Source organism: Paenibacillus sonchi, assembly GCF_016772475.1.
Taxonomy (GTDB): Bacteria; Bacillota; Bacilli; order Paenibacillales; family Paenibacillaceae; genus Paenibacillus_AQ; species Paenibacillus_AQ sonchi.
Genome location: NZ_CP068595.1, coordinates 7,374,800 through 7,432,470, shown reverse-complemented (window position 1 = coordinate 7,432,470; position 57,671 = coordinate 7,374,800). Strand labels below are relative to the sequence as shown.

The window sequence follows — 57,671 nt, the reverse complement described above, 5'->3', positions numbered from 1 at the left end:
GCTGCGTGTAGGAAACAGCAGCCGGGACACCCGTATTTGCGGCATCATTCGGATGGACCAAGAGTTAATTATACGGCAGCTGTCCCACGCAGGCGGCACGCCGGATTTCGACGACTGGAAGCCGGAAGCGCAGCAATGGACTTATGCCGGGGAAGCCGATGAAAGAGCCAATGCTCCGGTATTGGTTCTTAGTGCAAATGCTTTTGCCGCAGTGTTGAAGCCTGTTGTGCCGGAAATCGACTCTGCTGTACGGGATCTGGTCGAAGGCTTATCAGACAGTGAATTGGCCTGGCTCTGTGTAGGGCATTATCGCTCCGGCAACGAGAGCGGCAGTGTCATCGGCAATGCAGCCTTTGCGGTAGCAGGTGCGGCTGGGGAGACCACCACGCGGCTGAAAGAAAAGGGCGTTCCTTCTCTTGTCATGTCAGATGGTCCGGCCGGTCTGCGGCTCAGCCGTCAGTACGGTGTGGATGAATCGGGCGTTTATGCCGTAGGAGATTCAATTCCGTCGGCACTTCTTGATTATATGGATGATACGGTGATGGAGGCTCTCGGATTGCAAAAATCGGGCGAAGCGGAGCGTAGTGGCAGGATTTTCGACCAGTATTGTACCGCATTGCCTATCGGTACGGCTCTAGCTCAAAGCTGGAATCTGGATTTCTGCCGAGCCTGCGGTGATATCGTAGGTGATGAGATGAAGCGCTTTGGTGTGCATCTGTGGCTTGCTCCGGCATTTAACATACACCGTAGTCCACTATGCGGCCGGAATTATGAATATTTCTCCGAAGACCCGCTTATCAGTGGCAGAGTGGCTGCAGCCATTACGCTGGGTGTGCAGCGTCATCCCGGCTGTGGTGTAACAATTAAGCACTACGTAGCTAACAATCAGGAAACTAACCGTTTCCGCTCCAACAGTGTCGTTAGCGAGCGAGCTCTGCGGGACATCTATATGCGCGGGTTCAAAATCTGCATCGAAGAATCACAGCCCCACACCTTAATGACCTCCTACAATTTACTCAACGGGGTTCACACCTCTGAGCGTAAAGACATTATCGACGGTGTTTTACGCGAGGAATGGGGCTTTGACGGGATAGTGATTTCGGACTGGGTCGTTGGCGGTGTTCAACATGGGGTTAAAAAGTATCCTTACGCTACGGCAGCAAAGAGCATTAAGGCTGGCAACGATGTGATGATGCCCGGCGGCGAAATGGATTACACGGATGTGTTGACGGCCCTTGCTGGCACCAATAAAGCTGTCATGCTGACACGTAAGGAAGTTCAGGATTGTGCCTCACGCATTATCCGTATAGCGCTCCGATTGACGGAAGCCCAAACAGAGCCATCTATCATTAATGGAATGGGAGTCTGAATGATATGAAAGTACATGAATTGATTTTGAATGAAACACGAAATGTTAAGTTTTCGGCTTGGATTCAAGATGTAGGCGGCGAATTTGGCAAGTTGGAGAAGCGCCCAGCCATTCTGATTCTGCCTGGCGGTGGATATAGCTTCTGCTCTGACCGGGAAGCAGAGGTTGTCGCTGCTCCTTATATGAAGGCCGGATTTCAAGCCTTCATTCTTCGTTATTCTACGGGAGAGCACAAGGATTGGCCCAATCCACTTAATGATTACGAGCAGGCTATGGAGCTGATCCTTAGCAAGGCGGATGAATGGCATGTGCAGACGGACAAGATCGCGGTTCTCGGATTTTCGGCTGGCGGACATCTGGCCGCTTGTGCAGCCACTAAAGGCAAGCACCGGCCTAATGCGGCGATCCTCGGTTACGCGGCTCTATCACAAGAAACAGCAGATATGTGCCAGCCGGGAATGCCTTCGCCGATTAATGATGTCGACAAAGATACCTGTCCCTTTTTCCTGTTCGCCACTCGGGATGACAGTATTGTGCCAGTGCAGGATACGGTAGACTTTGAAAAGGCGCTGCTTGACAATGGAATTATGTTTGAGTCTCATATCTATGCCTATGGTATGCATGGATTTAGCACCGGTGAAAGCTACTTGAATCCTAATAAAAATTGCAATCGTGTCTCGCATTGGGTACAGGACAGCATCGAATGGCTGAAAGATGTGTTCGGCACACTGCAGGCGGACGGCCTCGGTGCCCCTGCTTGTTCTGGTAAAGTTAGCGGAGACTGGGATGAGATGTTGTCTGCAGACTGCACCATGGCCCATTTGCGGAAGCAGCCGGTTGAAGTGCAGCAGCTGCTGACCGAGGTCATTGCGGTTCTGGACGCGATTGTAGCGCAGAAAACGGGAAAAGGGTTGAATATGACCCCGTTTTTCAAGAATATCAAGCTTAGGGATTTGATGACAATGATCGGCCAGCCGGAAAGTGCCATTGAACAGATAGATGCAGCGCTCCAGCAGCGCTCCAACGTGCGCTGATCTGCTGCAAACAGAAAGAATTTTATATTAGCCCAAAAGGAGCGCTGGTGCATGTTTGGACATATTGAAAAACTTCTTTTAAAGCATCAGTTACCGGTGTTAAAGTGAGAGCCGGAGGCAGGACAATGGTACGGGCTTCCGGTTCCTGGAGCAATTAGTGCAGAAGGCTTGCCTTACTTGGGCGTCTGTACTGGCTGCGATCCCTATATGCCTAAAGGGAAACGATGCCCGTTATCTTTATGTGTGCTCCATCAGGGATGGTACGTTAGCCATGTATCAACAACATTAAATTGATCAAGGTTCGTTGGAGCTGACTCGGGAGCAGAGTCTGCTATTTGAGAGGGATCTTAAGGAAATGGTCGATGCGATGGAAACCCAGATCCCCAGTATGGGCATCTACCTACTAGACACCCCAGATGCTGGTTCTGATCCGGATTTTCTGGCTACATAGCATACGTTTATTCTAGCCCCTAGGTTTTCCTAACCGGCAAAGAATAGCGTCAGCCACCAGAAGTGGATGTGGGGTTGCAGTGAATGGGAATGCTGCAAATCCATTACTCACGGCTTCGCATCAGGAACTTCACAATAAAGTTATGTATTCAAACAAGCAATGCCTCTTTCGAGGTGTTGTTTTTCATATCCATTCCAATTAAGCTAACAGCTCCATTAACAGATAATGATGTATATAGAACGCGTTTAAGAAACTGTCAAAGTCACTCCAATCGCCAAATCGGGTAAAGAATAGTAATAATTTACCCGAAGGCGGTGATGAACATGAGATACTAAGAAATCGAGCGGTTGAATGCAGTGATGAAACAAACCTCGGACAAACGACTCTATGAAAGGTACCTGGCCGTCCATCTTCGTCTGGAAGGACATACGTTTGAAGAGATCGGTAATCTGCTCAGTCGCGCGTCAAACCATCGGCCTCTGAACGCTCGTTGCGACAAGAAGGCAACCATGCTTAAGACCATTTGCCAAGGTAATGAGCGGCTCATATATATGTTGCAGAACTTAAAATGCGATACGAATGTTTGAATTCCTTTATATCATCGAATAATTGGGGGGACCTATAATTAAATAGATAAGCGCACAGGAGAGCGGTCATGATGCACTTTTAAATTACATGATTAACTTACTTGTGCGAAGAAAATGACTGTGTGATCCGGCGACAGCCGGATGCTCCATGACTAAGAAAAGAGGGAATTTTATGCCAATCGACGGAACATTTGAATTACTTGCTGGACTGCATGACGACAACCAGGCAGCTATGTCTTTTCTCCAGAAGCCTGTCTACAATCTTGACGAAATGGATCGCCGGGAGTCTATGATCTCCTTGGTCTATTCTGGCTGTTTCTGTATCAAGTCTTCCAAGCACATCGATCCCCAGCAACCCGGCATGGTTTATATCGACGGCAAGGCCACTGAAGCTCCATTGATCGAAAAGCCCACGGCGATGTTCGGGCAGTTGGTCGGTATCATTGTCCGGAAATACCTGCTTGAATACAACAAGGAACATGAAGTCCGCTATGCTGGTGCTTATGACACCGATGGTATAGAGATTTCGGAATTCATCTTCAAGCTTAAGACCCTGCCCCGGATCGAGCCCGGTGTCAAATACCCGGAGCATGACGCCATCGTGCTGCAGGCAGCCCGTGAAGGCGCAGTTTTGTTGAAGAACAATAATACGCTTCCCCTGTCATCAGGTAGCTGTGTGAACGTCTTCGGCGCTGCCGCAGTGGTCTTCCGGCTGGGCTGTCTGGGTGCTGGTAAAATTAATCCCCGTTACGGTATCCGGGTGAAGGAAGGTATTGAGAAGTACTCCTCCTTGAAGCTCAACCAGGAGCTGTATGATTTCTATACCGAAGAGAGGGATGTCTTTCCACCGGGGGATATGGTTACTCGAGCCAAGGACCTCAGTGGAACCGCTGTTGTTTTCATCACCCGCGGTAGCAGTGAAGCCCATGATGTTCCTATGGATAAGGGCGGTTATTACCTGACCGATCAAGAACGGGAGCTGATTCGAAAAGTCACTGCTACCTTTGGGAAAACGGTTGCAATTTTGAATGTGGCTCATCCCATTGAAACAAAATGGATTGAGGAATACGATGTAGACGCCGTCCTGCTGACTGGACTTTCCGGCATGGCTGGCGGCCGTGCCTTGGCCGAAATTCTCGATGGAACAGTCAATCCCTCCGGCAAGCTGCCTAACACCTGGGCCTACGACTACCACGATTATCCGAGTGCTCCGAACTTCCTGACCAAAGATCAGATCGCAAAGAAATCCGTAGGAGCCCCAATTCAATACGCCACCACGGTGTATGAAGAAGGGTTGTATGTCGGGTACCGCTACTTCGATACCTTCCAAAAACCCGCTGCCTACCTGTTCGGTCATGGTCTCAGTTATACGACTTTTGATACCAAACTGAAGTCAGCCGCCAAAACGGATGCCTGCGGTACGCAGATGGACATTGAAGTTACAAATACCGGCACCAGAGCAGGCAAGGAAGTCGTTATGCTTTATGCCCACTTTGAAGGCGGAGAACTGGAGCAACCGGACAAGCGTTTGGTGGCCTTCGCCAAGACTAAGGAATTGCTCCCTGGCGAGGCTCAGATTCTCTGCCTAGAGGTCAGTGAGAAGCGACTGAAATCCTACAGCGAAGCTGAGGCAGCGTGGATCATCGAACCGGGAAGAATAAGTTTTCTTCTTGGCGGAGCCCCCAATAGGACAACGCTGGTCTGGTCAGTGGACGTTGCAGACAAGATCATAGTATCCCAGGTCAAGAACAGAATAGCACCTCCCTTCCCAATCAAGGAGCTGTCCGCCAAAAACTCTAACGGGACCTATCCTCAAGGCGAAATGACCAAAGTGTATACGGCGGAGGAGAGCGGGGGGAGCTTCCTTTCAAAAATAGCCGTGCCGCTGTTGGTGGCGATGGTGATGTTCCTATCGAGCATACTGTGGAACGTCTGATCCGTTTCCCCGAGCTGGTGAAAGATCCTGTGCTGGTAGAACAGTTTGTGGCCCAGATGACCGACTACGAGTTAGCCCGCTTGAGTATTGGCGGCCAAACCGGCTGGGGCATCGAGGATAACGGCTATGCGGGAACTCTTTTCAATGAAGAAGCCCTGGACAAATATGAGATACCGGACTATTTCTTTGCCGACGGAAACAATGGTCTCAACATGTTCGAGGTCAACATTGGCTTCCCAGTCTCCACTACGGTATGCGCCAGCTTCAACGAGGAGCTATCTTATGCCGAGGGTGCCGCCATTGCCCGGGAAGCCAAAGACATGAATCTGCATTGTCTGCTGGCTCCGGCTCTCAACCTGCAGCGTAATCCACTCTGTGGACGGCATACGGAGTACTTCAGTGAAGATCCGTTCCTCGCCGGTCGTATGGCTGGCCAGGAGAGCCGTGGATTTGAAGAATCCGGTATCTCCAGCTGCATGAAACATTTCTTCGCCAACAACGCCGAGACTATGCGTAACACCAACCACAGCATTATGAGTGAACGTACTGCCAGGGAGTTGTATCTGGCTGCATTTGAAACCGCTTTTGAAGTAAATAAACCGGACACGGTGATGACCGGCTACAACGCGGCAAACGGTGCCTACTGCTCAAATGACGAGGAGCTGCTCCGCGGCATCCTGCGGGAGGAATTTGGCTTTACGGGTTATGTCATGACAGACTGGAACGGCTATGGCGATGAAGGGATGGCAGCCCCACTTGCCGCAGGAGTAAGTTGGTTGGCACCGGGAAGTCCTGATGACACCCTGGTTACGCCAATCGAAGCAGCACTGAAGTCCGGTGATCTATCTCGGGCCCGGGTGCAGAAGAACCTGGTTGATCTAATCAAGGTCGTTCTCAAGTATCGAGAGGCATGACAGATCTGTCGGTATAAAAATTTGCAATATCTGTGTTCTTCAATGATTCTGAGTGAATAGAACCGTTAGGATGCGAGTCTTGAACTTATATATAGTTAAGAAAATTAAGGTCATTTCGTTAAATAATGAGCGGATAGGTTCTCGGGTAGATGAGAACCTATTTTGTGTGCTTGACCGCACAGCGAGTAAGCAGATGAAGATTAGGATTATCCCAGCCAATGATATAAAAGAAGATTGCAATAATGAAGTTTCGAAAAGTTCAAACTCTGGCAGGTCTGGTGGAGGGAATACCTTGCGGAAATCCGACTTACACAGTATTTAAAGGGATCCCTTATGCCCAATTGGAGCAGGTTTATGATCGAAAAGGGCAATGAATTAGCCAAGTAACCAAACTTCCCTGATCACATGGATGGCATGTCCAAACGGACAAAATAGAAAGGCAGTAGATGATCTTGATTGTGATACAATCCAGATCATCTACTGCCTTATCCTTTGGAACTCTATATAGTTTCATCAACTTGACAATGGGAGACTATTCCTCTGGTTGGCTGCTTTTATCCCAGATCAGCTCAGTGCGAATTCCACCTAGCTTACTCTGAGCAATATTTAAGCTCGCTTTGGAGCCTAGCTGAATAAGCATTCGTTGCCGTATGTTCCATAAGGCGCAGCCCATTGTCTCATCCAGCGGTTGTTCAATACGGTGCAGCAGGCTCTGGATCTCTTCCGGCTGCATGCCTCTCCCGTCGTCTTCTACAACCAAAGAGTACCGGTCTCCAACGTCAGTACCGGATATGTGGATAAGCCCGGCACTTTGCTTCTTCTCAATTCCGTGAATTACGCTGTTCTCTACCAACGGTTGAATAAGCAGCTTGGGAACAAGCAAGGACATCATGGATTCCGGAATATTGATTTGCGTATGCAGGCGGTTGATTCGCAAACTCTGGATATTAAGATAATTACGGACAACGCCAATTTCTTTTTCAAGGGTGGTAAGCGGATCGTTAATCCGCGTTGTATACCTGAAATATTCAGCCAGGTTCTGGGTCATGGCATTCACAGCTTCGTCATTTCCCATACGGTTCATATTGTTGATAAAGAACAGGCAATTATATAAAAAATGCGGGTTAATTTGAGCCTGCAGTTGTTTAACCAATGCTTCTCTTGAAATGATTTTTTCTTTGTATACATTTTCAATCAAGTCTTCGATTTGCTGTGCCATATGGTTGAAATTGTGATAAAGAATAGCAAACTCAGCATTGGACGTTCTGCTGATCCGGTGCGAGAAGTCGCCCTTTTGTAGATGACGGACACCTTTCAGCAAGGTGAGAATGGGGACTTGTACTTTCCGGTAGAAAAAAATGACCGTTACCATTCCGGACAAAAATAACAGAACACAGGTGATGTAAAAGAAGACTTGTGTCCTTACAATGGGTTGGAGCGCTTTGTCCAGAGGAACATAATCCACCATGTACCAACCTAATGTTTCCGCTTTCAAAAAACTGACCATATAATCTATATTACCGGCTGTTATTAACTCGGTTCCTTCGTTTTTATCCCGCATCTTTGGTGACATTTTGGAGACCAGTTCCTGGACTTGAGTGGTATGAAAGGAACGGTTTGCTATGATGATGGAATCAGAGTAATAAAAAAAGGGATCATTATTTTCTAACTTGGCCGAGTCTAGCATATTTTCCAAATTAGCCTTAGGAAAGGTTACCCGAACCGTAAACTGATCATATTTCCTGTACATGGAGAATAACTTTTGTGACCTATCCAATATCCATTGCCCTTCTGCCAAGTCAGCTGGTGGGGGTGACTGGTTTTGAGATGAACCTACCCATTTGTTCAGCAGGGTTGAGTAAATGTCAATTTGGACATTCCAGCCCTGTGTAAAGCTTTGCAGTTTCATTTTGTCCGAGAGATCAAGCATAAGCTGATCCTGATCGTAATTATCCATCAGGTCCACAGATTTCAGCAGCCCCATTTTGGAGTCCGCATTTAGAGCAACAGACAGCATGTCAAGCTGCTCAACATTGTAATCTAAGGAATTGACCAAGATACGCAGTCGGTTCAGGTTGTTCGTTTCAATATCCTTTTTCACAGTGCTTAAACTAGTCTCCACGGTGTAAGAATACATCATCAAGACAACTATCGTTGAAAATAAAATAATAATTACCGCGCTGAGAAAGGTTCGATATTGCTTTAACATGACAACAATCCTTTGCAAAGAGGTAACCCCATTATATGAATTTGTGCTTCTAGTGGCAATGCGTATCACTTGGAATATGAACATAACTTTGGAATGCGATATTGATGTTTAAATTCCGCTATCACGCCTGTTTAGAATACGATATGTGATGTTGCGAAAGCGTTATTTAATAACCGTATGCGAATTTTTATAATTAAAGTGAATTCAAAAAACATCATCAGGGGGTTCTACATGAACATGAAAACGAGAGTGCTGACCACAGCACTTACTGCAACGCTGCTAACGACAGGGATACTGGGTTGCAGTAATACTAATAATCAGGGCAGCGGCGAAAATAAAAAGGCGAACACGCAAACAAAAACACTAAATGTCGTGAATGGAAAAATTGAACCGGCAGCGTCGTTTACCACCGTTATGGGAGTAAATCCGGGCTTTAAATATAGAGAAGGAGAATCTGTTACGGACAATGTGTTCACACGCTGGGCCGAGGACAAGTTTGGCGTACAGATTAAAACTTTATGGACAGGCGGCGCTACGGATGGTTCGTATAATACGAAATTGAAACTCATGCTCTCTGCGAACGACGAATTGCCAGATATCGTAATGTCGGGCAGTCCCGCTAACACCAATCTTCTCATCGATTCGGGCAAGTTCATGGAAGTGGAAGAAGTGTTCGAGAAATATGCCTCTCCAACTTGGAAAAGTGCGTTAGCCGATATAAAGGATCCCTGGTTATCGGTCACTCGAGACGGCAAAAAAATGGCGATTCCAGGAACTTCTACAGATTATGGGCAAGCAAACAACGTTTTATGGATCCGTCAGGACTGGCTGGACAAGCTCAAGTTGAAAGCACCTACTACAATTGAAGAGTTGGAGACGGTCATGGATGCCTTCGTCAATCAGGATCCAGACGGTAATGGGCAGAAGGATACGTTTGCCCTGGATTTTGCCATGAAGGATAAGATGACTGGCAGCACCCTTGGAGACGGATCCTGGATCTTTGGACTTTACGGGGCCATGCCGGAAAGATGGTATCCAGGAGAAGACGGCAAGCTTCAAAATGGTTCAATTCTACCGGGGGTCAAGCAGGGCTTAATGAAGATGAAAGAGTGGAAGGATAAAGGGTATTTTGCGAGCGATATTGCGTTACATGACCCCAATACAATTGTCACCGCGGTCACATCCAATAAGGTTGGGATTGTCGCAGCGCCTTCTTTCTTCATCCAATATCCGGGTTCCATGCTGCTCGCGACCAACCCTACGGCGATGTTCAAACCCTATCCGCTGCCTCATGGGGTCAATGGCCCAGCTTTGCACACCTATTTTACGATATCCGGCGGGACCGTGATCAATAAAGATATTTCGGATGAAGCGCTTCAAGCCTACTTTCATTATATGAACTCGATGTATGCTGTCTACGAATCCGATAATCCGCTTGAATATTTCAAAGGATTTCAGGAGGGCTACCAATATGTTGTCAAAGATGGAAAGATTGTAACCGATGAGAAAGAGATTCCCGGTGGAAAGATTAATTCGAACGATTATATTTTTGGAAGCATGCCGGATGTTGCCTCGAAGATGAAGGAAATAACATTAAAAGTGGCAAAGAAAGAAGAACTCACAGAGAAAGATCGTGCCTTTATGCAAGCTCTTGGGATTGCAGACGACACCAATCCATTACAAAGAATCGTGTACGATGCGATGCTTATTTCCATGGATGAAGAATCCTCGCGCGTAAGGGAGCATTACATGGGTCCGCTAACGTCGACCATGTCGGCCCGAAACGAGCTGCTGCAAAAAATGCAGATGGAGACATATTCAAAAATTATTTACGGCGAAGCTGCTGTGGATACGTTTGATCAATTTGTGGAGAAGTGGAAGTCTTCGGGCGGTGATACCATTACAAAAGAAGTCAATGAATGGTACGATTCCGTCAAATAACCTATTATTGATCAGCGGTCTTGATGTGGATTCACGCATCAAGATCGCTCTTTTTTGGAGCCGGCCTCCATAATTATAATATTTAGAATGCGTTATTGGTATTTGCATTGCTTTATATCAAGCCGAAATGCCCATCACTATAATAAAAAATAGATTACAAGAATCAGGTGGGAGGATTTAGACAATGGGCATGAATACTGCTGTACCTGCTGTACCGGCAAAAAAAAAGAAATTCACTAGACAAAAAGGTAGCTGGGGATTATACCTTATGCTCCTGCCCGCTGTGGTACTGACCGCAATCTTTGTCTATGTACCCATGAGCGGCCTGTTAATGGCCTTTCAGGATTATAAGCCCTCTCTGGGGATTTCCAAATCTCCCTGGGTCGGACTAGACCAATTCAAGTTTTTATTTGAATATCCCGACAGCATGCAGGTCATTTGGAACACGCTGGAAATTTCGTTTCTCAAATTAGCCATTGGCATGTTCAGTACCCTTGCGTTTGCGCTGCTGATCAATGAGGTGAAACACAAATTTCTGCGCACCTCGGTTCAAACCTTTGTGTTTCTGCCTCACTTCATTTCCTGGGTGGTGCTCGGCGGTATCTTCATCCAGCTGTTGAATCCGGAATATGGCTTAGTGAACCAGCTGCTGAAAGCCTTGGGTCACGAGCCCGTGTTCTTTCTGGGCAGCAACCACTGGTTTGTGCCAATCGTGCTCTTTACGGATGCATGGAAAGAATTCGGTTACGGGTCCATCATTTATCTGGCGGCCCTGGTGGGCATTAATCCGGCTCTCTATGAAGCTGCTCAGCTTGACGGAGCGAACAAACTGAAACAAATGTTGAATATTACCCTTCCCAGCCTGATCCCCACTATCTGTGTCATGCTGACGATCTCCCTGGGCGGTGTGCTCAATGCAGGCTTTGACCAAATCTTCAACTTGTACAATCCGCTGGTCTATGAGAGCGGCGATATCATTGATACCTTCGTGTTCCGTATCGGTTTGATCGGCGGGAATTTCAGTTTCGGTACAGCGATCGGATTGTTCAAGTCTGTAGTGGGCCTGATCCTGATTCTAGGCGGATACCGGCTCGCCTACAAAGTTGCAGGTTATAAGATTTTCTAAGGAGTGGACCTATGCGTAGAACAGCCAAATTCAGTACATTTCAACTCATCAACAATATCATCATGGTCATGCTGGCCGTGATCTGCATCCTGCCGTTTCTTCATGTTTTGTCTGTATCCTTAAGTTCCAGTGCAGCCGTATCTGCCAATAAAGTAACCTTTTGGCCGATTGGGTTGAATCTGAACTCCTACAGCAGGGCGCTGGAAGATACCCAATTGCTTCGTTCCCTCTGGATTTCGGTGGAACGGACCTTGTTAAGTGTAACGTTGGGGCTGACGGTGACCAGTATGGCAGCTTATGTACTGTCCAAAGGCGGAGGACAGAAAGGGATTGCGGGCTACAAATGGTTTGTCGGATTTTTTATTGTAGCCATGCTTTTCAACGGAGGGATGATTCCGACGTATCTGGTGGTGACCAAAATGGGTCTGTATAACACCATATGGGCGCTGATCCTGCCGACGATGATCAATGTATTTAATATCATCCTGATTATGAATTTTTTCAAGGCATTACCGCAGGAGCTGGAAGAAGCAGCATTTATAGATGGTGCCGGGCACTGGAAAGTGTATCTGAGAGTGATGTTACCCTTGTCGCTGCCGGTCATGGCAACAGTAGGGCTGTTCACGGTGGTAGGAGAATGGAATGAATGGTTGGCGGGTCAAATCTATATGAAGCCGGAAAACGCCCCGCTGAGTACGTTCTTGAAGGCCGCTATATCGATGCCAAATATTGATATCAAGAATGCAGAAGCCGCAGCGAAATTCAATGCATTGTCCCTGAATTCTGCCCAAATCTTCATCGGAGCTTTGCCGATCTTGCTGATCTATCCCTTCCTCCAAAAATTCTTTGCGAAAGGTATAGTGATTGGGGCAGTGAAGGAGTAGGACGACAAGCCTGATAAAAATACAGTTATTCAAAGAAGAAGAATGATCGCACCATAGATTGGGGCTTGCACTTGATGGCCTGAAGCTGGAAGCGTGTGTTATTGAAATTGTGAACGAACTGACCAAGCTCTGATAGGAGGATGAAAGAGATGAGTGAGACAAACTTTGACTTGCAACTCTACGCTGCGAAAGCGCGGCAAGCCGTAGCAGAAGGTGTTGTACTGCTTAAAAATGACTGCAATGTTTTGCCGCTTGCACCAGGGGGAAAAGTCGCGCTGTTTGGCCGATCACAGTTTAACTATTACAAAAGCGGTACCGGTTCCGGGGGATGGTCAATACCAAATACGTTGTTGGCATTGCAGAGGCTTTGGAAAGTAAAGAAGGCTATGAGATCAATCAGACGGTAAAGCAGTTTTATCTCGATTGGGTGAAAGAGCATCCGTTTGAGAAAGGTGCGGGTTGGGGTAAGGAACCGTGGTTCCAAGAAGAAATGCTGCTTGATGCTGATCTGGTTATGCAAGCGGCTAAGGAGTCAGAAACGGCAATCGTCTTGCTTGGTCGCACAGCCGGGGAAGATCAGGATAACAAGCCGGAAGCCGGTAGCTATTTACTGACAGAAGCCGAGAAAGCTATGTTGGAAATGGTATGCAATGGATTTGAACGGACCGTGGTGCTGCTGAATGTGGGCAACATCATAGATATGAAGTGGGTGGAGAAATATAAACCTTCTGCTGTGATGTATGTCTGGCAAGGTGGACAGGAAGGCGGAAACGGTGTTCTCGATGTATTGACTGGAAGGGTAAGTCCGAGCGGGAGAATGACGGACACCATAGCAAGGGACATTGAGGATTATCCGTCCACGGCTAATCATGGGGGATCAAAACGCAATTTTTACCAGGAAGATATCTATGTTGGATACCGCTACTTTGAGACTTTTGCCAAAGACCGTGTCTTGTATCCATTTGGCTTCGGCCTGTCCTACACCACATTTGAAACACGGACAGAACGGATAGAGCAATTGAACGACAGTGTCCAGATTAATGTTACAGTCACCAATACCGGAAACAGACCGGGGAAACAGGTCATCCAGGTCTACTGTCAAGCTCCGCAAGGCAAGCTGGGTAAGTCAGCCCGCGTACTCGCCGGCTTTGCGAAAACCAAAGAGCTGCTTCCGGGCGTGAAACAATCCGTTGAAATTGAAATTCCCCATAAAGCAATAGCGTCCTATGATGATTCAGGAATCACGGGCTGTAAATCGGCTTGGGTATTGGAGGCTGGAAGCTACATCTTCCATGTGGGGGATCATGTGAGGGAGGCGAAATCTTGCGGCAGCATTGCCATAGACAAGCTTCAGGTACTGGAGCAGTTACAAGAGGCCATGGCACCGGTTGCTGCATTTGAGCGAATGCGCTGTGCCCCTGACGGTAGTCTGATCTATGAACCGGTTCCATTACGGACCATAGAACCGAAGGCGCGCCGCGAGGAAACTCTTCCAGAAGAAATCCCTTATACTGGTGACAAAGGATATAAGCTGACAGATGTGAAATCGAGCATAGTCAGCATGGAGGATTATATTGCTCAACTTTCGGATGAAGATTTATGCTGTATTGTGCGCGGCGAAGGCATGAGCAGTCCAAAGGTTACACCGGGCACAGCCGGTGCATTCGGCGGTGTTACAAAGAGGCTGGAAGCTTTCGGAATCCCCGTTGCCTGCTCAGCAGATGGTCCGAGCGGTATTCGAATGGACTGTGGCAATTTAGCATTTTCCATGCCCAATGGAACCTGCCTGGGCTGTACTTTTAACGAAGAATTGCTGAAAGAACTGTATATGTACGAAGGTTTGGAACTGCGGAAAAACCATGTAGACACTTTGCTTGGACCGGGAATGAACATCCACCGTAATCCTCTGAATGGCCGGAATTTTGAATATTTTAGTGAGGACCCGTTCCTGACAGGCCGGATGGTGGTTGCCCAACTGCATGGTATGAATCCATATGATGTGACGGGCACCATCAAACATTTTGCGTGCAACAGCCAGGAGGCCCATCGTAACACAGTAGAGGCAGTAGTTTCGGAACGGGCCCTGCGGGAGATTTATCTGCGCGGGTTTGAAATGGCGGTCAAAGAGGGCAATGCGATTTCGGTTATGACCTCGTATAACCCGATCAATGGCTATTGGTCTGCCAGCAACTATGATCTTACAACCACAATTCTGCGGGGAGAGTGGGGCTTCAGAGGGATTGTAATGACCGATTGGTGGGCAATGGGAAATGACGAAGGAGAAGAAGGCAGTGTCCAGAATGTGGCAGCAATGATAAGGGCACAGAATGACTTGTTCATGGTAGTGAGCGACTCCGAGCAGAACGCCAGAGGGGATAACTCCGCAGAAGCTATGCAAAAGGGAACGGTAACACGCGGTGAATATCAGCGCTCAGCAATGAATATTTGTCGCTATTTGATGGGAACAACAGCCTTTAACCGGATGCAGGGATTGGAAACAGAGCTGGACAAGGCATTGACTGCATACCGGAAAGAGGAAGGCGATGTAGTCCTGGAGATGATTTCGGTTCCTGTGGAGAAGGAGGCTATTGTGCCAGGGGAGATATTTGATACCTCAAGAGGACAGAGTACGTATCTTCGAGCTATCTTGCAGGAGCGTGGACTTTATCGAGTGGAGTTGACTTGCCGCGCGGCGGCCGGGAACAGTCAACTTGCCCAAATCCCTGTGAGCATCTTTCATGATAATGACATCCTTCTAACCCTTACGTTGACAGGAGAGGATACGGAATGGAAAACTATATCCTTTGATATCCAGCAGCCAATATTACAAAAAACTGTACATTTCAGGTTGGTCTTTGGTCAAAGCGGAATGGAAGTGAAGGGGTTCAAGATCATTATGACAAGTTCTTTGGAAGAACGTATTCTCCAAGCAATGGCAGCCCCAGGCAGTCAGCTTCAGTAAATGGTGTATCCTAGCCAAAAAGGCTCCCGGTAATTGTTGAAAATTACCAGGGAGCCTTTTCGCGCGTAATTGATCAATAAGTATAAGCTTAACGATTCCGGTAGTCCTGCGGCGTCGTGCCAAAATGTTCTTTGAAAATTTTAATGAAATGGGGGGTGGCCTGAAAGCCCAGCTGATCGCTGATTTCAGCTATTTTTAAGTCGGTATTTCGCAGGAGATGTATGGCTCTTTCCATTCGAAATTGAAAAATATAATCACCAATCGTTTCATTCATAACCGTCTTGTAAATTTTGGAGAGATAAACAGGATGCAGCCCCACATGGTCGGCAATGATTTGCAGTGAAATCCCCTCGGACAAATGTTCATGAATAAACGTCCGGACTTTAGCGGCAATCTGCTGTTGCGCATTCTCCATTTGAGTCGACGTCTTAGCTTTTAGTGCTGCTATAATTTTACTGGCCCAGTCATAGATTCGTTGTCTTGAAAGATGTCCCTTCTTGCGGAGCAACAAATCGAATTCTGGTCCCATCTGATCATATAGACTGGACCCATTGGGTTGGAAACACATCGTGAATGAGGATGAGAGATATAGCAGCACCGTAAATAATTGATCCTGTGAAAGATCGTGAGATTGTTCGTCTGCATTGCCGCCGACAACGAGCAATTCATCGATCTTGGCAATCGCCTCGTCCCAGTTGCCTGAGTCCAGCAGCGTTGAAAGTGCAGGCGGAGCATATAATTTTTTGATGATGGAGCTCTGAGGCTGCTCACTTTTTTCATTAATGGTCAGGAAGAAGCTTTTATTATTTCCGATATTCCGGTTAATGGCGTTGATTGCAGCCAGATATAAGTTTTGCAGGTCGCCAGGAAACTTGGCGATATTGCTTAGGCAGATTGAGAGTGAGCCTTTCAGGAATTTTTGGACATGATTCTGCAGCTTTACTGCGAACGAATCCACCAAATGCAAAGCGTCTTGCTGGTTGCCTTTGATGAGAAAAACTAAATATCCCTGCTCGGTGACACAATGCCATAAACTGAACAGTTTTTGGAACACTTCATCAGCAATGTTTGTTACGGCATATTCAAGGAGCGATAAGGATTGAAGGTCGTACCCTGAGAAGTCCTCCTCCATGCGAACAACCATCATCATGTAGGGGTCATCGAACCGGAAGGGAACGCCTACCAGAGCAAGTCTCTCTTCCAAAACCTCATGGCGGATGATCTTGTTCTTGAGCAGGTCGTTAAGCAGCTGTGACCGCAGTAGCGGGAGATTAGCCTCCAGCGTTTGCTTAATGCGCTGGAAGGATATCACTTCCTTCCACTCCTCTTCCACCTGCTGAATCGCTTTCTTAACAGAGTTAATTAACTCTGTATAATCGATTGGCTTCAGCAAGTAATCCAGTGTCTGATAAGCCATGGCTTTCCTGGCATATTCAAACTCGTCATGGCCCGAAAGAATGATACAGCGGATTTTGCGCGAATAATGCTGTATCACTTCGATCAATTCCAATCCGGACATTTCAGGCATCTGAATGTCAGTGATCATAATGTCTATCGAATGCTTGGCCGCAATGAGCAGTGCTTCTTGAGCCGAGTATGCACAATGAACCTCTTCTATTCCATAATCCTTCCATTGCACAGTCATTGCCAGACTGTCTACGACCGAGGTTTCGTCGTCAACGATAAGCAGTTGGTACATAATTTGATTCCTCCGGTTGGTTGCTGATCTCCCATTTCTGCTTGAGGTAACCCCATTATATGAATCTGTTGGCCGGCTTGCAATGTCTATAGATTGGAATTCAGCCGCATATTAGAAATGAGATATATATGTTTGGATTCCTTTATATCAACGCGTAAATACAGGAACCTATAATTAAGCTGTGAGGTAAGTATAGATTTGTCAGCATATGACTAAAATCTGATATCAAGAAAGGATCCAAATCATCTATGCAAACATCAATTAAACCGGGGCAAATCTGGCTGGATACGGAAGGCAAACGAATTCAAGCTCACGCAGGTTCCATCTTCTACGAGAATGATACTTTCTATTGGTACGGTGAGAACAAGGGGAAGACAACTCCGGGCAGCGGAATCTGGCACTGGGGAGTCCGTTGTTATTCGTCCAAGGACCTTTACAATTGGCAAGATGAGGGGTGATTATTCCCCCTGTGGAAAATGATCCTGCTTCTTCGCTTCATCCAACCAGTTATATGGACCGTCCACACATTATTTTCAACAAGAATACCGGGAAGTATATTTGCTTCCTGAAAATAATGGAAAAGGATAGCACCCAAACCCTGACCATAATGTCCGCAGATCGATTGCTGGGGCCCTATACTATGATTACAACCAAGTACCGCCCGTTAAATATGAGCGCCGGTGATTTCGACCTGGCGGTTGCACGGGACGGGAAAGCGTATTATTACTTCGAAAGGGTTCACAGTGAATTGATTTGTGCAGATTTGACCGCAGATTATACGGGTGTAACGGGATATTATTCAACTCATTTCCCAAATCTTTATCCGCCTTACGTCCGCGAAGCACCGGCATATTTTACAAGAAAAAACCTGCATTATTTGGTGACCTCTGGTACGACAAGTTACAATCCGAATCCATCAGAAGTTGCATGTTCACGGACCTTCCACGGCCCATTTGAAATTCTGGGTAATCCGCATGTGAATGATCCTACGAATACCTCCTTCTGTTCCCAGGTATCTTCGATATTCAAGCATCCGAAGAAAAAAGATCTTTATATTGCTTTGGCTGATCGTTGGATTACCGATGAAGAAGGAATGGTTACGTATGACATTCTTTCGGACGCTTATGACCGGTACTTCAATCCGGACCGTCAGGATGAACCTGTTACGTTCACCGCTTCCACTTTTAATGTGAATGAGAATACACATAAAGCGGATTATGTATGGCTGCCCTTCCGGTTCGACGGGAAGATGGCCTACCTAGACTGGAAAGACGAGTGGCGCATCGAAGACTATGATTAATCCTGGAGCGGAGGAGGAACATGTATGAAACGTGATATCCGAAAAGTGATGGCTCTTTTATCGGAAGCAAATGTTAAAGAGCAGGAACTGCCTTTCTCCGTTGAGAAACGGGATATTGAAATTCCGTTCATTTCAAAAGACGGCACCGTATGCCGGCGTTATATCCGTATCTATCTACCGGAACCGGCACCTGAACCAAAGCCGCTGGTGTTCATCGCGCATTACGAAATGCCCGAGAATGACGCCACGTTGAACCTTTATTTGATGAACGGCTGGGCTGTATCGACACCGATTGATTTTAAGCCAGAGTATAACGGAAGCCTGGTGGACGACGACCTGATATTCAATAGCGCCGCATTATCAGCAGTCAGGAAGCAGCCTGGCATCGACCGGACGCGTATCGTAGTCAGCGGCGGAAGCGCCGGCGGCTATATGACGCAGATGTTGTCTGTTCTGCATCTTGGAATCTGCTGCTCCATTTCCTTCAGTGGTATTACAAATATATTGTTTAACATGAAGTATCTTCAGTCAGCAAACAATCATAACAAGGATGTTCTGGAAACGCTAACTGAAGAGGAACGAAAAGACTTCATCCGCTGCCTGGAAGTGATTCCTGTGCCTATAGTTGGTGCCATTTTCGGACAGTTTGCTCCAATTCTGGCAAAGATCGAGGAGAATCCCAATAGTGAGATTTGGAACGCTATGTCTCCATCCTTCATGGCAGGATGTTTTACCGATCCGATATTATTTTCTCATTTTACCTCTGACTTATTGGTACCCGTTGATCAATTGACAAAACGATTTACATATGCTGATCTGGACGAGTCCCTTCCCGAGGGATTCCGTATCCGTATGTCGGAGTTTCCGCTTCAAGAAAAGGTGCAGCGATCAATGGCTGAAATGCTTCCTGCAGATGATTTATTTGAGCATCTCTGTCCGGCACCGCAAACATCAGGTGAAAATTTCAAGCTCTCCTTCGATAGAACCAAACGTTTCAACATCGTTGTATTCGATGAAGGCAATGCCGAAGCAGAAGGGGGACATTTCAAAAAAATGGATCTCGGGCCCATTGACGCCACTGATTACATACATGCACAGCTTCAGAGGTCGTCCAGGGAAACAAACTGGCTGACCGTCGGGAAGTTGGCGCTCATGGCTGAGCGGTATGCGGGGAAAGGATTCCTGATTCCCGGGAAGGCTGGCATCGATGATATCGTCTATGGATCGGTTGCTATGAACCGTCAGGAGGTTCTTGAGGAGCTGTCAGAGTTTGGCGAACACAATCGTGAGGAATTAGTCGATACATTCTGTGCAGCAATGGCTGCAAAACCGGAACTTGCGGATGTACTGGATGAGATCCAAGGCCGGCTATTAATCTAATAAGGAGCGCTGTCATATGGTTGAAAATGACGAAGAGTTAAGAGAATATTTTCCCGAGCAATTCCCGGTATTAGAGGGGGAGCCGGAAGCCGGACAATGGTACAGGCTCCCGGTTCCCGGAGCAATTAGTGCAGATGGCTTGCCTTACTGGGGGTTCCTGCGGAAAGGAACAGAGCCGGGCCTTATCGTTTATTTCTCCGGTGGAGGTGTATCACTGAATGCATATATGGCGGCACGTCCCAATAAGTTAAATGAGACATCGGAGACATTTTATTTTGACGGCAAAGCGTTGCCGTACATCGATGCATTCGCAACGCGAGGCATCTTTGACCCTACCCAAGATAATCCGTTCCGGAACTGGAGCTGCATCTTGGTAAGCTATACGACAGGTGACTTCCATGTGGGGAATGGCGACTACCCTTATACAGCAATAGACGGTTCACCTGCTGTGCTGCATCATCATGGCTATCGGAACTATCGGGGGCTTATGGATAAAGCTCAAGAATTTATATCCTCACCAACGAAACTGCTGATCACCGGCGGCAGTGCAGGCGCTTTCGGTGCTTCGGCTTTAGCTGCGGATGTCATGGATTATTTCCCGGAGTGCCGGGATGTGACCTGCTGCCCGGATAGCTCTTTGATGCTCTATAACGATTGGCAGGCAGTTGCTCAGCATGTCTGGCAGGCAAATGAACGGATATGGAATCCGCTGCACAGTCCAAATATTTGCCTTGACTGGCTGCGAGCCCTCTACACTGAGAAGGGTGACAGTGTTCGGTATCTCTATATATGCTCCATTAGGGATAGTGCGCTGGCCACGTACCAACATTTTATTGATCACGGTACTATGGAGCTTACGAGGGAACAGAGTCTGCAATTCGAAAAGGATCTTAGGGATATGACCGATGTGATGAAGGCCGAAATCCCCGGCATTGGAATATTCCTGCTGGATACCCCCGAAACGGGGCTTGATTCGGAGCTCCTAGGTACACAGCATACCTTCCTTCACACCCCCGAGTTTTTCCAGCCCGTCAAAGATGGCGTCAGTCTACGGGAATGGTTGTGGAATGCCCTAAATGGAACCGTTTCTAGTATAGAGCTGTAACGTTGAAAGGACCAAAACTTTAAAGGAGCGAAAGCTAATGTTTGATAATGTAGAAGAGTATAAAAAATTTCTCCAAGAGCATCAATTACCTGTGTTAGAGGGAGTGCCAGACCCAGGTCAGTGGTATAGAGTCCCGGTTCCCGGAGCTATTTGTGCAGGGGGTTCGCCTTACTGGGGCTACATGCGTAAAGGAACGGAGCCGGGGCTTATCGTCTTCTTTGTGGGGGGAGGCGTATCATTGAATGCTTATACGGCCGCACGGCCAACTCGGTTAGGTGCGCAAGAAGAGAATTTTTATGTTGATGATAAGGCATTGCAATTTAACGATTTGGCATTTAATCGCGGAATCTTTGATGACACACCGGATAATCCTTTTAGGAACTGGAGTTTCATCTTCGTCAGCTACGCTACAGGAGATTTTCATGTGGGAAATGGCGATTATCATTATACAGCAAAAGACGGCTCCCCTGCGGTGCTGCACCATCATGGGTACTCCAACTACAGCGGGCTTATGGAGCAAGCGACGAAACATCTATCTACACCGACAAAACTGTTGATTACGGGGACAAGTGGCGGTGCTTTCGGCGCTGCAGCCTTAACTTCGGATGTCATGAGTTATTTTCCGGAGTGCCGTGATGTAACCTGCTGCCCTGATAGCGCTTTGTTACTTAATGACGAGTGGAAGACAATAGCACAGAACATCTGGCAGGTGAGCGAACGGATATGGGAGCCGCTCCAGGGTCCAAATATCTGCCTTGACTGGATGCGTACCCTCTATGCCGAGAAGGGGAATGACGTTCGATATCTTTATATCAACTCCATTAGAGATACTGCTTTTGCCATGTATCAACACTATATTGATCAGGGCACCTTAGAAGTGAAGCGGGAACAGTGTCTGCAATTCGAGAAGGATCTCAAGGAGATGGTCGATGCCTTGAAGTCCGAAATTCCCGGCATCGGCATCTTCCTATTCGATAACCCGATTGGGGAGATGTACTCGGAATCTATGGGTACAACGCATACCCTAATTCACGACCCCGAATTTTATCGTCCGGTCAAACATGGCACTAGCCTTCGGGATTGGCTGTGGAGTGCCGTGAATGGAAATGTGTATGATGCAGGTCTGGACCTACTTGAAGGTTAGATGTGAATAATTTCTATTGAAATGGATAAAATAGAACCTTTATGGCTGACGTTGACGATAGACGACGTCAGCTTTTTGTTGTTTATTCAAAGTCTCAATTAAGTTTAAAATGAGATATTGCCAGTGTTAATAAAGAGATTCAATTTAGTATCCAGGATTACGCAGGTGTGGATATTGGCAAGCTAATATCAGGGGAGGAAGATTCAGCACAGTTGACAAGTTACAGTTAGCATTTTTCGAATTGTGGTTTGGATTGAGATATCGAATGTTGCTTATCCGTTATTTCATGGCCGGGAATATGTTTCTATAATGAAAGCGTAATCAAAAAATATTTGGGGGTTTGAATGAATATGAAATCAAAATGGTTAGCTACCGTTCTTTCTGTTGGGTTACTCACTACTGCGCTAATCGGTTGTAGCAATGGAAATAACAGCGACGGGGCCGAGAAGGGTGAGGCAACACCAGAGGCAACGAAGAAGCTGAATATCGTGAATGGCAAGATCGAACCGGCAGCGTCGTTTACCACCGTTATGGGAGTAAATCCGGGCTTTAAATATAGAGAAGGGGAATCCGTTACGGACAATGTATTCACCCGCTGGGCCGAGGACAAATTTGGCGTACAGATTAAAACTTTATGGACAGGCGGCGGTACGGATGGTTCGTATGATACGAAATTGAAACTCATGCTCTCTGCGAACGACGAATTGCCAGATATCGTGATGTCGGGCAGTCCCGCTAACACCAATCTTCTCATCGATTCGGGCAAGTTCATGGAAGTGGAAGAAGTGTTCGAGAAATATGCCTCTCCAACTTGGAAAAGTGCGTTAGCCGATATAAAGGATCCCTGGTTATCGGTCACTCGAGACGGTAAAAAGATGGCGATTCCAGGAACTTCTACAGATTACGGGCAAGCAAACAACGTTTTATGGATCCGTCAGGACTGGCTGGACAAGCTCAAGTTGAAAGCACCTACTACAATAGAAGAGCTGGAAACGGTCATGGATGCCTTCGTCAATCAGGATCCCGACGGTAATGGGCAGAAAGATACGTTTGCCCTGGATTTTGCCATGAAGGATAAGATGACTGGCAACCTCCTTGGAGACGGAGCCTGGATCTTTGGACTTTACGGGGCCATGCCGGAAAGATGGTATCCAGGAGAAGACGGCAAGCTTCAAAATGGTTCAATTCTACCGGGGGTCAAGCAGGGCTTAATGAAGATGAAAGAGTGGAAGGATAAAGGGTATTTTGCGAGCGATATTGCGTTACATGACCCCAATACAATTGTCACCGCGGTCACATCCAATAAGGTTGGGATTGTCGCAGCGCCTTCTTTCTTCATCCAATATCCGGGTTCCATGCTGCTCGCGACCAACCCTACGGCGATGTTCAAACCCTATCCGTTGCCTAATGGGGTCAATGGCCCAGCTTTGCACACCTATTTTACGATATCCGGCGGGACCGTGATCAATAAAGATATTTCGGATGAAGCGCTTCAAGCCTACTTTCATTATATGAACTCGATGTATGCTGTCTACGAATCCGATAATCCGCTTGAATATTTCAAAGGATTTCAGGAGGGCTACCAATATGTTGTCAAAGATGGAAAGATTGTAACCGATGAGAAAGAGATTCCCGGTGGAAAAATTAATTCGAACGATTACATTTTTGGAAGCATGCCGGATGTTGCCTCAAAGATGAAGGAAATAACATTAAAAGTGGCAAAGAAAGAAGAACTCACCGAGAAAGATCGTGCCTTTATGCAAGCTCTTGGGATTGCAGACGACACCAATCCATTACAAAGAATCGTGTACGATGCGATGCTTATTTCCATGGATGAAGAATCCTCGCGCGTAAAGGAACATTACATGGGTCCGGTAACGTCAACCATGTCGTCCAGAAATGAGCTGCTGCAAAAAATGCAAATGGAGACATTCTCGAAGATCATCTATGGACAGTCTCCGGTGGATGCGTTTGATCAATTTGTAGAGAAATGGAAGTCTTCGGGCGGCGATACCATTACTAAAGAAGTCAATGAATGGTACGATTCCGTCAAATAACCTATTATTGATCAGCGGTCTTGATGTGGATTCACGCATCAAGACCGCTCTTTTTGGACGCCGGCCTCCATAATTATAATATTTAGAATGCGTTATTGGTATTTGCATTGCTTTATATCAAGCCGAAATGCCCATCACTATAATGAAAATAGATTACAAGAATCAGGTGGGAGGATTTAGACAATGGGCATGAATATTGCTGTACCTGCTGTACCGGCAAAAAAAAAGAAATTTACTAGACAAAAAGGTAGCTGGGGATTATACCTTATGCTCCTGCCCGCTGTGGTACTGACCGCAATCTTTGTCTATGTACCCATGAGCGGCCTGTTAATGGCCTTTCAGGATTATAAGCCCTCTCTGGGGATTTCCAAATCTCCCTGGGTCGGACTAGACCAATTCAAGTTTTTATTTGAATATCCCGACAGCATGCAGGTCATTTGGAACACGCTGAAAATTTCGTTTCTCAAATTAGCCATTGGCATGTTCAGTACCCTTGCGTTTGCGCTGCTGATCAATGAGGTGAAACACAAATTTCTGCGCACCTCGGTTCAAACCTTTGTGTTTCTGCCTCACTTCATTTCCTGGGTGGTGCTCGGCGGTATCTTCATTCAGCTGTTGAATCCGGAATATGGCTTAGTGAACCAACTGCTGAAAGCCTTGGGTCACGAGCCCGTGTTCTTTCTGGGCAGCAACCACTGGTTTGTGCCAATCGTGCTCTTTACGGATGCATGGAAAGAATTCGGTTACGGGTCCATCATTTATCTGGCGGCCCTGGTGGGCATTAATCCGGCTCTATATGAAGCCGCTCAGCTTGACGGAGCGAACAAACTGAAACAAATGTTGAATATTACCCTTCCCAGCCTGATCCCCACTATCTGTGTCATGCTGACGATCTCCCTGGGCGGTGTGCTCAATGCAGGCTTTGACCAAATCTTCAACTTGTACAATCCGCTGGTCTATGAGAGCGGCGATATCATTGATACCTTCGTGTTCCGTATCGGTTTGATCGGCGGGAATTTCAGTTTCGGTACAGCGATCGGATTGTTCAAGTCTGTAGTGGGCCTGATCCTGATTCTAGGCGGATACCGGCTCGCCTACAAAGTTGCAGATTATAAGATTTTCTAAGGAGTGGACCTATGCGTAGAACAGCCCAATTCAGTACATTTCAACTCATCAACAATATCATCATGGTCATGCTGGCCGTGATCTGCATCCTGCCGTTTCTTCATGTTTTGTCTGTATCCTTAAGTTCCAGTGCAGCTGTTTCTGCCAATAAAGTAACCTTTTGGCCGATTGGGTTGAATTTGAACTCCTACAGCAGGGCGCTGGAAGATACCCAATTGCTTCGTTCCCTCTGGATTTCGGTGGAACGGACCTTGTTAAGTGTAACGTTGGGGCTGACGGTGACCAGTATGGCAGCTTATGTACTGTCCAAAGGCGGAGGACAGAAAGGGATTGCGGGCTACAAGTGGTTTGTCGGATTTTTTATTGTAGCCATGCTTTTCAACGGAGGGATGATTCCGACGTATCTGGTGGTGACCAAAATGGGTCTGTATAACACCATATGGGCGCTGATCCTGCCGACGATGATCAATGTATTTAATATCATCCTGATTATGAATTTTTTCAAGGCATTACCGCAGGAGCTGGAAGAAGCAGCATTTATAGATGGTGCCGGGCACTGGAAAGTGTATCTGAGAGTGATGTTGCCCTTGTCGCTGCCGGTCATGGCAACAGTAGGACTGTTCACAGTGGTAGGAGAATGGAATGAATGGTTGGCGGGTCAAATCTATATGAAGCCGGAAAACGCCCCGATGAGTACGTTCCTGAAGGCCGCTATATCGATGCCAAATATTGATATCAAGAATGCAGAAGCCGCAGCGAAATTCAATGCATTGTCCCTGAATTCTGCCCAAATCTTCATCGGAGCTTTGCCGATCTTGCTGATCTATCCCTTCCTCCAAAAATTCTTTGCGAAAGGTATAGTGATTGGGGCAGTGAAGGAGTAGGACGACAAGCCTGATCAGGAATGGGAGGTCAAGATTCATATGAAGAAAAAAATGAAAGCAGCATTATCTATTCTTGCTCTAATGGATGCTACGGAAACGGACGTGTTGTCTTTATTTATAAAGAATCTGAAAAGATCAATATACATGTAACTCAGTGGCGTGAAAACAACGGCTGATGAAAGGACGGAGATTAATTTGCTTCATATATATGACCTAAGGACTGAATATCTTTGTAATCCATTGGGACTTGACGAGCCGCGGCCGCGGTTCTCGTGGAAACTGAACAGTGACAAGATTGGAGTGATACAGTCCAATTACCAGCTTATTGCTTATTCTAACGGAGAGGTAATTTGGAATAGCGGAATAGTTACCGGCAGTGAAAGTCAGTTCATCCGCTATGATGGAGCAGAATTGGTAAGCAGACAACAAGTGAACTGGAATTTATCTGTGACAACAGTCGATGAAACTGGTATCCAAGAAACCGCTCATAGTGAATTTGCACGATTCGAGATGGGATTGCTTCATCCGGCGGACTGGCAGGCGAAATGGATTGAACCTGAATCAGAGATTGATATCGAGGATAGGAAGCCGGCACCGTATTTGCGAAGAACGCTTGAAGTGAAGCCTGGACTTAAGCAGGCGCGTATTTACCAGACAGCACATGGGCTTTATGAGTTTTGGATCAATGGACATACCGGTACGGAGGATAAATTTAAGCCTGGACTGACAAGCTATTATGCCAGAATTCAGATTCAGGCGTACGACATCACTAAGCTGCTGAAGGAAGGTTCAAATGCCTGGGCGGTCATGCTTGGCGATGGCTGGTGGCGGGGAATGACCGGCGGAACCGTTAAGAATAACTTTGGCTATAAGCTGCACTATTTTGGACAGATCGAATTAACCTATGAAAACGGTGAAAGGGAAGTAATAGGTACAGATGAGCGCTTTAAATACGCTACGGGGGGCATGCTGGCTTCCGATATGCTCATGGGCGACATTTTTGACGCTAGAAAGGAATTTGTGGATTGGAAATTGGCCGTGTTCGATGACAATTCATGGATGAACGTGCACTGTACAACCGAGCATGCAGATGTCCGATTAATTGCCAGCAGCAGTGTCCCGGTCAGAGAAAAAGAGCAGTTCACTGCACAGCCGTTCCGGGATGCAGCGGGACAGCTGGTACTTGATTTTGGCCAAAATATTGCCGGATATGTAAAAATGAAGCTGAAAAACTGCAAAGCGGGCCAGAAAATAAGATTAGTCCATGGGGAAGATCTCAAGGACGGGTGTTTTTCGCTCGACAACATTAAGCATGGCGTCCTGCAGTCCTCTGAATTCCAGGAAGTGATTTATTATTGTTCCGGAAATGCTGAAGAGGAATACTGTCCGTTATTTTCTATTTTCGGTTTCCGGTATGTTCTTGTGGAGGGCTACAATGAAGACATCAACGAAGGAGACTTTACGGCAATCGCCGTTTATTCCGATATGGAAGAGACAGGCAGCTTTATTTGCTCCAACCTGCTAATTAACAAGCTCGTACTGAATAGCTTCTGGAGTCAGAAAGGGAATTTCATGGATGTCCCGGTGGATTGCCCGACCCGTGAGCGGAATGCCTGGACTGGTGATGCCCAGATTTATGTACGGACCGCTGCTGATTTTATGAATGTATATTCCTTCTTTGAAAAATGGCTTAAAGATCTATCGCTGGAGCAATATGCGAGTGGAAAAGTCGGCATCACTTTCCCTTCTACCAGTAGTGTTCACAATCCGGTGGAACTGGAACGGAACATAAAGGACAACCCTTTATGGGCGTTAGCCGGTCCTAGCGGAAATGGCAGCATAGGTGAGGACAGTGCCGGCTGGGGAGACGCAGCGGTGTGGATTCCTTACATGATTTATCTATGTTATGGTGACAAACAAATTCTCGTTAATCAATATGAAACAGCCAGAAAATGGGTCGATTATATGCTTGCCTGTGCAAAAGAGCATAATCCGCTGTATGAGCAGGAATCGCAGTATCTAAATTATGAAGAAGGAGAATTAGATGCTGATTATATTTTTGACACAAAGATGCACTTCGGAGAATGGCTGGAGCCTATCACGAAAGAAGATACCGGGGAATCTGTAGCAGAAGCAATCATACGGATGAGAACACATGGCAATCCACGCGTAGCAACTGCTTATATGTGCCGTTCCGCCGAAAATGTGGCGCATATGGCGCAGATCTTGGGCAATCAAGAGGACTGTACGAAATACAAGAAGATCGCGGACAAAATCCGTAAAGTTTATGATAGGTACTTGATCGGAGATGACGGGGTTATCGAACCAGGCCATCAGGCGGCTTATGTTCGGGTACTTGCTATGGATCTCTGTTCAGAAGAAAAGCGCGAGAGTGTTGTAAAGCAGCTCCTAAAGGAAATAGAAAATAATAACTATCGTCTGAATACCGGCTTTCTATCCACGCCTTTTTTACTTCATGTACTGGTGGATTACGGATACTCAGAGATTGCTTTCCGGATTTTAGAGCAAACTGAGAATCCAAGCTGGCTGCATGCAGTCCTGCTCGGCAGCACGACCATTCTTGAAAACTGGGACGGGATGGATCGGCATCATGGTTCTTATAATCATTATAGCTATGGTGCTGTCTGCGACTTTTTATTCAGTAGGGTGGCAGGAATTACTCCATTGTTCGAGGCGCCTGGGTATCGGGAGTTTGAGCTTCGACCAATTATTGGCGGCACGCTAACACACGCCGAAGCCAGTTATGAATGCCCTTATGGAACCATTCGTTCCAGGTGGAAAAAAACGAAAAATGGTTTGATCTATGAATGCAGTGTGCCTGTAAATACAAGAGCTAGGGTGTATTTGCCGGACGGACAATGCATTTCCGTAGGAAGCGGCGACTACCGTTTTTCAGTAGGTGCTTAATATATTTCACATCTTTCGGAGGAACCCAATTGAAGAAAAATTATGAAAATGAAATTCAAACCTTACTGACGAAGATGACTATTGAAGAGAAGGTAGGTCAACTGCAACAGTGCGGGCCTTCTTTGGTAGGAGCATTTGACGTAAGCTTTGAAGAATTGGTAAACATGGTATACGACGGGAGAATCAGTAAAGCCGACTTCCAAAATATGATGAGTACTGCGAAACAGGACTTTCATGAGGAAGACTTGAAAGCAGGGAGAATCGGTTCTTACAATGGACTAAACGATGCGAAAACGGCGAATGATTTGCAGAAAATAGCGGTAACGGAAACCCGTTTGGGAATCCCTCTTTTATTTGGATACGATGTCATTCATGGTTATCGCACTGTTACGCCTATCCCGCTGGCGGAAAGCTGTGCATGGGAGCCAGAGCTTTGGGAAAGAACAGCAAGAATTGCGGCCGAAGAAGCAACTGCTGGTGGCGTTCATATGACTTTTGCTCCAATGGTGGATGTATCCAGAGATGCCAGATGGGGCCGAGTGAGTGAAGGTGCAGGAGAAGATGTTTTGCTGTCTTCCAAGTATGGTGCTGCTAAGGTTAAGGGATTCCAGGGGGATGATTTGACCAAGGAAGATGCCATGGCGGCTTGTATTAAACATTTTGCCGGTTACGGAGCGGCAGAAGCCGGGAAAGATTACAACCGTGTAGATATGTCAATCCAGCGATTATTTGAAGAGTATCTGCCACCGTTCGAAGCCTGTGTCAGAGCCGGGGCAAGAGCGGTTATGCCTGCTTTTAATGATATTAACGGAATCCCGTGCACAGTGAATTCATGGCTGCTTACAGATGTACTTCGTAAACAATGGGGATTTGATGGTATGACCATCAGCGATGCGAATGCCATCGCTGAATGTGTAACCCATGGAATTGCCGTGGATACTGCAGATGCTGCCAAGCAAGCGATCGAAGCCGGGCTTGATATGGATATGACCTCGAATGCGTACAGCGATTCGCTAGTCGAACTGATTACTAACGGTACTGTGGATGAACAAGTTCTGGACAGAGCTGTTGCTGACGTATTGCGGGTTAAGTTTGAATTGGGATTATTTGAACATCCGTACCGCACTACCGAAGAACGCGAGAAAGTTGCAATGTTGAAGCCAGCTTACCGTGCCCTGGCAAGAGAAGCGGCCGAGAAATCCATCGTTCTGCTGAAAAATGAAGGAAATTTGCTGCCTTTAAAAACTGGAGTACGGCTGGGAATTGCCGGTGAACTGGCCAATAACCGAGGAGAAATGACAGGAGCCTGGGCGATCAAAGCTGACGGAGAAGACTGTGTAAGCCTTGTCGATGCTTGTAAGGCTCAAGGGATTGACTATATTTTTATGCCTGAAGGTACAATGGTTCCTGAAGATTGCGATGTTTATATCGCTGCCATTGGAGAATCCAAAAATCTGAGTGGAGAAGCAGCCAGTCGTGCATCTATCGAGCTACCTCAAGAACAGATAAATTTATTAAAGAAATTAGTAGAGACAGGAAAACCGGTGATTGCCGTTCTGTTTAATGGACGGCCCCTAGCAATGCCATGGGTAGCAGATAATGTACATGCAATTGTAGAGGCATGGCATCCGGGGTAGAAGCGGGGAATGCCATTCTAAATATACTGTTCGGGAAAGTAAACCCATCCGCTAAATTAACCACTACCTTCCCTTATGCTAGCGGGCAATGTCCAGTTTATTATGCACATATAAATACGGGCCGACCAGGTGGAAAAAGCAAATTCACTTCAAAATATCTAGATACACCGCTGGAGCCGCTTTATCCCTTCGGGTATGGCTTAAGTTATTCCAAATTCGCATATTCTGATCTGCAGGTGAGTAAGGAGCAGGAAGGGATCAGGGTGTCCGTTAAGGTAAGGAATACCGGAGATCGTGAAGGGAATGAGATTATCCAGTGTTATATCCGCGATATCGTGGCGAAGCGGGTCCGACCGGTAAAGCAGCTGGTTGATTTTGCGAAGATTCCATTGCAGGCAGGAGTGGAAAGCGAAGTCGTCTTTAAAGTGCCCTATCAGGCAATGGGCTACTATGACATGAGTATGAATTATGTTATTGAAGAAGGAGAATTTGAAGTTTTTGTGGGAGGGAATTCAGTAGATTGCCTGTCAAGTAAGTTCTGGCTATAAAGCGGTGAATTGTCAAGATAAAGAAACGCCCAGCGGTATTAGTCCTTCCTGGTGGAGGTTAGAAGCGGAACCCGTGGCCTTGTCCCAACTATTCCTGAGGACTATGTAAAAGCTGTAAAATCCGCCTTTTTTAAAGGACGGTACCGTTTCTACTTGATTAATAAAACAAGCAAATAGTCTGACGCCGCCACATTGAGCGGCGTCAGATTTTTGTTTAGACAGTTTGAAGCTAAACGGAATCACTGATTTTAAAACCCGGAAGCTACTGGCAGATTACCTCAAAGCTGATAACAGTCGTTAATCCGCTTGAAGTGTATCAAAAACAGACTAAAGTAAGAAGGGTTGTCCTATGAGCTCAATCAAATTTCAAAGCGCTTCAGAGGTACAATGGAATAAGGCACTGCGTGTTCAAAATGCAGGCAGCTCTATTCCAGAGCAGTACAATCTTACCATGCCATACAGCATTTTCAGCATGTATTGTGACTTAAGCAATGAGGATGCGGCTTTAATTGTGAATACAGTAATACCCGGGCAACATTATCTTCGCTCTTTATCCAAAAAAGAACTTCAGTCCCACTATAATCGGCGGACAATCCATAATCACGATTACTTTGAATTCATGTATGTGATCAGCGGTGAAGTACTAAATTACATTGAAGATACCTGTTGCAGTTATGGCAGTGGCGATGTGTGTTTGCTCGGGCTTAATACCAGACATGTCGAAGAATTTTCAACGGATTTCAACGCGGTGTATTTTTGTATTTCGCACGATTACATTAGGGAGGTCATTCTAAACGATTTACTGTATACGGAGAGCAACAAGCCTGTTAATCATACCAACATGGTTTATGAGTTCATATCGGATAGCTTGAACAAAAGGGATCAACACCGCAAAGAGTATTTAAACTTTTTCATGAATGATACGAGATCCAACTCTGGTTTCACGGACAGGATGCAGCGCTTAATCAACGAGTTAATCATGGAAATATTAAGCCAGAAACCGGGATGGTCCTATATGGTGAAAGGTCTGTTCTCCCGGATGTTCTTCCTGCTGGAAGATATGACTTTATACAATACCAAACGCGTGGGCCTTTCCTCCAATCCTGAAGATCTTCTGTTTATGCGTATATCCTATCTGCTTGAAGAGCGAAAAGGCCATATCTCGCGAGGCGAGCTGGGGAGCCTGCTAAATTATAACCCTGACTATCTCAACCGTATTGTCAAAAAAAATACCGGAGCAAGCATACTTGAATATGGTCAAACTTTCAGCTTGAAGGAGGCGGAAGCTCTGCTGATTCACAGCACCGACAGTATTTCCGACATTGTACACAAGCTCGGCTTCTCTAACCGCTCCCATTTTTACCGGATATTCAAAGCGAAGCATGGTTATACGCCGAAAGAATATAGAGAAAAGTACTGCGGCCCAGATATACAATAGCAAATGGCTTGGCAAAGGAGCAAACCTATGGAATTTCAGGAACGGACAAAGTATGCCTTAGCCACTGCAGTTAAGGAATTAATGAAGACTACACCGTTGGACAAAATAACGGTGAGTGAAATCGTTGCCCATTGCGGAACAACGCGGCAAACCCTTTATCGTAATTTTAAAGATAAATATGATCTGGTAAACTGGTACTTTGATAAAATTGTGCAAAAGACGATCAGACAAATGGGGCTAAGCCTCACTATTGAGGAAGGACTGATTAAGAAGCTGAAGTTGATGAAAGAGGACTGTTATTTTTTCATCTCTGCTTTTTCATCCTCCGATTACAACAGTTTGCTGCGTTATGATTATGAGTGCATCTATCACTTTTTCAGGGAGATAATCCGGAAAAGAGGAACGGTGACGGAGGATATAGATATGCTGCTCCAATACTATTGCCGCTCAGCACTGGATATGACCGGAGACTGGGTACTTCATGGAATGAGACAATCCCCAGAATATATGGCTTCGCTGTTAATCGACTTAATGCCGCAAAAAATATATCTGTGCCTGTATCCTCTAGCTGATACAGAAAGCTTTTGAGTTTACATATAGTTGAAGTTGTAACGTTTTGATCTATTCTGTCTGATGTGTAACGATTGTTGACAGATTCACTGGAATGAGAACTGCATTAAAAAAAACGAAAGACTATAATTTATTGTGAATTAATTCACTAATATAATTATTTTACTTTAGGGGGAATCCGAGTGAAAGAGTATGCTATTCCAGCAACAGGGAAAATTGCAGTATTAACCGGCAATCGGGAAATTACAATCAAAGAACTTCCAATTCCCGAAATCAATGATGAGGAGATTCTGGTCCGTGTGGACGGATGCGGCATTTGCGGAACGGATGTTCATGAATACAAGGGCGATCCGTTCGGTTATATTCCGGTCCATCTGGGGCATGAAGGAACCGGTACCATTGTAAAGCTCGGTAAAAACGTAACCAGAGACTATTCAGGCAAGCCGCTGGCTATCGGTGATAAAATCGTAACCGGCCTCAAGCCCTGCGGCAAATGCGATATTTGTCTGAACCATCCGGAGCAGATTCATTTGTGTGGGAATGGAGAGATTTTCGGTTTGCTGCCTGGAGAAGCACATTACTTTAACGGCTGGTTCGGGGATTACATGAAAGTGAATGCGGGCGGCGTTGTGTTTAATGTGAGCGATATGGATACCGATTTGCGGATTTTAATCGAGCCGGCTGCAGTTGTCGTTCATGCGGTAGAGAAGGCTAAGGAAATTTTCAATTTCAAACATGATTCCTATGTTCTCATCCAAGGATGCGGTCCGATTGGGCTGCTCTTATTGGGCCTGGTACGGACAATGGGAGTACGGAACATTATTGCCCTGGATGCCGATCAGAAGCGGCTAGACCTGGCCAAACAATTAGGCGCTGCCGAAGTGGTGAACATTTCCCAAACGGCAGATCCTGTAGCTGCGGTCAAAGCGGTTGCGGGGGGGCTCGGTGCTGAAATGGCTTTCCAGGTGACCGGATCGCCGAAAGCGGCATCCATGATCTGGAACTATGTACGACGCGGCGGCTCGCTCTGTGAATTGGGCTTCTTTGTTAACAACGGAGAAACATCTTATAATCCCCATCTGGATATCTGCAACAAAGAGATTAAAGTAATCGGTTCCTGGACCTACGCATCAAAAGACTGGTTGCAGGCATGCGAATTTCTGAAAGAATGTACACTTCGCGGCATTCCGATTACCTCAATTATCTCGCATCGTTACAGCATTGATAATCTTACTGAAGCCTTCGAGAAGAACATCAGTATGGAAGGCTGTAAAATTATCTACCAGAGTGAACACTAATTTTATTGTAAGAAAACTGTGTAGAGGGATAAGCGGTATATACCGCTCATCCTTTTTTATTTCCATAAATAATTAAAATGTAGGTCTAAAAGCAATATTGTAGGTTGAAAAACGTAAACTTGTGCAAGTCATCCTATCAGAGATGAACTACATTAGATAAGCAACATTATACTAGCTTATATAAGGAGATGGCTTAATGTCTATGTTTAAGTTTTCTGTCGGCCCTTGGAATGTTCATGATGGAGCAGATACTTACGGGCCGGCAACCCGTACGGAAATCGATTTTGAAGAGAAAATCAAAACTTTTGCTGAAATGGGGTTCAGCGCAATCCAATTCCATGACGATGATGCAGTGCCCAATATGAACGTTCTGACAGATGAAGAAATAAAAACTGAAGCCAGAAAAGTGAAGGCCCTTCTGGACAAGTATAATTTGGTTGCCGAATTTGTAGCGCCCAGATTATGGATGGACCGACATACAGTGGACGGTGGATTCATGTCCGGATCTGAAGAAGACCGAGAATTTGCAATGTGGAGATCCTATCGCTCCATTGATATTGCTAACGAATTGGGCTGTGACAAAGTTGTTTTGTGGCTTGCCAGAGAAGGAACGCTTTGTGCTGAAAGTAAGAGTCCGGTTACAGCAACTAAGCAATTGATAGATGCAATCAATAAAATGCTGCAGTATGATGCTGAAATTAAAATCTTGATCGAACCCAAACCGAATGAGCCCATTGACCGGAGTATTTGTGGAACACTCGGCCATGTTCTTGCCGTATCAGCTGCAACTATAGATCCTTCAAGAGTCGGTGGTTTGCTTGAGTCTGCGCATGCAACATTGGCGGGGCTTGATCCATCCCACGAAATCGGATTTGCTTTGGCAATGAATAAGCTGTGGGGTGTCCACCTGAATGATCAGAACGGTTTGAAATTCGATCAAGACAAAAGCTTCGGTGTGGAGAACCTTCGTCAGGCCTTTAATCAGATTAAAGTGCTGGTTGAAAATAATTACGGCTCCAATGGTGAATATGTGGGACTTGATGTCAAGGCGATGAGAACCACAAAGGATCAAGACCGTTATAAACATTTGGAGAATAGCTTGAATATTGTAAGAACATTGGAAGAAAAGGCCAAACGTTTTGATTATGAGTTCCAGAAGCAATGTGTAGAAAATAGGGATTTCGAGGGACTGGAAATGTATGTGATGAACCTGCTGATGGGGATTGATTAACAGTAATGCCTATCCAAGGAGGTGCGGAGACATTGCCCCACAAGAAAAAAGTTGTCGTAGCAGGACATGTATGTCTGGATATTACGCCGAAATTCCCGCTCGATAAAAACTCCAATCTCAATGATATCCTGTTGCCAGGGAAATTGGTCCATATGCAGGGTGCCGATATTCATACCGGCGGGGTCGTGGCAAATACCGGCCTGGCTTTGAACTTATTCGGTGCAAACGTCAGTCTAAACGGGAAAATCGGACAAGATGCCTTCGGAAAGCTTGTTCTTGATCTTTTAAATGACTATGTGGATACAAGTTATATGGCTGTAAGCAATGATTCAAATACATCGTATACCATCGTTTTGGCTGCTCCCGGAGTTGACCGGATCTTTCTGCATAGTCCCGGAAGCAACAATACCTTTACTTATGAGGACCTCTCTCTGGATGCTATCAAGGAAGCGAATTTGTTCCATTTCGGCTATCCGCCGTTGATGAAGCGGATGTATGAACATGAAGGCGAGCAGCTAATACGGATATTTAAGATGGTAAAAGAAATAGGGGTTGTTACATCTCTGGATATGGCTGCTGTGGATCCCAAGTCTGAAGCAGGCCATGTGGACTGGGAAACTATTCTGCGCAGGATACTTCCTTACGTTGATATTTTTGTTCCGAGTATCGAAGAACTCTGTTACATGATTGACCATGAGCGATACGTCGACTGGCAACAACGGGCTGCCGGAAAAGACATCATTGAAATATTGTCAATCAGCGAGGACGTAAAACCTTTGGCCGATAAAATTCTGGGTATGGGGGCAAAAGTATTATTATTGAAATGCGGTGCGTTAGGATTGTATTACCGGGCAGAAAATGAAGATATTTTTAACCAGTTGTCTATTCCGGATATGTGCATTTCCGAATGGACAGAACTGGAGCATTTTGAAGAAAGCTATATTCCGGATCGCCTTGTATCGGCAACAGGTGCCGGGGATACGAGTATCGCCGCTTTCTTGTACGCCATGTTAAATGGATACTCCCTTAAACAAAGCCTTCAGTTGGCTGCTGCGGCAGGGGCCTCCTGTGTAACCGAGTTTGATCCATTAAGTGGATTACTTGCAATTGAAGAGCTCCAGCAGAAAATTAATAGTGGTTGGGAAAAACGAAAAATTTGTCAAATGTAATGTAAACGAGGGGGTTGGGAAGATGTTAGTGAATATGAACGAAGTTTTGCTGCCGGCACGAAAAGGGAAGTATGGTATAGGCATGTTCAATGCTGTGAATCTGGAAATGGCAAGAGGCATTATTGCAGCTGCGGAGCAAGCGAGTTCTCCGGTAATAATGGGGACTGCGGAGGTATTTTTCTCTTACTGTCCATTGGAGGAAGCAGCTTACTATTTAATTCCTATGGCGAAGAAGGCCAAAGTCCCGGTCGCCATTCATTTGGACCACGGTATGACAGAGGGTGCGTGCGCAAAGGCGCTGGAGCTTGGATTTACATCCATCATGTATGATTGTTCTCTGGAATCGTATGATGTGAATGTCCGTAAAGTTAAAGAGATGGCGAAGCTCGCGCATTCCTTCGGCGCTACTATTGAAGGGGAATTAGGTCATGTGGGCGATAATGAAGGTTCATATGAAGGTGAACATGCAACGGAGGATCCCAGCGCATTATTTACGGATCCTAAAATAGCGAAGAATTTCGTAGATCAAACCGGTATCGATGCCCTGGCCATCGCGGTAGGAACTGCACACGGAGCTTATAAACGTCCGCCTATGCTGGATTTTGAGAGAATAGAAACGATCTATAGAACGACTTCCGTTCCTTTGGTTCTGCATGGGGGCTCCGGATTAAGCGATTCTGATTTTAAACAAGCCATTCGGTCAGGGATCAGCAAAGTGAATATCTTTACAGATATCAACACAGCTGCTGTGGAAGCGATGTTCCGTCATTTCACCTCTTTCAACAAGGGAATGATTGATTTGATTCCGGCAACGGTTGAATCGATTAAAGAAAAAGTCATGGAAAAAATGGACTTGTTTGATTCTTATAACAAGGCTTGACACTTATTTTAGGCGAAAATAAAATCAGCGATTCTCTTAAACGGAGAATCGCTGATTTTTATGTTTGATGTTTATTTTTATATTCCTAGCAAAGGATTAGGACATTCACGAAGAACAGAAAGATGTTTCTGGCGCAGCTTTTGTAAGAGATTTAGCGTATTCTGCTCAGAATAATAGTTTTCCACCGTATTTAAAGGGCTTGGTATACTTCTTGTGATGTTGTCCTTCAAAACCTTTTTCTTGTATTCACCGGGTGTACAGCCAACGTTATCAAGGAAAGCTTTATTCATGTATCTATAATCGGAGAACCCGCATTCCAAGCAGATATCTAGCAGTTTCATACCTTCAGCTAGAAGTTTTTTAGCATAACTGAAGCGAAGGTTGTTTACATAATCCTGAAAGGATTGATTTAGATTCTCTTTGATAAACTGGGATAGGTAGGTCATCGAAAGACCTTCATTTTCTGCGATATCGGACAGACGGATTTTGTGGGTATAATGCTCATCGATATAATTTAATATCCGGGTCAAACGTTCAACCTTTACCATAGTTTTGTTTTTTTCATCGTCGCTAATTTGGTGATAAGGCAGGTTATTCAAAAGAACCCCGAATAATAAATTCAGCATACTCATGCAAGAAAATTCAAAGCCTTTTGGCCTTGCGAAATACTGCCATGCCATTTCAATCATTAGGGATTTTATATATGTATAGGTATCTCCGGTTATATGCTGCTCCAAAGTTACGGAATCAAAAACAATATTGGAAATTCCCCGAAAATAGTTTTTGCAAAAGTGGGGTGAAATCTGCAGGCATAAAATGGTCGTTTTGCTTTCTAAGGTTCGGATTTCATGCGGCTGATTGGTATTTAACAGTATAGAGGAGTCAGGGTTCAATCGATAGACCTGTTGCTTGGAATGAATGTCCAGTTTGCCTTCAAGCACGAGATCAATTTCCAGTTCCCTATGCAGATGAGAGGTACGATAGTCCATATCCACTAAGAAAATATTAAGATGTTTGATACTGGGGTGGTCTATAATTTCAAATTCCTTTTTCATTCATTTGTCTTCCCCTCAATCTATATATTTAACTATATCAGTTGAAGCCGTTAATTTCGACTCTTTTCAAGGAAAAGCCGCTAGAACTTTCACCGTAAATTTGTAGCTACTTAATCATAAACTTATGCAAGTTGGGAACATGTAAAAGCAGTATGATGGAAGCGCATTCTTTTGAAGATAAAAAGGAGGATCTGAATGACTACATTTTATGCACCAACGTCGCCAGAAATCAGTAAAAGAGAACAGACGCACATGGAAACCATTCGTGCGCTTGCAGCTAACTGCATGGTGTTGTTGGAGAATGATGGAACGTTGCCGTTATCAGCCCAAACAAAAAAAGTAGCTCTCTTCGGAAATGGGGCAAGACATACTGTAAAAGGGGGCACCGGATCCGGGGATGTCAATTCCAGAGTGGTTGTGGCTATTGAACAAGGTTTGGAAAAAGCGGGTTATACTGTGACAACTAAGAATTGGCTGGGTGAATACGACCAGTGTGTGGCACAAGCCAAGCAAACATACACAGAGAAGCTGGAAGCTGTAAAAAAACAATACGGATCGTCTGCCGGCGTTCTTTACTATTTGAAAAATCCTTTTCTGGAACCGCATGTACAGGCAGTAACGACCAAAGATATTCATGAATCCGGTACAGATACTGCGGTTTATGTTTTGGCCAGAAATTCCGGAGAAGGTAAAGACAGAAATAATACCAGGGGAGAATTTCAATTAGCAGAAGAAGAACTAGAGGCAATTCGTTTACTTGCCGCCTCCTACAAAAAGTTTATTCTATTGTTAAACATTGGAGGGATTATAGATACAACGGAATTGTTGCAAATTCAGGGGATTAATGCGATTCTGATGATCGGACAGCTGGGAAACATTACCGGTTTTGCAGTAACGGATGTTTTGTTCGGAAAGACGGTTCCATCCGGCAAGCTGACTGATACATGGGCCTCGAACTATCTGGACTACCCTTCTTCCGATACATACAGTCATATGAATGGAGATGTAGACGATGAATATTACTCGGAAGGCATTTATGTAGGTTATCGCTATTTCGATACGTTCAACATTACGCCAAACTATTGCTTTGGATACGGGAAAGCGTATACAGAGTTCTCAATCCAGACGCTGGATATAACGGTGAATGAGGAGAATATATCGGTTACTGTTGAGGTTAAAAATATCGGTAAAATTCATCCCGGCAGAGAAGTTGTACAAATCTATACCTCTGCTCCGGCTGGATCATTGGAAAAACCATATCAAGAATTATCTGCGTTTGCCAAAACACAATTGCTTGCCCCCGGAGGAGATGAGATACTCACCATTTCTTTTCCGGTAAGCAGCATGGCATCCTATAGTGAGAAGGAAGCGGCATGGGTTATGGAAGCGGGTACCTATTATATCCGTGTGGGCAATGCCTCCAGAAACACTAAAATTGAAGCCGCGATACATTTATCCAGCACCGTCAAAACCGTGCAGTTAAAAAATCTGTTCCCGATGGATGAACCGATGGAAGAGATAAGTTCCCGAAACATCTCATCATATTCTTATGCCTCCGAAGCGTTTGAAAAAGAAAATGCAAAAATATTGACCCTAGATCCATCTGAGATTCTGCTTCAGTTAATAAAGTATCAAAGCGAAAGACCCACATACCTTGATCAGTATCCGGATGTCAAAATTACAATTGATGAAGTTAAAAATAAACAATTTACTTCAGAAGAGCTAATAGCCCAGCTTACTGTACAAGAAATGGCGGAGCTTTGTGTGGGAACCTCGGGAGGCCGGGCAACTGTCGTCGCTAATGCAGCAATTACTGTACCAGGAGCTGGCGGAGAAACTGCGACACTGGAAGATAGAGGGATTAGAAGTATAGTTCTGGCCGATGGGCCGGCAGGCTTACGGCTAACACCCCATTTCAGAGCAACTGCAGACAGAGAATTGCTGCCTGGCGGAGAAATTATGGGATTTGATTATAATCCACTCCCCGAAGCAGGACCGGAAGGATCAGTGGATTATTATCAGTACTGTACAGCTATCCCGGTTGCGACTTCACTTGCTCAATCATGGGATATGAACTTAATTGAGCACATTGGCAAGATTGTCGGAAAGGAAATGCAGGAATTCCATGTCCACCTTTGGTTGGCTCCTGGCATGAATATACACAGAAATCCTTTGTGCGGACGTAATTTTGAATATTATTCTGAAGATCCGTTGCTTACAGGAAAATGTGCAGCAGCTGAAACAAGAGGGGTACAATACTATCCCGGTCAGGGTACGACATTAAAGCATTTTGCTGCGAATAACCATGAAGATAATCGAATGTTTACTAATGCGCATGTCAGTGAACGGACGTTACGTGAAATTTATCTTAAAGGTTTTGAAATCGCAGTGAAAGAATCAAGACCTTTGTCCATTATGACGTCCTACAATCTGATTAATGGGACGCATGCAGCCAATCATTTTGATTTAATTCAATCCGCTGCAAGAGATGAATGGGGCTTTGCGGGGGTTGTAATGACCGATTGGTACACTTCCAATAAACTGACTGATGAGATTCATAAGTATCCTATATCCTCCAGTCCGCTATGCATTAAAGCAGGAAATGACTTGCAAATGCCGGGGTCTCAACAGAATATCGATGATATTGTTTCGGCCATTGAAGCAGGGGAGAGAGCATAACCTTGGCTGACCTGCAATTTTGTGTAACCAATATATTAAATGTAAGTTTACGAATTCACTGAAATAACGAATTTATGAATTAGAAACCGCCCCGGGCAGCCATACAACAGCTGCCCGGGGCGGTTTTGTTTTTTTGTTTGCGAATTAAGGTTGCCTATAAACAAAATGACTATTTATCGGAACGAATATTACTATTTCGATTAATAGATCAAATGTTAAGATCATCAAGGAGCAAAGCAAATTTGCTATAAATGGAGGTGAACAACAATGGCTATTGCGGGAATTGATATCGGGACGACCGGATGCAAATGTACGATCTATAACCGGGAAGGACACTTTCTGGGTGAAGCCTATAAAGAGTACCCTACAGAGCAGACGGATAAACACACTCTGGATGCGGAAATGGTATGGAGTTATACCAAAGATGTTTTGCGGGAAGCGGCACTTCAGATCCAGGTACCTCTAGAAGCGATCGGAGTGACTTCCTTCGGAGAAGCTGCTATATGGCTGAACCACCAAATGGAGCCCATGGCTCCTTCTCTGTTATATACGCATCCCGATGGTCAAGAGCAATGCGACCGCTTGACCAATCATTTTGGCAAAGCGTATATAACCCGAACGACGGGCTTGAATCCGAATCCGATGTACAGCGTTTCCAAGCTGATGTATTCTCGCGAACAACGGCCGGGTCAGGCAACAGAATGCCAAGGCATTTGCTGTTTCGGCGATTTTATCGTCTATATGCTGAGCGGTGTGCAGCAGATGGATTACTCTCTGGCCAGCCGGACGATGGCTTTTGATATCAATCATCTGAAGTGGGATGAAGCTATTCTGGAATATGCCGGTATCGACAAGGCTTGGATGCCCAATCCGGTTCAGATTGGTACTATTGCCGGGAAGATTAGAAGCTCGGTGGCGGAGGAACTGGGCATCGGCAGAAATATCATCATCGTATCCGGATGCCATGACCAGATTGCAGCATCAATTGGTACCGGAGCCTATCAACCAGGGATGGCGGTTGAAGGGGTACAGCGGCAAAGTTGTTGAGGCTCTGCGCATGCGGTTAAAAGCAGACCGCAATCATCTGAAAACAGGGTTTGTCGGGACACCTTACTTAAATCATGTACTGACAACCCATGGCTGCAACGATCTTGCTTATACCCTTTTGCTCAATGACGATTACCCGAGCTGGCTTTAATGCCGTGAAGCTGGGTGCAACGACCATTTGGGAACGGTGGAATTCCATCCTACCGGACGGAACGATTAGCGGTACAGGTATGAATTCCTTGAACCATTATGCCTACGGCGCAATTGTGGAATGGATGTATCGCAGCGTGGCTGGGATATCAATGAGCAAGGGCATTTAGGCTTCAATTTCGAAATACCTTTTAACGCATCAGCCCGCGTTCGATTACCCATACCCATTTAAAGGATATAGAGGTCAACGGTCTTACTTGGGAGCAGGCCGGCATCACCGGTGAGCAGCAGGGAGAAGAGGTACGGCTGGAATTGCAGAGCGGCAGCTATTCAATCCACTACCTGCCGTCAAAGAGTTATTTGAGGGAAATGAGCACAAGAACCCCGCTGGTTGAGCTGCTGCGCCACGATGAGGCTGCATCCTTAATCCGGACAATGATATCTGAACAGGCTGGAATTAATCCGAATGATCTGGGCGCTTCCGTAGGTGTGTCCTCCCTCCGGGATCTGGCTGCGATCTATTCACTGCCAGCAGAATTGCTGGATCAGATGGATGAACAGTTAAGCTATATAAAATGACAACAGTTGTAAAAGAAATAAGACGAAGCTGGATTCTCCGCTTCGTCTCATTTGTATGCTTCAACTATCAGAACCCATGTTAAATTTGTTTTGTATTGGTGACAAAAGGGTTTATCCCTTGGATTTTTTTACTTTTTGGCGGGAGCATATAGGTTTTGTTTTTTCAATCTTCTTATTAGTGTTGTTATCGACAAGATCATGATTACGAATAGAGCCGCCAGATAATAGGGGAATAACTTCATACCAATCCCTTGCGCCAGTAAACCAAACAGTGGCGGCATTATTGTAATCCCCACATAGGAGGCAGCCATCTGGGCTCCCATCATCGACTGTGAGATGTCTTTTCCGAAATTTGCTGGTGTCAGATGGGTGAGGTTGGGGAAAATAGGCGCGATTCCAAAACCGACCATGAACAGGGCGAAAGCAGAGAATTCTGATTGAATGGGTAGCATAAGTGTTATTAGCGCGGCGGCTAGGATGCTTTGTCCAATGTGGATCAATTTCCAGCTCGACAGCTTATCTGCTAGGAGACCAGAGAGCAGTCTTCCTGCTGTCATCCCTATATAATACAAGGTGAGGTATTTGGCTGCACTTTCTACGGACAAGCCTTTGGTATGTACCAGGAAAGTGCTTCCCCAGATGCCTGCGGTTGTCTCGATTGCACAGGAACTGATAAAGGTCATCCATGCCGCTCTTGCTGAAGGTAGCCTAAACAGATAGGCAAGACTGACTGTTTTGGATACATTCCCCCTGTCTTCTTGAAGGCTCCGGTTAGCTTTCTTCCATACAGGCAAGGTTAGCAAGACGATGAGTGCGATAACACCCTGAATCAGAGAAACCGTGTAATAACCTTCCCGCCAGTTGTTCTGTTCAGAAAGCGAAAGTGACATCAGATAAGGACTGATGGAAACCCCGACACCATAAAAGCAATGCAGAAGATTCATATGGCTGGCTTTATAATGGAGCGCCACGTAGTTGTTGAGCCCCGAATCTACAGCTCCAGCTCCCAGTCCGAGCGGAAGAGCAAACAGGCACAACCATAGTATATTCGATGAATAAGCGAAGCCCAGCAGTGCAGCAGCAGTCATAATGACGCTGATTGCAGTGACCTTGCCGGTACCGTACTTGTTAATCACCTTAGCGCTAATCAAACTCGAAATGATTGTACATCCAGAAATGGCGAATGTGACGTATCCTGCTGCCGAAACCGGTAATCCGAACTCTTGGTTAATGGCTGGCCAAGCTGTGCCAAAAAGTGAATCTGGGATCCCCAAGCTGATAAATGCAATGAAGATAATCAATAATAGAAGTCTTGCCATAGTACCCTCCTGCGATGTTGTCGAAAACGGGAGTCCAGGGAAATTTCTGAACACGAGTTCAAATATATCACAGAGAAATAGTGTTTTTCTTGCATAATTAATTCATAATGTAGTACTATATCGCCAAAAGGGGGGAGAGTTGTGGTAGTCACGGACGAACAAATGAAGGAGATGGCAACACACGGCTCCCGGCAATTTCCGATTGAATATTATGTAGACGATACCGCACAGTTTTCAAATCACTGCATTAACCGCCACTGGCATGATGAAGTGGAATTTGCTTTCATCCAGGAAGGGCATGCGGACTATTGGATAGGCGAAAAGTCCGTGCCGCTCAGCGAAGGAGATGGGATTTTCATAAATACGAGGATTATTCACGGTTATAAAGCTAGTAGGAGAGCGATTGTGCCCAACATCGTGTTTTCTCCGGAGTTAGTGTCGGGTGGTAATCAGACGGTATACCAAAAATTTGTACAACCCCTTCTGTACTCCTCCATTTCATGCTTATATTTGAGCAGCCGTATTCATTGGCAAGAAGAGATCATACGAAATTTGCAGACTGTCTTCCATCTATTGAATTCAGGGGAAGAAACAAAAGAGATTGACGTTCAGATTGGTATCGCGTCCATATGGCGCAGTTTGTACTTACATCGGCACTCCTGCATGGAATTGCCACAAACACCTAGTTTTCTGAACACTCAGGCACGGCTGCGGATGATGCTGGAGTACATTTATGAGAACTATAGGGAGAAACTTCGCCTTTTGGATATTGCATCTGCTGCAAAGGTAAGTAAAAGCGAGGCGTTGCGCTGCTTTAAGGAAGGGACGGATACTTCTCCTGTGGACTATCTAATTCAGTTCAGGTTGAATAAGGCTAGAGAATTAATGCTGACTACGGGGAATACCGTTTCGGAAGTTGCCGAAATGACCGGATTTGAAACCGTGGGGTATTTTGACCGAATGTTTAAAAAAGCCTTTGGTGTCACTCCAAAACATCTGCGAATGCGTTAAGCGGCCAGTTTTCTTTACTCACTCTGGGCCTTGCACATGAAGAATGTATGTCAGAGGTAACCCTCGAGGATATTAAGCTGCAGGATTCGTTCTTGACGCTTCGTGCGTGGATGACAAGCAGGCTGTAAACGTAGGAGGAGTGACTCTCTATGGTTCCGGATTCGGCAATCACGATCAAGATATTGCAATTCGGGACCACCTTAGCTGCTCGGTAATTGTTCAATGAATAATGAGTTTTAGATTGTTGTATTAAAAGAAACAGCGGCGTACCAAGACTTCTATAATAAAGTCTTAGACTGCCGCTGGTGTCATTAAACTAACTTTACCTTCAAATATTTAAACCTTTCATGCTGATATCATCGTATCTACCACCTTGAACAGCAGACTGAGGGCTAACAGCTTCAATACGCGCTAAGTCATCTGGAGTTAGCACAATGTCCGAAGCTCCTGCATTTTCCTCTAGAAAACTAACTCGTCTCGTTCCAGGGATTGGAAGTGCTCCTTTTGCTAATGACCATGCCAATGCCAGTTGCGATGGTGTACTGCCTTTTTCTTTGGCGATCTTTGTAATCTCATCAACGATATCCACGTTCTTTTGGAAATTCTCTTTTTGGAATCGTGGTAAATATCTACGGACATCGTCCTCTGCAAGATCCTCAAATTTGCGTAGTTCTCCGGATATAAATCCACGACTTAAAGGACTATAAGCAACAAATGTGATTCCCAATTCGTTGACAACAGGTAGAATTTCGGCCTCTACATCTCTACTCCAAAGGGAGTATTCGGTTTGTAGCGCAGATATAGGATGTACAGCATGAGCACGTCTTATAGTTTGTGCTGATGCTTCGGATAGGCCAAGATAGCGCACTTTACCTTCCTTAACGAGGTCTGCCATCGCTCCAACTGTTTCTTCGATAGGTACGTTAGGATCAACACGATGTTGATAATAAAGATCAATATAGTCGATATCTAATCGGAGCAGGCTATCTTCTACCGCTTTTTTAACATAGTCCGGATGACCGTTAACTCCTTGGAAGTTCGGTCCATGTGCGAATTTGGTAGCAACAATCGCTTGCTCTCGCCGACCTTTTAATGCTCGTCCGAGTAATTCTTCGTTATGCCCATTTCCATAAACATCTGCAGTATCTAAGAGATTAACACCGAGGTCTATTGCTCTCTGAATTGTTTGTATCGACTGTTCGTCATTACTGTGACCATATAAACCAGACATTCCCATAAGTCCTAAACCAATCGACGATACTGTAATTTCACTGTTGCCTAGTTTGCGTGTTTTCATTTCGGTCACTCCTCTGTTATTGGAATCGGGATTATCATATCACTAACGAACAAAGTTTACAAGTTTAATAATAAGTGTAAAGATAGTTTTCTTTATAAAACATGAATCTTCAGTTATACTATGTAAAAAAGGGGGGACCATTTTGAAGGATGAGCAAAAAAATATGGAGAAGTTTCGTGAAACCCAGAACAAATTACTTTTTAGATTGTTACCGTGCATAAATAAAAGTGGATTTCATTCTTTACGAATGGATGAAATTGCAAAAATAATGAATATAAGTAGAGTGACTTTGTATAAATATTTCTCTACAAAAGAAGAAATTATCCAAATCGTCACAAATTCTTTTATTGAATTTTTCAAGGAAATGATAATACTTGATCCCCCAAATGAAGAAAGTTTGTATGCTGCCCGTTTTCAACAGTTATTTGAGCAATCGGTTTCACTTTCTACATTTATTACTGAGGAATACAAGAGAGATCTATCCAGTGAATATCCAGAGATATATGAACAATTGTTTATTGTCATACAAGAGCGCGAAAAACAATTGCTCAACTTTTACAATGAAGGAATTAAAAATGGAATTTTCAATGAATTAAATGGGCAAGTTTTGATTTTGCAAGATCAATTACTGACCACCATGTTAGATACTAAATACCTACTAATGAATCATTTGACGGTTGAACAGGTGCTTTATGACTTTTACAAATTAAAAAAGATACAGTTGTTTAGGCCTGAGAAGCTCTTTTTGGTGGATGATAATCTAATTGTGCCCAAAATTGATTATTTAACATTAAAGGTATCAAAAGCTTTATATTCAACTTAAAGCAAAAGACATCCACAATTATGGATGTCTTTTGCTTTTGCTGCATTCTTTTTAGCTATCTAATTCTCACACTATTGCTTGTCAGGCTTCAATCGATCGTTTTTCCAAACTTCAATCCAAAGCTCTCCATCATCTCTAGAATGGGGAGGAACTCACACCCTTTTGGTGTTAGTGAATACTCCACTCTAGGAGGTACCTCTGGAAAAACGTTACGGTATATCAGACCATCCTTTTCTAATTCACGTAATTGCTTGGTTAGAGACCCTTGTGAAATATCATTTAACAATGCTTTGATTTCACCAAAACGGTGTTCCTTTGTTTTTAAAAACCAAAGAATAAGAAATTTCCAGCGCCCAGAAAGCACATGCTGTGTATACGCCATACCAAAAATTACAGGATATTCTTCTATAAATTCTTTTTGAAAGCCGTCTTTGCATATTCTAGTCACATCATTTATCCCTCTCTTGTACATAGTACATTAAATGATACTAACTCCACTTTTATTGCCTACTTTTAAGTTTGGGGAGTTAACTTTATTATATGAAATATAATCAGCTTACTCAAATAGGGGGAATATTTTATGAATAATCGTATCACTAAGCTATTAAATATTGACTATCCGGTAATCTCAGCAGCTATGAACTGGGTGACATCGGCTGAGTTTGTTGCGGCTGTATCTAATGCCGGCGGTTTGGGGTATTAGGTCCTAATGCCGGGCAAAATATGCCCGCTTCCAGTCTTGAACAATTCTCTGGAAATCTTAAGTCGGAAATCCGAAAAGTGAAACAACTAACGAATAAAACGTTTGCAGTTAATTATATATTTCCTCATAACGAAGATGAAAGCTCTCCTTTTACCAATGCTTTATTTGATGTCTTAGTTGAGGAACAAGTGAAAACTGTCGTTGCAATTGGTTTTAAAATGATCAGAAGTGAAGTGGAAAAATTGAAGAAACATGGTTTTACAATATTATATAGACCTATTAATCCTACAGTTCAGAGTTCGATTGAAGCAGACCAGTTAGGCGTCGATGCCTTAATTGTTACGGGAAGAGAAGCAGGAGGGCACATTAGCCAGTACGATATAAGTACATCCTCTCTAGTATCTCAAGTTACATCCGTTGTTAGCGTACCTGTTATTGCAGCGGGAGGAATTGTTGATGGGAAAGGTGCCAAAGCCGTATTTGCGATGGGAGCAGAAGGTGTCTACATGGGAACAAGATTTATTACTGCACTGGAGAATCCTGCGAGCATTACTGCCAAGCAAGCCATTATAAATGTAAACAGTGAAGATTTTCTAGAATTAGAAGGCGCGAACGAAAGAACGATTCCAACTGAAGCAGGAAAAAAAGCTTATGAGCTACTAAAGAACGGGCAGAAAGAAGAAGCCTTAAAATATTATAAAGATGGGATCAAAATAGGCATTTTGGAAGGTGATTTAGTGAATGGGACGTTGAGCATCTCGCCAGCAGCAGGAGGGATCAAACAAATTAATACATGCAAGGAAATTATTGAGGAAGTAGCTCATTCGATAAGCTGAATTGCAGAAGGGGGGAGTACCTGTTTGCTCCGCTCCTATTACGGATGAGCAATTAAAAAGTGTTGTCCAACTATAGTAGTCAGACAACACTTTAAATTGAGACAACAGATGATTAGTTTTTAAAATCAGCGTTGAGTGTTGTCTCTTTCCATTCTTCTATACTTGCAAGTAAGTTTGTAAATTTAGTTGTGGCACCCAGATAGGCTCCTTCACCAAGAAGTAGACGAAGCGGTGGTTTATCGGCTTGAGCGACCATGATAACTGCTTCTGCAGCCTTTGCAGGATCACCCGCTTCTTGCCCGCCTCCTTGCTGTAAAAAGTTCAACATTTGGCCTACTGAGGATTCACTATAATCAGAAATTAGTGTCTCGGTTTTTACTGAAGAACGACCGCCCCAATCAGTGCGGAAGGAGCCGGGTTCAATCAATGTTACATGAATATTGAATGACGCTACTTCTTGAGCAAGACTCTCAGAAATACCCTCAAGGGCATATTTCGTAGCGTGATAGTAACCAAGTGTAGGGAAAGAGACTAAGCCGCCGATGGAAGAGAAATTAATAATATGGCCGGACTTCCGGTTTCGCATATACGGTAGGACGGCATTGGTCATATGCATAAGACCCCAGAAGTTGATTTCGAACATCTTCCGTGTTTCTTCTTCGATACTTTCTTCAACGGAAGCAAAATAACCAATGCCGGCATTGTTTACTAATACATCAATATGGCCGAATTTTTCAATTGTCTTAGAAACCACGCTGTTAATCTGATCTTTGTTTGTTACATCTAACGGCAAAGTAAGCGTATTTTCTTCATGGCCTTCTGTAATATCCCGGATCGCTTCAAGATTGCGTGCAGTGACTGCAACCTTGTAACCTGCATTAATTGCATGCTTCGCGATGTGACGCCCAAAGCCGGTAGAGCATCCAGTGATAATCCAAACTTTTTCCTGCAAAGACATATAATCACTCCTCTAAGTAGTTATGCATCATAGTCTACTACTTAAAGTATGCTTGAAGTCAAATCACACGTTAGAGTAAGGCTTTTTTGTCTGATGTCTGTTTGTACATTAATATATCGTAAATTGCAATTTTGCGTATTATTTTTTCCAAATGTAATTGGGTTTGCAGTACTGACTTTTCAACTTTCATTTTGTGCGCCGATAAAAAATCCTTTCTCGCATCCAGTGTCTCATCCCCTTGCAAGATAAGGTCTGTATACGCTTTGATCTCCTCGATTGTCATGCCTGTATTCTTCAGGGCAATAATTAATTCCAGCCACTCCAAAATCTCCTCGGAGTATTCTCTCCTTCCGCCGGAATTCCGGTTTACAACGGGTAGAATTCCAACCTCTTCATAATAACGTAGAGTTGAAGCGGGGAGTCCTGTTATTTTTACGATTTCATTTATGCTAAACATAGGATTCTTCCTCTCCTTATCTTAAAGTTGGCTTTAAGATGAAGTGTATTAATACGATCATATTACAAAAATATGCTGAAAGAAATATTTAATTATGTTACATCCATAAACAATGCAGTATAGCAGACCTAATTTGTGAAGGTTGATCCTGGCACTGAAAGGCTGTCGCTTGCGGCAAATATTTAAATATTGCAAAGCTTGCGCTTTGGAGAATTCGTTCTCTTTTAAAAAAGTGCCATTCCAGAATTAGAAGGATCGTATTGCAGTAGTGGCCGGCTACAAGTTCATAGGGTCCATACTCTTATGCAACATGTTCCAGATGTACTCTTGCCACGCAGTGCCTGTTCTTCAACTGAAATAAAACTCTCTTTTATTTGCTGAAAGCATGCAGATAACAGAGAGTCTTTTGCCCTATTGATAAGTATTATCAGCCTAGCCTCGTTGTCATTTAGCATACAGTGCTTGAATTAATATGAATAAGAATTCAGCAACAATTCGTTTAAGCGCTTGCAGGTGCAGCCTTTAAAAATGTCGAATGTTAGCTTTTAGTGTCACAATGAGAAGCAATTCAGCAAAAAGGGGGCAAGGTGGTGGGCGCATTTAGGCTGATTATGAATTATTTTCAGCAGGCGACGATGAAGAAGAGGATCATGTTCATTTTTGCAAGCGGTACCTTGGTTCCCTTTATGTGTGTCGTGCTGCTGTCTTATCATACAATGTCTTCAATTCTGTCGGGCAATCTGGAGAGCAGTGTGCGCAGCAATCTGAAGCAGGCGGAATTATCCCTGGAGAGAACGATCAGCAATTTGAATCATGTCTCTCAACAGCTTGCACTCCAAGGCAGCATCGGCAAGAAAGTGGATTCGTTGCTCTCTACGGACAAGCAGTTTGAAAGAGCAGTGCTAACGGAAGAGATTAATACGGAACTAAATCTGGTTTCTTTTACCAACCCCACGATCGGCCTGATGATGTACTATTCAAAAGTTAAAGGCACCTATATGTTCAATAGCACCACCGTTAAGGAGGATTATGAGATAAATGGCTTGCCACTGCTGGCCGAGTATTTTAGAATCTCATATTTTGGGCCTCATATCAGCAATGAACGGTACAATGACGAATATGTGATTTCGGCACTCCGTAAGGTGGATTTGCCCGGAGATCCTGATGATATGTATGTTTATGTCGAGTCAGGCTTCAAGATGACCCCATCTATCTTTGAGAATAAACTGGAGGATGCATCCTATTACTTGATTCTGGATAATGATAAGAGAATTGCGTTTAGCGATGTACCTGCGGATTTTGCCATGAATCACTACTTTAACGATACCGGATCCAACAACGGGTCCGGACTGCAGAGCGGATATTATTGGTTTGAGAGCACCAGTAATCAGGGTTGGAGCGTAGTCTCACTGATTCCCAAAGACGAATACAACAAGGAGAAGAACCGCTGGGTTATTCAAATGATCTACTTATTCTTACTGTTTCTTGCCGTCAGCCTGCTGATTGCCTGGTTTCTATGGAAGATGGTCTACGTTCCGCTACAGCAGTTCAATCATCAGATTAAATCAATCACCCTGCGGAATACAGTCCTTGCCGAAGTTCCGCGTATCAAGATTCCGGAGTTTGATTTCCTGCTCAAGCAGTTGCAGAATATGAAGAATCAAATTTCGGAGCTAATCCAGGAAGTCGAGGTCAAAGAGAAAGGAAGAGCTGACCTGGAGGTAGAGAAGCTGCTGTATCAGATCAACCCGCATTTTTTGATGAATACTCTGGATACGGTCCACTGGCTGGCTGTGATGAATGGACAGAAGGAAATTGACAAGCTCGTGGTCTCGCTCAATAAACTGCTGTATTACAATTTGGGCAAAAGAGGACAAGTCTCCACCATCCGTGAGGAAGTCGATTCGATTAGGCAGTATTTAACGCTCCAGCAGGTCCGGTATGATTTCGCCTTTGATGTACGGATTCATGTGGCTGACGATGTGCTGGAACTCGCGATTCCCCGGTTTATCTTACAGCCGATTCTGGAGAATTCACTCTACCACGGACTTCATGATGAGGGATATATTCAGGTGGAAGTAGAGAAGGCTGGAGGACAAATTATAATATCTGTCTATGATAACGGGGCGGGCATTTCGGAAGAGGATATCGGGAAGCTGCTCCATCAGAAGCAGGTTGAACAACAGAGGGCGGGTATGGGCATCGGAATGAGCTATGTTAAACGAATGATCGAGAACCAGTATGGAAGTCTAGCCAGCCTGGAGATCCACAGCCAGTTGGGTAAAGGAACGACGGTCTACTTGAAATTACCAAGCATGGAGGTACTGCCGAATGATTAAGGTCCTGATCGTGGATGACGACAACCTGGTGCGCAAAGGGCTGATGTCAATGCTTCCTTGGAAAGAATACAGCATGGAGGTAGTAGGAGAAGCCAAGAACGGTGAAAAGGCGCTGGAATTTCTGGCGGAGCATAAGGTGGACTTATTGCTTACCGATCTGGCCATGCCTGTCATGTCGGGTATGGAGTTCATGCGGATCGTACGGAAGCAATATCCCCATATCTCTATAGTGGTGCTGACGCTTCATCAGGATTTTGAATATATTCAGGATTGCCTGAGACTGGGGGCTATTGATTATATAGCCAAGGTTGAACTGGAAACAGATAGTTATGATGAGGTAATGGGCAGAATCAGAGGAAGAATACTGGAAGAGAAGACGAAGATTGCTGCTCCCGCTGTAAGTGATGAGGTACAACAAACAAGTTACAGCTTCTATGAAGCCATTCCCAGTGAAAATCTGGATGATCCAAGCCATGATAAATTATTATTGTCCTCGCCATTCAATGAAGATGTGCTCGCCGAACTGAAGAAGGCAGGCCTTTCGCTGGGCTGGGTTCATAGAGTATCTGAGTTCGATAGGTTTCTGGAGGATTTGAAAAATGCAGCTCTGCCGCCTGCCAGGCTGACCGCGCTCCTGAATTCATTATTGCCGGGATGGAACCGGATCTACGCCTCTGTGACTAGGCAGTACATTGAACTGCCGGAGACCTTCGGTGCCTGGTTCGAAGTCGAAAAATGGCTGTATAAGGCAAGAGAGTCTCTTGCTGCTGCCATTGGTAAGCCCCAATATTCAGAAGAGGTCAAAGAATGCATCGCAAGAGCGGTGCAAGCCATGCATGAGGAGTTAGCCGATCCGGTCATTGCTTCCGAGTTGGCCAAACGAGTGAATATGAGCCGCAGCTATTTCAGCCAGTGCTTTAAGGATATGATCGGCATGACCTTCAATGAGTATTTACGTTCGATCCGGATGGACAAGGCCAAGGAATATCTGCAATATACACAAAAAAACATACAGTGGATTTCCGAGCATACGGGGTATAACGACCAGAAATACTTCAGCCGGGTGTTTTATGAAAAAACGGGCATGCTTCCGAGCGAGTACCGGCAAGCTTCCCAATCCGGGATACAAATGTCCGATTTATAGGGGGAGAAATGTCTGCTGCCGTGGCACAAACTTCCCCCATATCTCTACCCAAACTGTAAGCCGCATTTTGTCACGAAGGTGGCATCCATCATATATACTCAGGTAACAAGGTACTATTACTGAGAGAAGGGAAGGGAAGATGAAGAGAAGACATGGGATCATTCTTCTGATCGTCATGCTGATGTCTGTAAGCGCATGCAGCGCCTCCGATAAATCTAGTCCAGACACCGGCCAACACTCCAGACTACTTCCTGATTCATCTGGTAAATATGAGCAACCTGTCACCATAAGGATTGGCACTACCGTCGAATCTACTAAGTCGTTGCTGGAGGGCGAAACCCTTGTTGACAATCAATATACCCGTAATATCAAAAACAACTTAAATATCATCGTGGACTATTCCTTCAAGGCCTCGCCGGCAAATTATAACCAAAAAGTAAGCCTGGCCATTGCCAGTGGTGATTTGCCGGATGCAATGATTGTTGGCCCTGTAGAGCTTAGAGAAATGGTGGAGGCCGATCAGCTGGCGGATTTGACCGAGGTCTATCAGACTTATGCTTCCCCGGTAATCAAGAGGATTGTTGACAGCACAGGCGGCGAAGCCCTTAACAGCGTAACATTTGATGGTAAAATTCTCGCCTTGCCTAATGTGCAGCTGCATGCAGATGGTGTCCATCTCTTATGGATTCGCAAGGATTGGCTGGATAAACTGCATCTGGAGCCGCCCCAAACCATGGAAGAGCTTGAAGAGGTTGCGCGTGCGTTTGTGGAACAGGATCCAGACGGCAATAATAAGCAGGATACCATAGGACTGGCTGGACCGAGCTCGACAGGTAAGCTGTATGCGAATTTTCTTCATTCAACCAACACTCTGTATGGCTTTGACGGAATCTTTGCCGCTTATAATGCCTACCCGGGCTATTGGCTGGAGGATAATGGCAAGGTGGTATACGGCTCCATTCAGCCGGAGACCAAGGAAGCCTTGGGGGAATTAAGGGAGATGTATTTATCGGGGCTGATTGATTCTGAAATGGGGGTGCGTGAAGATCCGGGAGAATCTATTGCCGGTGGAAAGACTGGGATGTTCTTTGCACCATGGTGGGCACCCTACGGACCTATAGACGATGCAGTCAGGAATCATCCCGAGGCAAATTGGCAGGCGTATGCACTCCCGCTGGACCGGAGCGGTGAGTACCGTCCACATATGAGTACGACTACAAGTCAATTTGTCGTTGTCCGCAAAGGGTATGAACATCCTGAAGCTGCTATGTTAATCCTTAATAATCTGGTTCTTGGGGAAAGCCAGGGAACCTTTACTACCGAAAGGGGGCCCACAGAATATCCTTTACGATTAACTTATGCGCCGACGGATGAGACCGAATATGAAGTGAAGGCGCTGCGGCAGGTATTTGCAGGAACTAAAACCGCTGCAGATTTCCTGGATAAGCCTGAATACAAGATGCTGCAATCCGATATCAGCAATATTGGTCCTGTCAAATTAGGGCCTTACGACAAATACGATATCCAGTATTGGGCCCCCGGCAAAAACAGGGCCATGTGGATTCGCGCCTATGCTTTAATGGTGGGCGGGTCACCGCTTGTAGACAATGAGATTAAGGGAATATTCAGTACCACCTATACCCAAACCCAAACCATGGAGAGCAGATGGCCCAAGCTTCAGCAGCTTGAAGATGAGACCTTTCTGAAGATTATCCTTGGTGCAGCTCCACTGGACGCTTTTGATCAATTCGCCGAGGAGTGGAATCAGCAGGGCGGGGATGAGATTACCAGGGAAGTGAATGAACTAAACCATAAATGAAATGATTACTTCCGATGTGGCGCTGGAGATGCTACCGGCGCCATCATCTTAGAAATAGCGGGAATTCAGGTCCGTATGTGGCATCACACGCTTGTATAATGTAAATATATTACTATTTAATAATATTATAGTAGTTACAAACTTATAAATGCTCAATCTTTTATGAATTTTAACAGTGGAGGAGAACAATGGACATCAATACTGTAAATACACCCATAGTGGACGCACAATCCCCCAAACGTTTGCGCAACAACGATAAGTACCGTTTGTTTCTGATGGCAGTGCCCTTTCTGTTCTTGGCTTTTTTATTCTCATACCTGCCGCTTTACGGCTGGATCTATGCCTTCTACGATTACCGGCCCGGTATTCCGCTCTCTGCTTCCGAATTTATGGGCTTTGATTGGTTTACTTCGATGATATCCAATGAAATTCAGCGTCAGGAAGTCTTAAGAGTGCTGCGCAACACCTTTGCCATCAGTTCTCTAAATATTGCGACTTCCGTTTTACCGGTCATCTTCGCAGTCTTTCTTGTTGAGTTAAGAAGTACTAGATTTAAGAAAATTGTACAAACGCTTACAACACTGCCGAACTTCATCAGCTGGGTGCTCGTTTATTCCTTTGCATTCATGCTGTTTTCAGTAGACAACGGTTTTCTGAATAACCTGCTGCTGGATTTGGGCTGGATCTCCAAACCTCTGAATATTCTTGCTTCCGATGATCATACCTGGATGGCAATGACCTTATGGAGTATATGGAAAGGGCTGGGCTGGGGCGCGATTATGTATATTGCCGCCATTACGGGTATTGACCAGGAAATCTATGAGGCGGCAAGAGTCGACGGTGCGGGACGTTTCCGGTTAATGTGGCATGTAACGGTTCCGGGCATTATGCCTACCTTCTTCGTGCTTTTGCTACTCTCGATCGGAAACTTCATTAATAACGGCATGGAACAGTTCTACGTATTCCAGAATGCAATGAATACCAATCATATCGAGGTCCTGGACCTGTATGTATACAATATCGGGATGACGAATTCCAACTTTGGCTTCGCTACAGCCGTAAGCATGCTGAAATCATTGGTCAGTCTGTTCCTGCTGTTCGTAGCGAATACCATGTCCAAAGTCATCCGCGGTGACAGCATCTTTTAAAGTGACAGACAGAAAAGGAGAGAAGCGACATATGCCTACCAAAGAGAAATTTTCGTTGTTCCACTTCATTAACTATGCCGTATTTGCGCTCATTACGCTCATATGCTTATTTCCATTTTATTATCTGTTCATCAATACGATCAGCAACAATGACCTTAGCAGCAGAGGACTGGTCATGTTTTATCCGAAAGGCATTCACTTTACCAACTACATGGATGTATTTAAAATTCCCGGACTAGGCCAAGCTGCCCTTATGTCGGTCGGCCGTACGGTGATAGGAACTGTGTTGACGGTTGCTGCTTCCGCCTTTCTGGGTTACCTCTTCACCAAGCAAATGTGGGGACGCAAATTCTGGTACCGTTTTCTGGTCATTACGATGTATTTCAACGCTGGCCTGATCCCATGGTATTTAACGATGCTGAATCTCGGCCTGACCAATAATTTCGCCGCTTATGTTCTGCCGTTCATCGTCCAACCATTCTTCATCATTCTCGTCAAAAC

Annotated in this window: 47 protein-coding genes and 1 pseudogene (2 of these 48 running past the window's edge); 40 read left to right on the top strand and 8 right to left on the bottom strand. The window is 45.1% G+C overall.

Features of this window, described 5'->3' with window-relative positions; translation table 11 throughout:
• The 4 genes from JI735_RS33405 to JI735_RS33390 form a co-directional block, all read left to right on the top strand.
• A protein-coding gene (locus JI735_RS33405) for a glycoside hydrolase family 3 N-terminal domain-containing protein (protein WP_233476190.1) crosses the window boundary here: on the top strand, positions 1 to 1,369 show its 3' portion. The gene continues 1,058 nt to the left of window position 1, outside the view; the window shows 1,369 of its 2,427 coding nt (coding positions 1,059-2,427); its start codon lies off the left edge, out of view; it ends in the stop codon at positions 1,367 to 1,369.
• Positions 1,370 to 1,374: 5 nt separating this feature from the next.
• Entirely contained in the window at positions 1,375 to 2,403 is a 1,029-nt protein-coding gene (locus JI735_RS33400; RefSeq protein ID WP_202676875.1) for an alpha/beta hydrolase, read from the top strand.
• 1,186 nt (positions 2,404 to 3,589) lie between these two features.
• The gene (locus JI735_RS33395) at positions 3,590 to 5,377 is read left to right on the top strand and encodes a glycoside hydrolase family 3 C-terminal domain-containing protein (RefSeq protein ID WP_202676874.1); all 1,788 of its coding nucleotides are present in this window, start codon (positions 3,590 to 3,592) and stop codon (positions 5,375 to 5,377) included.
• Positions 5,365 to 6,291 (top strand): glycoside hydrolase family 3 protein, encoded by a 927-nt coding sequence (locus tag JI735_RS33390; protein WP_202676873.1) that lies wholly within the window; start codon positions 5,365 to 5,367, stop codon positions 6,289 to 6,291. Before JI735_RS33395 ends, JI735_RS33390 begins: the two co-directional genes overlap by 13 nt.
• A 532-nt stretch (positions 6,292 to 6,823) precedes the next feature.
• On the opposite strand, the gene JI735_RS33385 is transcribed toward JI735_RS33390, so the two are convergent.
• Positions 6,824 to 8,500, bottom strand: a complete 1,677-nt coding sequence (locus JI735_RS33385; protein ID WP_167330760.1) for a sensor histidine kinase — start codon at positions 8,498 to 8,500, stop codon at positions 6,824 to 6,826.
• A gap of 231 nt (positions 8,501 to 8,731) precedes the next feature.
• On the opposite strand from JI735_RS33385, the gene JI735_RS33380 reads away from it, so the two are divergent.
• The 5 genes from JI735_RS33380 to JI735_RS33365 all read left to right on the top strand — a co-directional run bounded on the left by JI735_RS33380 (position 8,732) and on the right by JI735_RS33365 (position 15,413).
• Positions 8,732 to 10,441, top strand: coding sequence for a type 2 periplasmic-binding domain-containing protein (locus JI735_RS33380; protein ID WP_202676872.1), 1,710 nt, complete (start codon positions 8,732 to 8,734; stop codon positions 10,439 to 10,441).
• Positions 10,442 to 10,625: 184 nt separating this feature from the next.
• Entirely contained in the window at positions 10,626 to 11,567 is a 942-nt protein-coding gene (locus JI735_RS33375; RefSeq protein ID WP_202676870.1) for an ABC transporter permease, read from the top strand.
• Between the two features lie 11 nt (positions 11,568 to 11,578).
• On the top strand, positions 11,579 to 12,451 hold the full coding sequence (locus tag JI735_RS33370) for a carbohydrate ABC transporter permease (RefSeq protein WP_179264730.1): 873 nt from the start codon (positions 11,579 to 11,581) through the stop codon (positions 12,449 to 12,451).
• A gap of 149 nt (positions 12,452 to 12,600) precedes the next feature.
• Positions 12,601 to 12,858: a glycoside hydrolase family 3 C-terminal domain-containing protein gene (locus tag JI735_RS36685; RefSeq protein WP_233476189.1), complete on the top strand. Its 258-nt coding sequence runs from the start codon at positions 12,601 to 12,603 to the stop codon at positions 12,856 to 12,858.
• On the top strand, positions 12,780 to 15,413 hold the full coding sequence (locus JI735_RS33365; RefSeq protein ID WP_233476188.1) for a glycoside hydrolase family 3 protein: 2,634 nt from the start codon (positions 12,780 to 12,782) through the stop codon (positions 15,411 to 15,413). Before JI735_RS36685 ends, JI735_RS33365 begins: the two co-directional genes overlap by 79 nt.
• Positions 15,414 to 15,501: 88 nt before the next feature.
• Here the strand turns inward: JI735_RS33365 and JI735_RS33360 are convergent, their stop codons facing one another.
• Positions 15,502 to 17,112: a response regulator gene (locus JI735_RS33360; protein WP_039833056.1), complete on the bottom strand. Its 1,611-nt coding sequence runs from the start codon at positions 17,110 to 17,112 to the stop codon at positions 15,502 to 15,504.
• 248 nt (positions 17,113 to 17,360) lie between these two features.
• Between JI735_RS33360 and JI735_RS36680 the strand changes: the two genes are divergently transcribed.
• The 17 genes and pseudogenes from JI735_RS36680 (at position 17,361) to JI735_RS33280 (ending at position 37,806) form a co-directional block, all read left to right on the top strand.
• On the top strand, positions 17,361 to 17,570 hold the full coding sequence (locus JI735_RS36680) for a hypothetical protein (RefSeq protein WP_233476187.1): 210 nt from the start codon (positions 17,361 to 17,363) through the stop codon (positions 17,568 to 17,570).
• 53 nt (positions 17,571 to 17,623) lie between these two features.
• Positions 17,624 to 18,412, top strand: coding sequence for a family 43 glycosylhydrolase (locus JI735_RS33355; RefSeq protein ID WP_325175564.1), 789 nt, complete (start codon positions 17,624 to 17,626; stop codon positions 18,410 to 18,412).
• Positions 18,413 to 18,436: 24 nt separating this feature from the next.
• Entirely contained in the window at positions 18,437 to 19,792 is a 1,356-nt protein-coding gene (locus tag JI735_RS33350; protein WP_039833058.1) for an alpha/beta hydrolase family protein, read from the top strand.
• Positions 19,793 to 19,808: 16 nt separating this feature from the next.
• Positions 19,809 to 20,897, top strand: a complete 1,089-nt coding sequence (locus tag JI735_RS33345; RefSeq protein ID WP_051051505.1) for a pectin acetylesterase-family hydrolase — start codon at positions 19,809 to 19,811, stop codon at positions 20,895 to 20,897.
• A 37-nt stretch (positions 20,898 to 20,934) separates the two neighbouring features.
• On the top strand, positions 20,935 to 22,041 hold the full coding sequence (locus JI735_RS33340; RefSeq protein WP_051051506.1) for a pectin acetylesterase-family hydrolase: 1,107 nt from the start codon (positions 20,935 to 20,937) through the stop codon (positions 22,039 to 22,041).
• A 344-nt stretch (positions 22,042 to 22,385) separates the two neighbouring features.
• On the top strand, positions 22,386 to 24,098 hold the full coding sequence (locus tag JI735_RS33335; RefSeq protein WP_202676869.1) for a type 2 periplasmic-binding domain-containing protein: 1,713 nt from the start codon (positions 22,386 to 22,388) through the stop codon (positions 24,096 to 24,098).
• Positions 24,099 to 24,281: 183 nt separating this feature from the next.
• Positions 24,282 to 25,223, top strand: a complete 942-nt coding sequence (locus JI735_RS33330) for an ABC transporter permease (RefSeq protein WP_202676866.1) — start codon at positions 24,282 to 24,284, stop codon at positions 25,221 to 25,223.
• 11 nt (positions 25,224 to 25,234) lie between these two features.
• The gene (locus JI735_RS33325) at positions 25,235 to 26,107 is read left to right on the top strand and encodes a carbohydrate ABC transporter permease (protein ID WP_202676865.1); all 873 of its coding nucleotides are present in this window, start codon (positions 25,235 to 25,237) and stop codon (positions 26,105 to 26,107) included.
• A 159-nt stretch (positions 26,108 to 26,266) separates the two neighbouring features.
• Positions 26,267 to 29,035 carry a family 78 glycoside hydrolase catalytic domain gene (locus JI735_RS33320; RefSeq protein ID WP_459213569.1) on the top strand — a complete coding sequence of 923 codons (2,769 nt, stop codon included), beginning with the start codon at positions 26,267 to 26,269 and terminating at the stop codon, positions 29,033 to 29,035.
• Positions 28,987 to 30,821, top strand: a pseudogene (locus JI735_RS33315) (glycoside hydrolase family 3 N-terminal domain-containing protein); the annotation flags it as partial. The gene JI735_RS33320 and the pseudogene JI735_RS33315, both read left to right, overlap by 49 nt.
• A gap of 87 nt (positions 30,822 to 30,908) precedes the next feature.
• Positions 30,909 to 31,220, top strand: a complete 312-nt coding sequence (locus JI735_RS38055; RefSeq protein WP_411830150.1) for a fibronectin type III-like domain-contianing protein — start codon at positions 30,909 to 30,911, stop codon at positions 31,218 to 31,220.
• A 349-nt stretch (positions 31,221 to 31,569) separates the two neighbouring features.
• Positions 31,570 to 32,658: an AraC family transcriptional regulator gene (locus tag JI735_RS33305; protein WP_051051619.1), complete on the top strand. Its 1,089-nt coding sequence runs from the start codon at positions 31,570 to 31,572 to the stop codon at positions 32,656 to 32,658.
• A gap of 27 nt (positions 32,659 to 32,685) precedes the next feature.
• Entirely contained in the window at positions 32,686 to 33,246 is a 561-nt protein-coding gene (locus tag JI735_RS33300) for a TetR/AcrR family transcriptional regulator C-terminal domain-containing protein (RefSeq protein WP_051051618.1), read from the top strand.
• Between the two features lie 164 nt (positions 33,247 to 33,410).
• Positions 33,411 to 34,526, top strand: a complete 1,116-nt coding sequence (locus JI735_RS33295; RefSeq protein ID WP_202676859.1) for a zinc-dependent alcohol dehydrogenase — start codon at positions 33,411 to 33,413, stop codon at positions 34,524 to 34,526.
• A 196-nt stretch (positions 34,527 to 34,722) separates the two neighbouring features.
• Positions 34,723 to 35,757, top strand: a complete 1,035-nt coding sequence (locus JI735_RS33290; RefSeq protein ID WP_039834031.1) for a TIM barrel protein — start codon at positions 34,723 to 34,725, stop codon at positions 35,755 to 35,757.
• 32 nt (positions 35,758 to 35,789) lie between these two features.
• A complete protein-coding gene (locus tag JI735_RS33285) occupies positions 35,790 to 36,926 on the top strand; it encodes a carbohydrate kinase family protein (protein WP_039834030.1) in 1,137 nt (378 codons plus the stop codon).
• Between the two features lie 22 nt (positions 36,927 to 36,948).
• Positions 36,949 to 37,806, top strand: coding sequence for a class II fructose-bisphosphate aldolase (locus JI735_RS33280; protein WP_039834029.1), 858 nt, complete (start codon positions 36,949 to 36,951; stop codon positions 37,804 to 37,806).
• Positions 37,807 to 37,883: 77 nt separating this feature from the next.
• Here the strand turns inward: JI735_RS33280 and JI735_RS33275 are convergent, their stop codons facing one another.
• Positions 37,884 to 38,861 (bottom strand): AraC family transcriptional regulator, encoded by a 978-nt coding sequence (locus JI735_RS33275; RefSeq protein WP_039834028.1) that lies wholly within the window; start codon positions 38,859 to 38,861, stop codon positions 37,884 to 37,886.
• Positions 38,862 to 39,056: 195 nt separating this feature from the next.
• Here JI735_RS33275 and JI735_RS33270 point away from each other — a divergent pair, with 195 nt between their 5' ends.
• The 5 genes from JI735_RS33270 to JI735_RS33255 all read left to right on the top strand — a co-directional run bounded on the left by JI735_RS33270 (position 39,057) and on the right by JI735_RS33255 (position 43,316).
• Positions 39,057 to 41,540 carry a glycoside hydrolase family 3 protein gene (locus tag JI735_RS33270; RefSeq protein WP_202676857.1) on the top strand — a complete coding sequence of 828 codons (2,484 nt, stop codon included), beginning with the start codon at positions 39,057 to 39,059 and terminating at the stop codon, positions 41,538 to 41,540.
• 267 nt (positions 41,541 to 41,807) lie between these two features.
• Positions 41,808 to 42,587, top strand: coding sequence for an FGGY-family carbohydrate kinase (locus JI735_RS33265; protein WP_051051616.1), 780 nt, complete (start codon positions 41,808 to 41,810; stop codon positions 42,585 to 42,587).
• Positions 42,505 to 42,738 (top strand): alpha-L-rhamnosidase-related protein, encoded by a 234-nt coding sequence (locus JI735_RS37625; RefSeq protein ID WP_325175563.1) that lies wholly within the window; start codon positions 42,505 to 42,507, stop codon positions 42,736 to 42,738. The genes JI735_RS33265 and JI735_RS37625 overlap by 83 nt, the downstream gene beginning before the upstream one ends.
• Positions 42,713 to 42,907: an alpha-L-rhamnosidase-related protein gene (locus JI735_RS37130; RefSeq protein WP_267919088.1), complete on the top strand. Its 195-nt coding sequence runs from the start codon at positions 42,713 to 42,715 to the stop codon at positions 42,905 to 42,907. The genes JI735_RS37625 and JI735_RS37130 overlap by 26 nt, the downstream gene beginning before the upstream one ends.
• A gap of 199 nt (positions 42,908 to 43,106) precedes the next feature.
• On the top strand, positions 43,107 to 43,316 hold the full coding sequence (locus JI735_RS33255; RefSeq protein ID WP_157771302.1) for a hypothetical protein: 210 nt from the start codon (positions 43,107 to 43,109) through the stop codon (positions 43,314 to 43,316).
• Between the two features lie 128 nt (positions 43,317 to 43,444).
• Here JI735_RS33255 and JI735_RS33250 read toward each other — a convergent pair whose 3' ends face one another.
• On the bottom strand, positions 43,445 to 44,635 hold the full coding sequence (locus JI735_RS33250) for an MFS transporter (RefSeq protein WP_039834022.1): 1,191 nt from the start codon (positions 44,633 to 44,635) through the stop codon (positions 43,445 to 43,447).
• A 141-nt stretch (positions 44,636 to 44,776) separates the two neighbouring features.
• Here JI735_RS33250 and JI735_RS33245 point away from each other — a divergent pair, with 141 nt between their 5' ends.
• Positions 44,777 to 45,646 (top strand): AraC family transcriptional regulator, encoded by an 870-nt coding sequence (locus JI735_RS33245; protein ID WP_039834021.1) that lies wholly within the window; start codon positions 44,777 to 44,779, stop codon positions 45,644 to 45,646.
• A 328-nt stretch (positions 45,647 to 45,974) separates the two neighbouring features.
• Here JI735_RS33245 and JI735_RS33240 read toward each other — a convergent pair whose 3' ends face one another.
• The gene (locus tag JI735_RS33240) at positions 45,975 to 46,943 is read right to left on the bottom strand and encodes an aldo/keto reductase (RefSeq protein ID WP_039834020.1); all 969 of its coding nucleotides are present in this window, start codon (positions 46,941 to 46,943) and stop codon (positions 45,975 to 45,977) included.
• A gap of 142 nt (positions 46,944 to 47,085) precedes the next feature.
• Between JI735_RS33240 and JI735_RS33235 the strand changes: the two genes are divergently transcribed.
• The gene (locus JI735_RS33235) at positions 47,086 to 47,766 is read left to right on the top strand and encodes a TetR/AcrR family transcriptional regulator (protein ID WP_233476185.1); all 681 of its coding nucleotides are present in this window, start codon (positions 47,086 to 47,088) and stop codon (positions 47,764 to 47,766) included.
• An 88-nt stretch (positions 47,767 to 47,854) separates the two neighbouring features.
• Here the strand turns inward: JI735_RS33235 and JI735_RS33230 are convergent, their stop codons facing one another.
• Entirely contained in the window at positions 47,855 to 48,214 is a 360-nt protein-coding gene (locus tag JI735_RS33230; RefSeq protein ID WP_280631857.1) for a winged helix-turn-helix transcriptional regulator, read from the bottom strand.
• A gap of 132 nt (positions 48,215 to 48,346) precedes the next feature.
• Between JI735_RS33230 and JI735_RS37125 the strand changes: the two genes are divergently transcribed.
• Positions 48,347 to 48,469, top strand: a complete 123-nt coding sequence (locus JI735_RS37125) for a nitronate monooxygenase (protein WP_267919085.1) — start codon at positions 48,347 to 48,349, stop codon at positions 48,467 to 48,469.
• A gap of 20 nt (positions 48,470 to 48,489) precedes the next feature.
• Positions 48,490 to 49,305 carry an NAD(P)H-dependent flavin oxidoreductase gene (locus JI735_RS33225; protein WP_267919084.1) on the top strand — a complete coding sequence of 272 codons (816 nt, stop codon included), beginning with the start codon at positions 48,490 to 48,492 and terminating at the stop codon, positions 49,303 to 49,305.
• Positions 49,306 to 49,417: 112 nt separating this feature from the next.
• On the opposite strand, the gene JI735_RS33220 is transcribed toward JI735_RS33225, so the two are convergent.
• Positions 49,418 to 50,263, bottom strand: coding sequence for an oxidoreductase (locus JI735_RS33220; protein WP_039834016.1), 846 nt, complete (start codon positions 50,261 to 50,263; stop codon positions 49,418 to 49,420).
• A 70-nt stretch (positions 50,264 to 50,333) separates the two neighbouring features.
• On the bottom strand, positions 50,334 to 50,720 hold the full coding sequence (locus tag JI735_RS33215) for a MerR family transcriptional regulator (protein WP_039834015.1): 387 nt from the start codon (positions 50,718 to 50,720) through the stop codon (positions 50,334 to 50,336).
• A gap of 590 nt (positions 50,721 to 51,310) precedes the next feature.
• Between JI735_RS33215 and JI735_RS33210 the strand changes: the two genes are divergently transcribed.
• The 5 genes from JI735_RS33210 to JI735_RS33190 form a co-directional block, all read left to right on the top strand.
• The gene (locus JI735_RS33210) at positions 51,311 to 53,059 is read left to right on the top strand and encodes a sensor histidine kinase (protein ID WP_325175562.1); all 1,749 of its coding nucleotides are present in this window, start codon (positions 51,311 to 51,313) and stop codon (positions 53,057 to 53,059) included.
• Positions 53,052 to 54,203, top strand: a complete 1,152-nt coding sequence (locus JI735_RS33205; RefSeq protein ID WP_039834013.1) for a response regulator transcription factor — start codon at positions 53,052 to 53,054, stop codon at positions 54,201 to 54,203. The genes JI735_RS33210 and JI735_RS33205 overlap by 8 nt, the downstream gene beginning before the upstream one ends.
• Before the next feature lie 139 nt (positions 54,204 to 54,342).
• Positions 54,343 to 56,022 (top strand): extracellular solute-binding protein, encoded by a 1,680-nt coding sequence (locus JI735_RS33200; RefSeq protein WP_039834012.1) that lies wholly within the window; start codon positions 54,343 to 54,345, stop codon positions 56,020 to 56,022.
• Between the two features lie 188 nt (positions 56,023 to 56,210).
• Entirely contained in the window at positions 56,211 to 57,170 is a 960-nt protein-coding gene (locus tag JI735_RS33195) for an ABC transporter permease (RefSeq protein WP_233476184.1), read from the top strand.
• A gap of 31 nt (positions 57,171 to 57,201) precedes the next feature.
• Positions 57,202 to 57,671: the 5' portion of a carbohydrate ABC transporter permease gene (locus JI735_RS33190; RefSeq protein ID WP_039834009.1), read on the top strand. Its footprint extends 418 nt past the window's final position; 470 of the gene's 888 nt are visible here — the first part of the coding sequence; its start codon is at positions 57,202 to 57,204; its stop codon lies beyond the right edge, outside the window.

Coding starts and splice junctions, on each gene's coding strand:
- JI735_RS33400 (WP_202676875.1), top strand. CDS start 1,375: ATGAAAGTACATGAATTGATTTTGAATGAAACACGAAATGTTAAGTTT.
- JI735_RS33395 (WP_202676874.1), top strand. CDS start 3,590: ATGACTAAGAAAAGAGGGAATTTTATGCCAATCGACGGAACATTTGAA.
- JI735_RS33385 (WP_167330760.1), bottom strand. CDS start 8,500: ATGTTAAAGCAATATCGAACCTTTCTCAGCGCGGTAATTATTATTTTA.
- JI735_RS33380 (WP_202676872.1), top strand. CDS start 8,732: ATGAACATGAAAACGAGAGTGCTGACCACAGCACTTACTGCAACGCTG.
- JI735_RS33375 (WP_202676870.1), top strand. CDS start 10,626: ATGGGCATGAATACTGCTGTACCTGCTGTACCGGCAAAAAAAAAGAAA.
- JI735_RS33370 (WP_179264730.1), top strand. CDS start 11,579: ATGCGTAGAACAGCCAAATTCAGTACATTTCAACTCATCAACAATATC.
- JI735_RS36685 (WP_233476189.1), top strand. CDS start 12,601: ATGAGTGAGACAAACTTTGACTTGCAACTCTACGCTGCGAAAGCGCGG.
- JI735_RS33365 (WP_233476188.1), top strand. CDS start 12,780: ATGGTCAATACCAAATACGTTGTTGGCATTGCAGAGGCTTTGGAAAGT.
- JI735_RS33360 (WP_039833056.1), bottom strand. CDS start 17,112: ATGTACCAACTGCTTATCGTTGACGACGAAACCTCGGTCGTAGACAGT.
- JI735_RS36680 (WP_233476187.1), top strand. CDS start 17,361: ATGCAAACATCAATTAAACCGGGGCAAATCTGGCTGGATACGGAAGGC.
- JI735_RS33355 (WP_325175564.1), top strand. CDS start 17,624: ATGGACCGTCCACACATTATTTTCAACAAGAATACCGGGAAGTATATT.
- JI735_RS33350 (WP_039833058.1), top strand. CDS start 18,437: ATGAAACGTGATATCCGAAAAGTGATGGCTCTTTTATCGGAAGCAAAT.
- JI735_RS33345 (WP_051051505.1), top strand. CDS start 19,809: ATGGTTGAAAATGACGAAGAGTTAAGAGAATATTTTCCCGAGCAATTC.
- JI735_RS33340 (WP_051051506.1), top strand. CDS start 20,935: ATGTTTGATAATGTAGAAGAGTATAAAAAATTTCTCCAAGAGCATCAA.
- JI735_RS33335 (WP_202676869.1), top strand. CDS start 22,386: ATGAATATGAAATCAAAATGGTTAGCTACCGTTCTTTCTGTTGGGTTA.
- JI735_RS33330 (WP_202676866.1), top strand. CDS start 24,282: ATGGGCATGAATATTGCTGTACCTGCTGTACCGGCAAAAAAAAAGAAA.
- JI735_RS33325 (WP_202676865.1), top strand. CDS start 25,235: ATGCGTAGAACAGCCCAATTCAGTACATTTCAACTCATCAACAATATC.
- JI735_RS33305 (WP_051051619.1), top strand. CDS start 31,570: ATGAGCTCAATCAAATTTCAAAGCGCTTCAGAGGTACAATGGAATAAG.
- JI735_RS33300 (WP_051051618.1), top strand. CDS start 32,686: ATGGAATTTCAGGAACGGACAAAGTATGCCTTAGCCACTGCAGTTAAG.
- JI735_RS33290 (WP_039834031.1), top strand. CDS start 34,723: ATGTCTATGTTTAAGTTTTCTGTCGGCCCTTGGAATGTTCATGATGGA.
- JI735_RS33280 (WP_039834029.1), top strand. CDS start 36,949: ATGTTAGTGAATATGAACGAAGTTTTGCTGCCGGCACGAAAAGGGAAG.
- JI735_RS33275 (WP_039834028.1), bottom strand. CDS start 38,861: ATGAAAAAGGAATTTGAAATTATAGACCACCCCAGTATCAAACATCTT.
- JI735_RS33270 (WP_202676857.1), top strand. CDS start 39,057: ATGACTACATTTTATGCACCAACGTCGCCAGAAATCAGTAAAAGAGAA.
- JI735_RS33265 (WP_051051616.1), top strand. CDS start 41,808: ATGGCTATTGCGGGAATTGATATCGGGACGACCGGATGCAAATGTACG.
- JI735_RS37625 (WP_325175563.1), top strand. CDS start 42,505: ATGACCAGATTGCAGCATCAATTGGTACCGGAGCCTATCAACCAGGGA.
- JI735_RS37130 (WP_267919088.1), top strand. CDS start 42,713: ATGACGATTACCCGAGCTGGCTTTAATGCCGTGAAGCTGGGTGCAACG.
- JI735_RS33255 (WP_157771302.1), top strand. CDS start 43,107: ATGAGCACAAGAACCCCGCTGGTTGAGCTGCTGCGCCACGATGAGGCT.
- JI735_RS33250 (WP_039834022.1), bottom strand. CDS start 44,635: ATGGCAAGACTTCTATTATTGATTATCTTCATTGCATTTATCAGCTTG.
- JI735_RS33240 (WP_039834020.1), bottom strand. CDS start 46,943: ATGAAAACACGCAAACTAGGCAACAGTGAAATTACAGTATCGTCGATT.
- JI735_RS37125 (WP_267919085.1), top strand. CDS start 48,347: ATGAATAATCGTATCACTAAGCTATTAAATATTGACTATCCGGTAATC.
- JI735_RS33225 (WP_267919084.1), top strand. CDS start 48,490: ATGCCCGCTTCCAGTCTTGAACAATTCTCTGGAAATCTTAAGTCGGAA.
- JI735_RS33220 (WP_039834016.1), bottom strand. CDS start 50,263: ATGTCTTTGCAGGAAAAAGTTTGGATTATCACTGGATGCTCTACCGGC.
- JI735_RS33215 (WP_039834015.1), bottom strand. CDS start 50,720: ATGTTTAGCATAAATGAAATCGTAAAAATAACAGGACTCCCCGCTTCA.
- JI735_RS33205 (WP_039834013.1), top strand. CDS start 53,052: ATGATTAAGGTCCTGATCGTGGATGACGACAACCTGGTGCGCAAAGGG.
- JI735_RS33200 (WP_039834012.1), top strand. CDS start 54,343: ATGAAGAGAAGACATGGGATCATTCTTCTGATCGTCATGCTGATGTCT.
- JI735_RS33195 (WP_233476184.1), top strand. CDS start 56,211: ATGGACATCAATACTGTAAATACACCCATAGTGGACGCACAATCCCCC.